This is a genomic window from Rhizobium leguminosarum bv. trifolii WSM2297, assembly GCF_000271845.1.
In genome coordinates this window covers 1,063,647-1,118,319 of record NZ_JH719393.1, presented here as the reverse complement: position 1 = coordinate 1,118,319, position 54,673 = coordinate 1,063,647, and the positions used below count along the sequence as shown (strand labels likewise).

The window sequence follows — 54,673 nt, the reverse complement described above, 5'->3', positions numbered from 1 at the left end:
TCATGCCGCCAACTTTGGTTCATGGCGACATTTCGAAAAAACGGTTGGTGCACGTACTTCCCGAGTGGTCAACGGCCCCGTGGCCGAGCTATCTTGTATACGCGTCTCAGAGGAATTCCTCTCCGAAGGTCAAGGAAATGATCCCGCTGCTCGAGCCCCATATCCGAAATATCATATGGTAATCAACGGGATCTCAAACGGGCCTTGCGACACGGCGACTAGCGGATCGTGTAGAAGGCCTGCAACAATAGGGCACGCAACAGCTTCTCCGGCGGGGATCGACGGGCGGCCGATCGCTGAATAAATCGCCTCGACATCCGGCGATAGAACCTCCAACGCCTCGTCTACAATCGCGCGGATTGCCCGCAGCGGATGGTTTGTCGGAACGCGTGCTTCGCAGCTCACATAAGAAAACAGACCCGCAGTCTGGATATCACTGCCGCGCATGTCGTGCTCCTGCCGACCAATCACTGAGGCAGGGAATCACGGCAATCCGCTCGCAGCAAGGGCCTTTTTCCGCAGCCTGTTAAAGCTATGGCGCAAAACACCGTTGTAGCCAACTGCGATATGGAAGCCGCATAGCCGCTGTTCCGTGCACTATCGAAATATCGATGAAAATGTGCCCCGTATCCTGGGAGCGAATGACGCCGTTTCAACCTTATACTTTATCTAGGATCGTCGCGCCAATGAGCTTCGTAAACACCTCTTCTGCCTCCAAAGCGGAGCAAGACCCGCGACTCATGGCATTTGTCAGCGCGTCTCCTGACGCAACCAACGCCAAGCTTGCGAGGGCGAGTGTGTCCGGCCCCAGGTTGGAGTGAGGCTTCAAAACCTCCACGAACATCTCGTTCACCGCGTCGACTAACTCTTGATACACAGCCGCCTTTTCTTCGCTTCCAGCAAGTGCCGCTCCAACAGCATGAAATTCGTCACCTTGGTCGGCCCCGCAGGCCAAGTAGGTTTTTGCCAAAGCCGACACGGTCTCGTTTGCCGTTCGGTTCCCCTGAGCCATTAGCGCGCGAAAGGCGGAAATGCGTTCGGTGTCTATCCATCGATAGAGCTCAATCAACAGACCCGTTCTAGTCTCGAAATGCTCGTAAGTCACAGGTTTGGAAACGCCCGCACGCACTGCCAAGTGGCCTAGTGTCAGCCGATCAGCACCTTCCTCCCGAACGATCAGGCGCGCCGTCTCGAGGAGCTGCTGACGCCGTTCGGGCTTCGAAAGTCGGCCTGTAGTCCTGTTGTCGACAGCGACTTTTGGCTTTTCCACTTGCATACCTACTTTTAGTAACCTACTATGTGTAGGAACCAGTAAAACATAGGTATCGCAATGTTACAAGCTTCTGGAAGTCTGCAAGAGCCAATACTGATTATTGGCGGGGCCGGTGAGGTCGGGCGATGGACCACACGCTTCTTGCGTGACCAACATTCCGACGTACCAATCCTCATTTGCGGTCGGGACGAACAACGCGCGATACGAGCAGCGGCAGCTGTCAACGGCGCGTCTGCGATGGTGGTGGACCTCACTGCCTCTGACTTGGGGCTAGGCGAGCAACGTGTCTCGGCGGTCGCGACGCTGTTTACCGATCAGACGGGGGCAGCTCTCCGCTGGGCCCAGCAAATGGGCGTTGGGCACGTCAACATCTCACCAAGCATCAGCGAGCTGGGCCTGGAAACTGCGACATTCATGCACAAATCTGCCGCCGCACCTGTCGTCCTCGGTACAGAGTGGCTCGTTGGTGCGACAAGCGTGCCTTCACTCTTGTTCGCCCAAGAATTTGGACGCCTGGAAAACATTCACATCGAGGCGGTGCTCGACGAACAGGATGCGTTCGGGCCTGCAGCAAATGCAGACCTTGAGCGCCAGATGCAAGCGGGTACTGCCGCTCTTATGAGAAAGGCTGGTACATGGCGGTGGTGCCGTGGGGACGAAACCAGGTCCAAGGTTCGCGCAATCGACGGGGCCGAGTTGGATGCGAACGTGTTTTCGCCAAACGATGTCTTGTTGTTGGCAAACGCAACTGGCGCACCTGATATTCGGTTCGACCTGGCTATTGGAATGAGTTCCGCCCGCCGGAATGGCGGACCGGTGTCGACTGAAATCATTATCAATCTTTTCGGCCTGGATCACGCCGGGCAGCAACTTCGGAAACGCCACGCGATCGTTCACCGCGGTGGGCAGATGCCGCTAACGGGTCTGGGCGTCGCGCTCGTTCTTGAACGCCTGGCTGGTCTCGCAGGTGATACGCCTCGACCGGGCCTCTACTTCCCGGCCCAGCTCATCGAACACTCCACATACTTTGAGCGGCTTCGCGCCTCAGGTGGTGAAGTCATTGAATTGGAGCCGATCCAACACGCGCCGCAAGTCTCAGATCAAGCATAACCTGGAGCAAAAAATGAGTCCCCCTAATGAAGTATCAGCCGGCGCGGATCATCCCGTACACCATTCGCAAATTGAGGCCAACGGTGCCTCTTTCCATGTCGTTGAACAAGGCCGTGGTCCAGTCGTGCTGTTCTTGCACGGCTTTCCGGACACTGTGGAAACGTGGCGTCGCCAGATGCAAGTTGTCGCAGAAAACGGGTACCGCGCGATCGCGCTCGACATGAGGGGTTTTGGCGACAGCTATTCCCCGGACGATCCAGCACTTTATAGCGGAGCCTATATTGTTGGCGACCTGATTGGCATCCTTGATGCATTGCAGGTGCCTACCGCAACGATCGTATCGCATGATTGGGGCGCCGACCACGGACAACGGGCAATGGTCATGCGACCAGATCGTTTCAACGGGATCATAACGCTCAGCATCCCGTTCCTGCCGCGTGGGGAGTTGAGTACATGGGACTTGCTACGTAGTCGCGGTCTCGGCGATCTCTATTATGCTTTCGACATGATGAAGCCGGAGACGGATGACCGAATCCGTGATGCCAGCAAGTCTATTTCCAGTGCACTTTATTGGCTCTCGGGCGAGCCCGCCGAAGGAACCGGCTGGGACCCCATCGACGCAAAGCGGAATATGTTTCGACCTGCCCCCGACGTGCTGCCGAGCTGGGCCGAGCCAGCCTATGTGAAGCACAACATCGAAACGTTCCAGCGAACGGGATTCAGAGGCGGTCTGAACCAGTACCGTGGGGTGCAGGCGACGTTTGAGCAACTCGCGGCCTACAAGGATGTGCTTATCAAGCAGCCATCGCTTTATATTTGGGGCGATGCAGACGGGCTATGTCGGCTGTTCCATCCAGTTCCACCAACTGTTGAAGAGATGCGGGAGACAGCGCCCGGACTCGTCGATGTCATACGGCTCGAAGGTGTAGGTCACTGGCCTCATCATGAGGCCCGCGACCGCGTGAATGCCGAAATTATCAGATTCCTGAACGGCCTCAACGCCACCGTTTCAGTATCTGTCTAACCGATCAAGGAACATGAGACTATGATACTTTCTCACGCTATTCGTACAGGCGATCTTGCTTCAGTCAAAGGAGCTATCGACGCCGGGGCCGACGTCAATGCTCGAGGCACCAATGGTCTCACGCCGTTGATGATCGCGTCTGCGCTTGGGCAGGCACAAGCTGTTGCTTTGCTGCTTACTGCCGGCGCAGACGTACTGGCGGCGGAACCTCGAATGGGAGCAACGGCAATCCATAAGGCTGCACAGTCCGGCAGCGCCGACATAATCGGGATCCTCCTCGACCACGGTGCCTTCATCGATCAGCAATCGCCAGTTCTTGGCAACACCGCTTTGATGGATGCCGTGCTTCACAAGCACGAATCTGTCGTGCGGGTTTTGCTGTCTCGGCGCGCTCGGACCACAATAAGGAATTACTGGCAACAGACAGCGCTCGAAATCGCCAGGCATGACGACCTGAAAGCAATCGCAACGCTGATTGAGGAACGAGATCAGGCCGATGAAAAGCACATTGCCAGCTTGTCGATCGTCTCATCAGTCAAGTCCGGAAATATTGAGGAGGTGAAGCGGCTGATTGCAGATGGCGCTGATTTTGAGGTTCGGGTGCCAATAACCGGGACGTTCGATGACGACTACACGCCTCTCGGTCTCGCAGTTCGCGAAGGTCATGCCGAAATAGTGCGCGTACTGCTGGATTCTGGTGCAGATCCTCGCCGTACGATCGGTCTCATGCGTGGTTCGCCACTTCACGATGCTGCCTACTTCGGAAAGGCGGATCACATCGATATTTTGACCTCATCAACAAAGGAGGGGGATACTCAGGTTGAGCTTGATGCGCAGGGTCCTTACAATGGTCTGACCGCTTTGCACGATGCTGTATGGCATGGATATGTAGATGCCGTTGCGTCCCTGGTACGCGCCGGTGCTCGCCGTGATTTGAAAACCCATTCGGGCCTGACACCACTAAGCCTCGCTACTCTCTACGGCTATGACCGGATCATTAAAATCCTGAGCAGCGACAGTCAGCAGGCTGGATCCCTACCAGAAGTCCTCTGACTTGACTCGTTGAGCTTATCCGGGCGCTGCTGTGGAAGATGAAGACTGATCCGTTGCGCCGTGGTGCTATCTCGGTTTGATGGCGATGCTGCGCATCGTGGTCATATAGCTACCGCAAATGACAATTTGCGGTAGCATCCAGCAAGGACTCGAGATTGCCGGGAGGGTTCAAAAAAACCAGCCTGACATCCAGCTAGTCCTTGGCGGTCCACATGGAAAACGTCTCGCGTTCGTCTTCCGCTGTGGCCGCCTCCAGGTAACGCGGCTTCCACACGTCACCAATGAACGCCTCCATCGTCGTGGGCAATTTCGGGCGATCCTCGTGCTCCCCATGGAACCTTACGATGCCATTGTTCAAAGCGTCGGCACTCTGGGTGTCGTCCTGCCATTTCTCCGGCGTCCCGAACCGCGCCAGAAATTCAGCTTCCACGTCTTTGCGGGTCGTCTCGATATATCGGTACTCCACCGGCCCGCCGATCTCCTTGCCAATGATCGCGACCAGTTCATTCATCGAAACATCTTCAGAGCCTACTTCGCGATAGACGCGGTGTCTGCCCGTCGGATTGGTCAGTTCCTTCGCTGCCAGCCATGCGATGTCATCGGTCGCCACCCAGGGCATCTTCAAATCAGGTTTGCAGAACCAGGCAATTCGACCATATTTGGCAACCGGCCCCGTCCACGCCGCCACATTTTCCATGAACCACGCGGCGCGCAGGTGGACCAGATCGATACGGCCGAGTTCGTTGAGCTTTTCGTCCAGACGGTGGAAGGACTCGAAATGACCCGTTGTCCCCTTCACGTCCGAACCCATGGCCGTTAGGCTTACGGCCAGTTTGACGGTGGATTTTTCGAGCGCATCGACGAAGCGCTGGGCAACAGCAGGGTAGTGTCCCTCGAGGTTGTTCCAATCGGTCTTCACCATCAGGAACGCAGCATCGGCACCCTGGAAAAATTGGTCAAGGTCTCCCGCTCCTGTGTCGAAGCTTCCCAGAAATGGCTCTGCTCCGAGCGCGACCAGTGCGTCCAACGCAGGGCCACCTCTCGACAACGCTCTGACCTGATGCCCGGCGCTCAGCAGGATCCGGGTCAGCTTGGCGCCAATTCGTCCCGTTGCGCCGACGACAGAAATTCGCATGACAGTCTCCATTCGATTGTTGATCGCCCGATGGTAGACTATTGCAGTCCGCACGAATTTGGAGATAATGCCAAATGATCTCTAAATCCGGCCAAACCGCAAAACTGCTGCGTTCCTGCTACGACGACGTCGATCTCGACCAGTCGGATCGTCCGGCCTTCGCCGTCCACCTCGACTTCAGTGACTATGAGGCTGAAGTGCCCCAGCACCACCACAAGCAAGGGCAGCTCATTTTGGCCCTGCACGGGGCCATCACATGCAGGACGGAGAATGGCATCTGGATTGTCCCGCCAGACTGCGGAGTCGGGATACCCGGCGGCGTGCCCCACAGCAACCAGGTCACGTCCAACGCACGCCTGTCCTATCTGTTCGTTCAACCCGAAGCGGCCCAGCTGCCGCAGGAGTGCTGCACTCTGTCTGTGTCGCCGATGCTCCGCGAGATGATCCTCCGACTGGCGGATGTACCGGTCAATTCTGCTCCGGACGATCATGTCGGCCGTATGGTGCGGGTCTTGCTGGATGAACTGGCGCAAATGCCGATACAGGGGCTGGACTTACCCGCGTCCGGCCATCCCAAAATCGCAGCGATCACCGCTGCCCTGATGGCGGAGCCGAGCGACCGTCGCACTCTGGGCGATTGGGCGGCACACGTCGCCGTGAGTGAGCGGTCCCTGAAGCGACTGATGGTTCAGGAAACAGGCCTGACCTTTGGCCGATGGCGGCGGCAACTGCATCTTGTCATCGCGTTGCGCGAACTGGCCAGCGGCGGGACGGTCCAGAGGGTGTCGAGCGACTTGGGATATGAATCCCCTACCGCCTTTATCGTCATGTTCAAGAAGGCGTTGGGAACAACCCCAACGCGCTACTTCGCGAGTTGATTTTTTCCGAGTAGCCGAATTTAGCAACACTGGTCGGCCTTTACGGTCGATAAGACGGTCAAATCCGCGAAGAGATCCAGACCCTGACGAAGACGGTCGAGAAGAACCATGGTGTGGTTCAGGCGACCTGAGGGATATGAACGGCATCTCAGGGCTCATAGCCCTTGCTGGACTCACCATTGGCGGAATCATCGCCTATGCAGTGATGGGCTGTGGCAGCTCCTCGGCATTGGCTGAAGATCAAACTGAACTCTCGCCACACGACTTACTGCGTTGCCTCATCGAAATACCGGTATGGACTGGGCAAAGTTTTTAGCAATCGACTTGAGGGGGTTAAGTAAGGCCATTACATCGGCAAACAAACTCCCTTGCTCCACTAATGTTCCCTAGCTTCTTTGAAATATTTTCTTTCTATTAATTTGACATTTTCCAAGATAAAGCGCGCAGTGCCTTTGGCCTTACAGCCACAAGTCGGGCGTCGCAAACGACTAATTGCCGCCTGACAACAGGAGGACGTCATGCTTTCTACTTACGCCCGTCGCGTTGATCCCGAAAAAATCATTCGCTCCGTCTGCGACTACCCTCTCAAATCTTGGGTGACGAAGATAGCGGTATTGGCGGGAATGACAGTGTCGATAGCGATAGTAGTTCACATGTTCATCGGCGCCTAACTAGCCCCGATCCGCGGAGTTATCAAACATGCAACTTAGTGATGAAGAGCAATTGCGCCGTCGCGCCTATGCCATTTGGGAACGCCAAGGGTGCCCCAACGGGAAAGACATCGAGATTTGGGAGTTGGCCGTGAAGGAGATGAACGGCCAGGCACCGCCACAGGTCCCCGAAGCACCGTTTCCCAAGCCACAGAAAGAATACCGTCCGCAAAATCCGAAAGGCTAGCGCGGCGAGGGGGCAGCGGCCGGTGCGTTTGTGACTTGTCCACCGGCCGCTAAAACTACAAGCAAGTCATTTTGAGCCAAAAGCTCTTTCAGCCTGGCCTTGGTGCGGGTCGATATGAGCGCGGAGTTGCCCCCGTTCGACTAATCGGCGATCGCGCGTGCATCGACAGGAAGCTGTTCTTTTCCATCCACTCCCTGATGATGTATCTCATCATGTCCTCACGTGTCAGCCCGGATCGGGAGCATCTCGAAAGGGGCGGTCCGAGCTGGAAACCATCATGCAGTTTTTGCACGCGGGCGACGAACTGGTGGTGCTGCGGCTTGATCGGCTCGGCCGTTCCACACGCGGCGTTCTAAATCTTGTTCATGAGCTTGACGAAAAGGGGCGTCCCTCCGCGTTCCTGAGCCCGAAGTCACGACAGCCGGAAGCATGGGCCGGATGGTCATTACTGTCCTCCGATGGTCGCCGACATGGAACTCAAGTCCATCAAAGACAGGCAAAGAGCGGGCATCGACGCGGCAAAAGCTGACGGCATTTACAAGGGCAGTGAAAATGAATGTCGATGACGCCGGAATCCGCAGGCTGATCACGGCTGGTGCGACCAAAGCCGCCGTCGCCCGCATTTCCAGGATGACTGTCTACCGAGCCTTGGAAGGTCAAGGCGCGCCGTCAGATTCCATGTGATCGCGAGTTCGCTGTGTTTAAGCATGGAATGTTGGGTCTGACGCATATTTGATGACGGCTTCTTTCACATTGCGCCGATCAACCGTGCCTGAAGAAGATCCAGCTTGGCACGCCCATACATTTGCCTTTTAACGAGTTTCAGCTTGTTGATCTGTCCTTCAACCTGGCCGTTTGACCAAGGTTCGGTGATTGCTGCAGACACTGCTGCCTTGTCTTTCAGGATCCCGTTGGCAAAGGAGGCGAACAGACTGTCGCTTGCATCAGCGATCCACGGGTCGAGTTCGGTCTTGGCCTTCCTTCGGATCATTGTTTGGAACCGATCAATCAGGTTGCGGGCTTCGACCAAGGCGGGAACGCCGGCTTCGATGGCCGCGATGGTAATTGTGTCGGCTTTGCTCAGTTGATCGCGAGCAGTTGTCATCAATCGGGCAATCGTTCTGGCGGATGGCACTTTTTGAAGTTGCTGATCGGAGATCCGCTCGGACCGCCGTCGCCTTGCCGCCCACTCTCCAACCACACGAGAACAACCACGAAAGCCTCTGCATTTTAGCTGGCGCCAAAGTTCAGCGCCGTTGCGCTGCCCGGACGTCCAGAGTTGATCTAACAAGGGAAGATGAGCCTCAAGGGAACTTTGTCTGACACGGAACACATCGGATCTGTGACCGCGGACAATCTGGCGCACTGTCCCACGGCTATAGCCGGTTCGTCGAACGATTTCCTTTATCGGAACGCCGGCGGCGGCGAGCTTGCTGATCGTCGTATTCGCGTCCTCGCGCCTCAGATAACTGTCATATTGCAGCCGTTCAGCGCAGGTGAGTAGCTTAGGATTGATCGTCGTAGCGCCAATGGCGGCACGGATTGCTCGCATGGATTTGCGCACGATGTCGAGGAACGCCGCGCTGGCGTTCTCCATCAAATGCCAACGATCCGCGACCTGAATGGCATGTGGCAAAGCCTTAGCGGCAGCTTCACGATAGCCGCCGCCTCGATCGCGAGAAACAATCGCTATTTCGGGGTGCTGAGCAAGGAACGCCGAAACTGTCGCGATCTCCCGATCAGGCAGAAGCTTGATAATCCTTCGCTTCTCAAGATCACATACGACGGTGCCATAGCGGTGATTGCGACGGAAAGCCCAATCGTCAACCCCGACGACGTTTAGCGCATCATCCGGCATCGTGGATTTTCTTCTTACCGCCCGGATCAGCGTGTCATTGCTAACTGGGATCATCAAGCGTTTGGCGAAGGCTGCTGCAGGCCGCCCTCCCAGAGCCAACCCGAGATGATGTACGATAGTATCAAGCCGAGCAGTTCGACGACTGCGCTCCGGAACGACAAGCTCTCCAAACCTCTCGACGAAAATTCGACGACGGCAGAATGTCATCTCACAAACAAAGCGCCGTGCCGACAACCGCAGTTGGACCTTGGTGCCGGCACAGGGCAAATCGGCAATCATCCGAACGTAACGGCTATGAATTCGATCTGACATGCGATTGCATAAAGGGCAGGAACGTCGATCGGCAGCAGCCCGCGCTGAAACAATGATAACCCCGTCGCTCTCGTCGGAACGCTCAACAATCAATCCGGCCGGGATCAGGGACGACAGACGAAATTTGGTCGCCATGGTGCTGATTCCTCTTTGATAACAGCACCTGTTTCAACTTCGAAATCATCAAATATGAGTCAGACCCAATGTTCGGTGCTGATTGACAAGTTCGCTATCTGTTCTTTGAGTTGGCCAAAACCGCAGCTTCGGGCGACTGGGCCTATAACCGAGCGCCTTAAACGAGGGAAAGTTCCGGCGAAGGACCCATTACGGTGGGCTTTGAATCATAGCGCTTCGCCACTCCCCAAAATACCCGCTATTCACAGACAGTGGGAGGTGATACAGGGTGGCTTCCTTGACCGGGCAATGCCCCGGGCGTGGATCATCCTGGAACTTCGCATCCAGCGCCAATCGCAAGGAAAACGATCCCAAAATGGACGATAAATATGCAGCCCCGCGGGAGCAGTTTTTTGCTGCGGTTCGAGCTTTGGCGACATCCTCCGATAGTATCCAGGCACGCTTACTCGAAGCCACAACGAGCATTTCATCGGTAACCCTCGACCAGTTCGATGGTGACTTAGAATTGCGGATCAAGTTGGCCAGAATTCTCGACGATATCGGACCGGACCGCGATGACATCGAGCGCATCGCTGTTGAAATCACCCCTTATATGACGGAGGATGAGGCCGAGAGAGTGGCGGACCTGATCGTCGACTTCTTCGACGAGCTTGTTGAGGCACGCTCTCAGCGGTCTGACACTGGATCGTTGTAACGCATCTCTCGGCTGCTGCTGCGCGGCTGTGGGTACACTCCCTCATTCGTTCTCTTCCTCCATTGTGAGGGACTCGCCGCTCTCCATGCATCATTTCGGGTGCACTGTGCGCCGTCGCCTCTTTGGCAATTGCGCCCTGTGACTAGAGTGAGTAAATCTTCATGGAGGCTTGAACGCCCCACAAAGGTCAGCAACCCTCGAAGCAGCCCGGTGGAGCAAATGCCGCACAGCAACCCTCTTCACCCCCTTTGGAAGCCCGAGAATCTACGCCGCGCCATCGAGGCGGCAGGCGTCGCCCTTTGGGCGTGGAACGTGAACAATGATCGTTTTGCGATGGATGAGCAGGGCTTCAACCTCTGGGGGCTGACTAAGAGCGGCGAGGTCAGCTTCGAGGATCTGTCGGCTCATATCCATCCCGCAGACCGGGACCGCGTGCGGGCTGCCTTCGTCGCAACACGGGGCGTTGTTGGATCGTATGAGGTCGACTTCCGAATAATGGTGGGGGAGGAAATCCGCTGGATTTCGGCGCGAGGCGTGGGCGACGATAGCGCTATCCACGACCATCAAATGTTCGGGATCTTTTTGAATGTGACCGACCGCAAGCAGGCCGAAGAAGGCCACGAACTGCTTGCCGGCGAAATGAGCCACCGTGTCAAAAACCTCCTGGCGATAGCGACGGGGCTCACCAACATCACGTCCCAGTCGACCACCACGGCGAAGGAAATGGCAAAGGAACTGACGGGGCGCTTGGCCGCACTCGGGCGTGCCCATGATCTGGTGCGCCCGCTTCCCGGAAGCCAGGGCCGCGCCGCCTTGCTCGGCGACCTGCTTTCCGTTCTGCTGGCTCCTTATGAAGACCTTGGTGCATTCAGTGGTCGCATTCGTGTGGCCGTCCCTCGCATGGGAGTGGGAGATGGCGCGGCGACAGCATTGTCGCTGATTATTCATGAGCTCGCGACAAACTCGGTAAAGTACGGCGCGCTTTCCGCTGATACCGGGACGCTTGACGTCTCTGGATCCACAACGGGCGCGGACCTGGAACTGGTGTGGATGGAACGTGGTGGGCCGCAGGTCGAGCCTCCGGCAGCTGCGGAGGGTTATGGAAGCAAGCTCGTGCGGCGCAGTGTCTCTGGACATCTGGGAGGGACCATCGACTATGAATGGTCGCCGGAGGGAATAATCGTGACCCTGAAGCTGAAAGGCGAAAAGCTTGCCACCTAGATCCTCATCACTAACGGTAAAAATGAAAAATATTGCCAATTAGTCGTCCCGTGCGCCTTCCCATATGGTTTAACGCTGAGGGCGACCTATTCGGTCCGCTATCGATTCAGCTTGAGCGGCGCGTCGACGGCCCACACCGCGCCCCCTTCGTTTTCCCATGATGCCAAGGCTTTCGGATCGGCATTCAGCTTGCGCCGCCGCGAAGCGGGATAGCTGGGCGAAGGGATAGTCGCTTCCTTGATGCGCCTGATGATCACCACTTCATCGTGATGGCCGCCGCTCTCGGATGCCAGAAGGTCTGACGTCGCATAATCTGCTCGCTTGAGCACACCGAGCAGACGCTCCCGGCTCAATGCAGCGCTTCCCTCTCCGGGGATGACCTTTACCATAGATGACCATTCTCGCATGTCGCGATAGAGTGTTTGAAGACGGAGGACATGGCATCCTCCTTTGATTGCGGCGAAGGGAATGGCCCTTGTCAGACAGCGCCCGCTTCATTGGCTGTCGATAAAAACGGATGCACTTCCATTGCGCTTTATCGAGGCACGAACAAAACATGCTTCGCGGTATCGTCAAATGGTCTGCCGTCCGGAAAGCAGCTCTATCGAAAGACTTAAAAAGATCGGCCCTTCCGAGGTCCCGTCCGTATCAGAGCCGAAAGTAAAAGATCCAGGCTCCCACCACAAGACGCGCTTTTCAAGAAGCGACCATGCATGGATGCGCTCGTTGCGGCGCTGTGGATTATCTGTCAGCTCCTCAAAACGACCTTGAACGAGGACGCTTTTCCATCGTCTGTCCTGATGGAGTTCTTCGGCCTGGAAACTAGCAAGGGGGTTTGCCCTGAGCCGGTCGATCTTCAAACCGGGCATGGAAAACATGAAGAGCCTGCGTCCTTCATAGGCGTAGTGAATGGGAACGAGGTACGGATATTGTTCACCGTTGCATCCGAGATGGCCAAAGGTGTGGTTGCCCAGAAATTCAATGCAGTCATCATCGCTCATCTCCCGTAATTGCATACTACCCTCCGGTACCCAAAACATTCTGCCGCTGTTGCTCTGGCGGGCCTGATATCATTTTCGTGAGCAGCGCGATCTGCTCCTCCTGTTGGGCGACGAGCGATTTGAGGTCGATATTTCTCAGTTCGTCGAGCTTGTCATGCAGCGCCATGATTTCGATCTCAGCCTTCAAGTTAACCTCGTAATCATGCGCGGCATCCACCCGGTCTTTCGCGGCATGCCTATTCTGGCTCATCATGATGACAGGCGCCTGCACGGCTGCCAGCATCGAGAGGATAAGATTGAGAAAGATGAACGGATAGGGATCGAAGGCGCGGGTTGCGGCGAGAAGATTGCCGGCGACCCAGAGGGCAAGAACGAAACCGAAAAGGATGATGAAGGTCCACGAACCGCCGAATTCGGCCACCTTGTCAGCTAGTCGCTGCGAGGCCGTCAGCTTTGCATCGAAGGACTGATTGGAGTCATGGGCGATGGCATGCCGGGAGATCAACCGCCGCATAACCGCCTGTTCGCGCTCGGTCAAAAGCTCGAAAGGTTTGCCGAGATAGCGGTTCGCGCCGGATTGCATGGTCGCGTCGCGGATGTCAGCAGCAGTCATTTCAGTACCGTTCCCGGCCGGCATGATAGTCTCCCGCCGGATGCACCGGCCGCCTTTGCGACCACAACGACGGGCCACCCAGGGCATATGAGATTACGATATCACTGCACATTCACCTCAAGGAAGTCTTCGATTCGCTTCAGCGGTACATGACCCGCCTCCTGCGATCATAGAGCCTGCCCAGCAGCGCATGCTCCAGATCCATCGGTCTGCCCATCAAGCGGAGTCTGTTTAACATTAGTTCCTGCCTAGTAACGCGCTGCTCTGCCTTGCGTGGCGCCTAGCAAACCTCAAGTCCTTTTTCTTTCGCGGAGATTGCATTTTTCTCGCCAATCATTGTTTTATCGCGCCTAGTCGAAACCCTGTGTCGCGGCCATGATCCGAAAGGTTCGACGCAAACATATGATCCGCGCTTTTGCAGGCCGTTGCCTTCGTGTTGCGTAGGTGTCGCCGCAAGAAAAATACCTTGTCAGAATAATCACATAATAACACAGGTCCTCCAGTTTCCCTCAGGAAAAAGAAATATTAAGTCGAACAAGTCGCCCGACGCAAAACCAGAAATATAATCTCAGAACGTAATTTGCGATTTTCGAAAATCATCGTCTGCAAAACGTTGACTATTATTATCGTTAGCGATCAAAAATTGCGCACGATACTATTTTGGTCGATCTCCGTCTGCATGAACGTAAGATGAATTTTCGGGCATTTCTATATTAGCGTTTTCATTGATAAAGGGCGATCGACTGGAATTCGGAACGAAAGCCGATCAAAGCCGGCCCATCGCAAGGCATCGAATTTTGATGCGCACGGATTGCCCTAAATTGAGGAGCCCATCTGCCCCATCGGCTCATGATGGGGGTAGGTATCAGGTGATGCGGATCAGATCGCCTGACGCCCGGGGTTCGGAACAAGATGGGGTGGTTGCCGTCCTCCCCTCACGGCATTGCAATATGCCAAGATGATGTGGTTGTAGCCCACAGGACGGAGAAGACGGCGACCACCCCATCTTGTTCCGAACCCGCAAAAGCGCAATCAGGTCCGCAACGTGCCGGGGCTGGCGAAACCGCTTTCCTGGAGCATCCTCAGGGTTGGCGGCTCTCCCCCTGCCCCGTTGCCAGGCAATATAATTGCTGATCAGGTTGAAGCGGGATATAGCGGAATCGCTGACCGAAGATCTTGTTCGAAGTCTTTCGTGGCGACCGCTCCAGGTTCATCTCGACGCAATATTCGTAGCGACTTGATTGTGCAGGTGTTCTGCTTTGATGGGAGCAGAAAAAAGCCTCTTCCTTCGTTGGAGCAGTTGATGGGAATCGAACTGCCGCCCTATTAAGGAATTTAACCTTATCAATGGCTTAGGCAAAACTTGTCAAAGCTGGTTAGAACTGCGACGACGCCAGCCAATTAGAAACGCGACACTGGCACTGACGATCAGCCCCCGACCGAACCGGCTGGGCCGGGTTGCAAGGGTAGGGAGGGGGCGAGTGAGACGCACCCCTTCGGCTTTAGCTTTGAGACTATGTCTGTCACCATTCATTCCGCTGCCTCCATGCGCGCCAGCGCCTTCTGCCTTTTAGCAATCACCTCCGGATCGTTCATGAAGTCCGTCCGCCGGCCGGGCTTGCGGCCACGCTTCTGATAACCATTGCCCTGGCTGCCATCCGGTATCCCAAACATATGATCCGTCTGACCGGTGCGGCGAGGGCCGCTCTTACTGCGCTGCAGTTCACGTCCAGCCTGCAGCTCAGCGACGATCGAAAGCATGTCGTCCAAACGCTTGTTCTCAACGACCTCCGGTCGGTGGATCGACCGCAAGGTATCGAAGGTTCTGTAGGGGAGGATGAAGCTCTCGTGCATGATCTCGAGGCGGCCATCCGGATAGTCGCAGACGACGACCTTCTTTCCCGCCAGCGCCTTGGCCTGCTCCGTTGGATCGAGAATGAACAGCACCTTGTCATATCGCAACGTCAGAGACTGCGACAGCGTGCGGACTTCCTTGCGGCACATGGCACCATCGAGGTTCTCATGATCGGCCAGCGGACGATGCATGTCCTTCGGATTGCGCGGCGGTTTGCCGAAACGAGCATTGAAATCCTCGATAAACGCCGCTGCATAGAGGTTTGCCGCCTCGATCGTGTCGATATTGCGCAGCCGCAGTTCCTTCACCAGCCGATCCTGCAGCGTCTGGTTGGCGCGTTCCACCCGGCCTTTGGCCTGCGGGGTGTTGGCGCAGATGATGTCGATGTTGAGCTCATACAGCGCCCGGCCGAACTGTGTCAGGCCGCTCGTCCGATCCTTCTCCGACGCATGGATCGAACGAAAGACGCCGTGCTTGTCGCTGTAGAATGCCAGAGGCTTGCCCCATTGCTGCAAATAGGCCTTCGTCGCATGCAGGTAGTCGAATGTGTTTTCCGATCCGGCAAACCGCAGATGCAGCAACTTGCCGGTGGCATCATCGATATAAACGAGCGGGGCGCATTTGGGGCCGCGGTTCTCGAACCACCAGTGATGCGAGCCATCGATCTGGACGAGCTCGCCGAGACAATCCCGCCGGCCGCGCGGCTGAAAAACCCGCTTCTTGCGTTCGCGCCGCGAGACCCAGATGCCGGCCTCGGTCATCCATTGGCGCAGCGTCTCCTTGGCGACTGAAATCTGATGCAGTTCGATCAGCTTCTCACGCGCCAGTGTCGGACCGAAATCCGGATAACGTTCGCGGATCAGATCCAGCGCCGCATTGCGAAAATCCTCGCTGTGGCGCCGATTGCTCGGTCGTGATCGCTTCCTCGAGACCAGGGCGGCTGGACCATCCCGGTCATAGGCCTGCAGCAGCCGATGAACCTGACTTCGGCTGAGATCGAGCACCTCAGCCGCCTGGACGACGCTCAGGCGTTCGTCACGGATCTTCTGAACGACTTCGAGGCGATGCAATTCTTTCTGCGACATGGTGATCATAAAGGACATGACGACTCCGACCGCTCATGGTCTCGACCAGGCTGAAGGTCGCCATCCTTGCTCCCAACGTTGGCATTGACCAGTGCGTCGAGAGGCGAGACTGTCGCATCTCTAACTGGCCCAACTGTCGCATTACTAAATAGCCCTTACAAAACTATGCGGCGTAGGTTCTATTATGGAACTCGTCAGACGATTTTGGAACACGCGGCATTGTGAATCCGGTTCGTCCTGATCTCACGGATCGACAGGTTCGCGCGCAAAGCCACTGCCCATTGCGAGGCCGGTCGCAGTCTCCCTCGTTATCTGTGTGCCGGTGACAGAGCTCTAAGTGGCTTCAGTCGGTCGTCCCCCTGCAGCAGCCATGTCCATCCACACTGCTTCCCACACGGCGTCAGATTAGCAACCGCAGCAAGGTGTCCTCGTCCTTCACCCCATGTCGGAATGACTTGATGACCGGCTAGCCAGTTCCTCGCGGTCCCGGTCGGTGTTGACTTGTTTTACCGAAATGACGTGATTGTAGACCCTCTGGCAGAGGGCGACGTCGGCGTCGTCCAGTACGGTTGGTGATCCATCAACGGGAATTTGATTAACCGCATGTCCCGCCATCTTGAGCTCTCCGCCGAGAAAGGCTTGCCGTTCGGCAGGGAACCGACGGAATACGCGCGCAGTATCGCGCGAGCTTACTGGATGACGAGGCTAAGAAGGCTTCAGTCCTCAAGAGTGTGCCGACGACGACGCCTCATATTGGCCCGTAGCCTATCACCGTCCCTAATAGGGTGCCGATCAGCTCACCTGACATCCCCTTCCCGACCCTATGATCTGTCCGAAAGCGTACAGGAACCAGACGGATTCGTTATCCTCTCAGCCACGACGTCCCGGCGAATGTCATCCCAATCTCGATGGACGCGATCGAGATCATTGGAAACATGGGCGAACTCCATACCGCAGACATCGATACGCCGGGCTGCCCCGGTTACGGCCTTGCCGCTCTCCATTGCTTTCGGATTGAAGTTGCCGCAGATCGATTGGAGATCACTGATCCATTGATCATAGGGAACGGTTGCTCATGCGCGTTGCATCAGGGCCTGATTGTTCAAGAGCTCCAACTCTGCCTCCCAACAGTGTCAGTCAACGACATGTCCGTCTCGCGCGAATCTCCCACAAGCGCAATAAGGCGGCAACACCTGAGACCGGTAAACTGAAAGAGTGTCGAAGATCGATCGCCCTGTCAATATATTTCACATGTTAACTAGAGTTCGTCATCCCGAGTCTTCTCACCAGCTATGTTTTGCCGCCGCCATTCACTGGGCGGCATACCGGTCCGCGCGCGGAAAAAGCGCGAAAAATAAGCGGCATCCTTCAAGCCCACCTCGTAGGCTATGTCCTCGAGCGATCGGATGGTGAAAAGCAACAGCCGCTTGGCCTCGAGCAGGCGGCGCTCGGCGATCATGTCCTTGACGCCCAGGCCGAAAGCCATGTGCCCGGCCTTGGCAAGAAGATGCGGCGTGGTGCCGAGGCTCGAAACGTAGCGCGCAACCGGCCAGTTCTCACGAAAATGCCGGTCGATCAGCCGTCGAAGGTCACCAGCAAGCACGCGTTGTGGCGATTGTGCCAGCATCGGCGCGTCGGACGCCAGGCGTCGGATCTGGGTCAGCATGGCGGCAACCAATGGTGAGAGGATCGTATCGGCCTGGCCTCTGCCCTCGGCGCACTCCTCCAGAATTAGTTGCATGGTCCGCCGAAGTCTCTCCCAGAACGCTTCCGCGCCCTGCCCCGTCACCATCACCGGGCGATCCAGCGGCAGCGTCGTCTGACCGGCGATCGACGGCAGCAGACTGTCTGCGATCGACACGACGACCGCGTCTGAAACAAGCGGATCGACATTGAAGCCGTGGATGACGCCGCTCGGCACGAAGCTGACGGCAGGCGCCAAAAAGTCCAAACGTTGGTCTTCGATGAAATAGGACCCGCTGCCGCTGGTCCAGAAAGTGACCTGCGTCATTCGATCATGTTTATGGGCTCGAACCTGGCCGGAATGGAGATTTGCGCGCGCCATCACCGTTTCGACATGAAGAAATCCGATCTCCAAAGGGCGATCCGGTTCGCCGTAGACAAAGAAACTTGGGACGATGTCGTTCATGCGGGCCGCCGTAAAAAGTACAAGTGATTTCCCTATTCTGTCCATGGTGGAAGGCGAACGCAAGGACTAGCATTTGTCTCAGATCAAGGGAGGACGATATGCGATCAGAAGATTTCCGGGCCGATACCAAGCGGCCCTTCACCGGTGAGGAATATCTGGCATCCCTGCGTGACGGGCGGGAGGTGTACATCAATGGTGAGCGTGTCAAGGATGTGACCGTGCATCCCTCGATGCGCAATTCCGCCCGCTCGCTCGCCAGGCTTTACGATGCGCTGCATGCGGAAAAGACCAAGGAGCGCCTGACATCGCCCACCGACACCGGCTCTGGGGGCTACACCCACAAATATTTCCGTATTGCAAAGTCCTCCGCCGATCTCGTCGCTCAACAGGGTGCGATCGCCGACTGGGCCCGCATGTCCTATGGATGGATGGGCCGAACCGCCGACTACAAAGCAGCATTGATGAATACGCTGGGCGCCAATGCCGGCTGGTACGGTCCCTTCAAGGACAACGCACTCGCCTGGCACAAGCGTGCCCAGGAAGCGGCTCTCTTCATGAACCACGCGATCGTGAACCCGCCGATCGACCGCCACAAGCCGGCGGATGCGGTAAAAGACGTATTCGTTCATATCACCAAGGAAACCGACGCCGGCATCTACGTCTCGGGCGCCAAAGTGGTGGCGACGTCCTCTGCTTTGACGCACTACAATTTCCTGGCACAGAGCTCGGCGACGGTCACCGAAGACCCGTCGCTGTCGGTGATGTTCATCGTCCCGATGAATGCGCCCGGCATCAAGATGTTCTGCCGCGTCTCCTATGAGGAAACGGCAAATCGTATCGGCACGCCATTCGACTACCCGCTCTCTTCCCGCTTCGATGAGAACGATGCCATCCTGGTTCTGGACAATGTCTTCATCCCCTGGGAGGATGTGCTGGTCCTGCGCGACGCGCCGAAGATCCTGTCCTTCCATCCCGCTTCCGGCTTCATGCACGGCTACTGCTTCCAGGGCTGCACGCGTTTCGCCGTCAAACTCGACTTCCTGGCGGGCCTGCTCGCCAAGGCTTTGCGGGCGACCGGCGGCGATGCCTTCCGCGGCAATCAGGCCGCACTCGGTGAAGTCATCGCATTGCGCCACATGTTCTGGAGCTTCTCCAACGCCATGGCCTACAATCCGATCCCCTGGGCGAACGGCGCAGTACTGCCCAATCTGGAAGCGGCCCTTGCCTACCGCACCTTCATGTCGGAAGCCTATCCCCGCGTCATCGAGACGGTCCGCAAGGTCGTTGCCTCGGGATTGATCTATTTGCCGTCCTCGGCCAAGGATTTCGGCAATCCGGAGATCGACCGCTATCTCGGTCAGTATGTGCGCGGCTCCAACGACATGGGCCATATCGAACGCATCAAGATCATGAAGCTGTTGTGGGACGCAACCGGAACCGAGTTCGGCGGACGGCATGCGCTCTACGAATTGAACTATGCCGGAGCGCCGGAAGAAGTCCGGCTTCAGGTGCTGAAGGGGGCCGAGCGTGGCGGACGGTTGCACGAAATGGAGGCCTTGGTCGATACCTGCATGAGCGACTACGACGAAAACGGCTGGACCGGTGACACCTGGTTGCCGCCGATCGGCAATGCAGACCAGTTCAAGTCCGCTGCTGAATAGGAGGCGACCATGGAGGAGGCCTTTTCCAAAACCGAGTTCCGCAACGCCATGGCGCGCGTTTGCGCGCCGGTCAACGTCATCACCACCAATGGTCCCGCCGGCCGCGGCGGGTTCACCGCCACGGCCATGTGCAGCGTCACGGATGAGCCGCCGACGCTACTCGTCTGCATGAATAGCCGATCCGCCCAAACTGCCCTGTTTCTGGAAAACCACCGGTTCTGCGTGAACGTATTAAGTCACGACCACAGAGAGCTAGCCGGGAAATTCGCCGGAGCAACCGCCGATATGGAGGCGCGTTACGCCTCTGCGGATTGGGTCTCAATGCCTTCAGGTTCGGATGCTCTCGCGGATGCGATGGTCTCATTTGATTGCGAGCTGTCCGAGGCAAGACTTGTCGGCAGCCATCACATTTTCATCGGGCGGATCGCCGGCATCAGATCCCGCCCCGATGGCAACGCGTTACTGTATTTTGACCGGAATTACGTTCATGTCCCGACGCAACTCGGCAGCTTCGGAGGTTGAAGGTATTCGTTGTCAGCCGCGTCGCGGCTGACAACGAACGGGCTGCGCGGAAGCTTTAACTTTAGATGCATCCGACATTTCAACTGCGCCCCTTCTCTCGGCAAAGTGTTCGACTAAGCTAGAGCTGGATCCACGCCGTCTTGAGATTATGGTACTTGTCCATCGCATGCAGCGACTTGTCATGGCCGTTGCCCGACTGGCGAATGCCACCGAGCGGCACGGTGTTGTCGGCGCCGCCATAGGTGTTGACGTGGACGACTCCGGCCTTGACTCCCCGCACCATGCAATGGGCGCGCGACAGATTGCCGGTCCACACGGCTGAAGCGAGACCATAAGGCGTGGCATTGGCAATGCTGATTGCCTCTGCATCGTCATCGAAGGGAATGATGGAGAGGATCGGCCCGAAAACCTCCTCTTTGGCCAGCGTCATCTCCGGCGTCACGTCGAAAACGGTCGGCTGCATATAGAAACCGCCGGTGTCTTGAAGAATGCGCCCGCCGCCGGTTCTCAGTCTTGCGCCTTCGGACAGCGCCTGGGCGGCGAAACCGAGGTCCTTCTCGAGTTGGATCTCGCTGGAGATGGCGCCGGATTCCGTCGAGAGCAGCAGCGGATCGCCAACCTTTATCTTTTCGGCAATGGCTGAGATCCGTTCTGCGAAGGCATCGTGGATCGACCGCTCGACCAGGAGCCTCGATCCGGCAACGCAAACCTGCCCCGAATTTCTGAAGATGCCGAGCGCCGAGACCTTGGCGGCCTGTTCGAGATCCGGCGCATCCGCGAAGACGATGTTGGGCGATTTGCCGCCAAGTTCGAGATAGACCCGCTTCAGATTGGATCGCGCCGAATATTCAAGCAATCGGCGTCCAACGCCGCCGGACCCCGTGAAGGCGAGAACATCGATATCCCCATGCAGGCCGATCGCTTCGCCGGTGACCGCGCCGCGGCCGGTGACGACATTGAGTACACCTTCCGGCAGGCCCGCTTGCGCACACAGTGCTGCCAGTTTCAGGAGACTGAGCGATGCGCCTTCGGCGGGCTTCAGCACCACGGAGTTGCCGGCTGCCAGCGCTGGCGCAATCTTCCAGGCACCGATCATCATCGGGAAATTCCATGGCACGATAGCGGCGACGACGCCGACGGGTTCGCGGTGGATGAGGCCGAGAACGCTTTCGGAGGTGGGGGCAATCTCGCCGTAGACCTTGTCGAGGGCTTCGGCGTAGTAGCGGAAAGTGGCAGCGGCGCTGCCGGGCTCGGCTTTCAGGGCCATGCTGATTTCCGTACCGTTGTCGCGCACGCCGAGAACCGCCAATTCCAGCGCATCACGCTCGATCAGTTCGGCGATCCGGAACAGGATTTTCTTGCGCTCGCCGGGCGCTGCCTTCGACCACGCGCCCTTCTCGAAAGCGGTGCGCGCAGCCCTAACGGCGAGATCGACATCCGCCGCCCCGGCATCGCCGATAGTCGTCAATTTCGATCCGTCGATCGGCGAGATGACATCCATTGTCGCGCCGCTTAAAGGTGTACGCCACTCGCCGCCAATGAACAGCGATTGCGGCGAGACGACGCTCGAGCGGAGTTGGTCAATCTTGTCCTGCATCTCAATCTCCTTACGAAAGAGATGGCGGACCAGCGTCCGCCATCATGATCCAGATATGTCAGGCTTCCTGTCCGGCGCCGAGCCGGGCAAAACCGGCAGCATCTTCCGACTTCAGACGGGCAGCTGCTATCAAGCCGACAATGGCGGCAATCACCACCAAGCCCGGCAGAAGCACGGCGAGCACACCGCTTGCGCCGGCGATCGCGCCGAAATTCACGGTGATATAGTAGACTAGTCCCAGAAGGATGATGCCGGTGATCACCGGGAGGACCTTGGTCACCAGGACGTTGCCTTCGAGGCCGGGATTGCGGCTGAAGAAGGCAACGATGGCGAATGCGGTAAAGGCCATCAGCAGGATGATGGCAAGTGTGCCGACGTTGGTGAGCCAGGAGAAGAGGGCAAGCACCGGATCCTGGCGGGTAAAGGCGAAGAGCGCGATGACGAGAACGGCGATAATCGTCTGGATCACCGAACCGACATGCGGGCTCTGGAATACGGGGTGGGTGACGCCGACGGATTTGGGCAGCAGACCTTCGCGGCCGGCGACGTACATGTAGCGTGCGACACCGTTGTGGAAGGCGAGCACGCCGGCAAACAGGCTGGTGATGAAAAGCACGTTCATGACCAGGACGATCCAGTGGCCGACATAGCGTTCGGCAAGGCCGAACAGGAACGTCGTTGGATCGGCAAGGCCCTGCAGTTCCGGGACGAGTTTGTCGGCGCCGGCGCCGTTCACCATCAACCAGGAGGTCAGCATATAGAAAAGACCGATGATCACCACCGAGATATAGGTCGCACGCGGCACCGTCTTGTGCGGCTCGCGAGCCTCCTCGCTGTAGATGGTGGTGGCTTCGAAGCCGATGAAGGCGGCAAAGCAGAAAAGGATACCGATGGCCGGCGTGCCGCTCATAAACGCGGTGGGTGTGAAGGCGACAGCCGAAAGGCCGCTGTCGCCGCCCTTGAAGAAGATTGCGGCGTCGACGATCAGCACCACGAGATATTCCAGGATGACGAGAACCGTCAGCACCTTGGCCGAAAGATCGACGCGGCGATAGCCGAAAACGGCGACGATCGCGATGCCGATATAGGTCCAGACCCACCAGGGTAGTGTCAGGCCGAGGCCCGCAAAGAGACCCGAAGTTGCCGCGCCGAACAGGCCGAATACGCCGATCTGCATGGCATTATATGCGAGAATGGCGATCAGCGCCGCGGCACCTCCCATCATGCCGCCCAGCCCCTGGGCGGTATAGGCATAAAAGGCGCCGGCATTGCGGATGTGGCGGGCCATGGCGACGTAGCCGACCGCGAACAGCACCAGGATCGCCGTGACCAGCAGGAAGGTCAGCGGGATGCCCGCGCCGTTGCCGAGCATCATCGACAGAGGCACACCGCCGGCGACCGCCGTGAGCGGCGCTGCGGCCGATACCACCAGAAATGTCACGGCACCGACGCCGAGACTGTTTTTGCGCAGCTGGTTTTCACCTGCGCCTGTTGAGAGTTGATTGTCCATTTTGCTCAAGTTCCCCTTGTTGCAACTATCCGATTGCGCTCCGGGAAAACGCGTCCTCCCAAAATCGCCGTCATTTTCAAACCGGACTAATCTGCCGCGTTTTTTCTTTTGCTCTTGGCCGCGCGCAGGTCAGCGCATATGGTTCACATATTGAACCATTGCTTCAAATATAGACTTGCAAATAACGGCTACACCTGTCAAGTTATTTCGCATGTTAAGTAGTTTGTGCCGGCATAGAGGACCCGGCATCGACGGTGATGACCCAGACAGGTGTCCGTAACAAACCGACCGGTATCGAACGACGACCGGGCAAAAAAGGAAACCGCATGAGCACCGTCGGAAAAGCACTGTCCTTGCTGGACAGCCTGTCGCAACTGAACCACGAAGCGGGGTTGACGGATATCGCTCGTCTCTGCGACCTCGACAAGGCAACGGCCCGACGCCTGCTTGTCGAGTTGGAAAAGCATGGCTTCATCGAGCAGGATCCGGAGACGCGCAGATACCGGATCGGTTCAGCTCCGGTTCGCCTGGCGCGGATTCGCGAGGCGCGCTACCCGTTCCTGCGGGTCGCCATCCCCTTCGTAAGGGAGCTCGCTGAGAAGTCCGAGGAAACTGTTCATCTCGCCGAATTCAGCGGCAGCACACTTTCGACGATCCATGTCGAGGACTCACCGCGGGCCCACCGGGTCATCGTCGAGATCGGCACGCGCCTGCCTTTCCACGCCACGGCATCAGGCCTCGCCTATCTGGCTTTCTCCGATAAGAAGTACATCGAGTCGTCCCTGTCGCAGCCGCTCGAAGCCTTCACCGAGCACACCGTGACCGACCCGGCCGTGGTCCAAAAAATGATAGACGAAACGGTCGCGCGCGGATTTTCCATCAGCAGCCAGGGTCTCGAAGTCGGCGTCGTCAGCACCGGCGCTCCCATTCTTTCGCCGACCGGTCAACCGATCGGCTCCATCACCATCGCGGCGCCGCTGGCGCGCGCGCGCGCGGCCACTCTGGCGGGCTTCGGCGCAGCCGTCGCCGACACAGCCAAACGTATCTCAGAAAAATACTACGGGCCGGAAGGGCCTTCGGGAACAAAAACGCAAACAAAGAGGACCGGTTGAATGAGCCCAGCAGAGCCTTCGCCAGAACAAACACGCCTGCCCAGCATCCTTGTGATTGGAACCGGTGACACCAAATCCGACGAGCTTCAGTTCATGGCAGGCATCATCCGCGATGCCGGCGCAGAACCGGTCATGGTCGACGTCAGTATCTTATCAGATCCGCCTTACACACCTGATTATTGCCGGCACGACATCGCCAAGTCGGCGGGAACCTCGATCGAAGCGATCATTAACAGCGGCGACGAAAATTCAGCAATGGCGCTGATGTCGACCGGCGCTGCGGCTCTCGTCAGAACGTTGCATGCGACCGGAAAGGCGGATGGCATCATTGTTCTGGGCGGCTCCATGGGTACGGACCTTGCGCTTGACGTGGCGGCCGCCCTGCCGCTCGGCGTTCCCAAATTCGTGGTCTCGACGATTGCCTATTCGCATCTCGTGCCGCCGGAGCGCATCGCCCCGGACCTGATGATGATACTTTGGGCCGGCGGACTTTACGGATTGAATGATATCTGCCGCGCCGTGCTTTCCCAGGCCTGCGGCGCCGTCGTCGGGGCTGCCCGCTCCAGCATGAAGCCCAAGGCGGACCGGCCGTTGATCGGAATGACCTCCCTCGGTTCCACCTGCCTCAAATACATGAAACACCTGAAGCCGGAGCTCGAAAAGCGCGGTTATGAGGTCGCAGTGTTCCACTCGACCGGCATGGGCGGACGGGCCTTCGAGGCGATTGCCGCGCAGAAAGGCTTTGCCGCGGTGTTCGACTTCTGCATGCAGGAAGTCGTCAACCACCAGAATGGCACCGTCGTCACCTCCGGTCCGGACCGCATGGAAAATGCGGGCCGCTCCGGCATACCGCAGATCGTCGCGCCCGGCGCGGTCGATATGGTGGACCTGCCCGCATGGCAGCCGCTGCCGGCAGCACTTGCCGAGCGACCTTATCACGCACACAACCGGCTGATCGGCTCGGTCACCACCTCGCCTGAAGGACGCCGGGCAACGGCTGCGCTGATCGGAGAAAAGCTTGGCGGCGCGCAGGCGCCGGTCGCCCTTATCCTGCCGCTCGAAGGCATACAGGAATGGGACCAGCCGGGTGAACCGTTGCATGATCCGGTAGGCCTTTCGGCCTTCATCGATGCGGTGCGCCTGGCCCTCCCCCCATCCGTCGCCCTGCATGAGGTCGATGGTCACATCAATTCCCCCCAATTCTCCACAAAAGCCCTCGCCGTATTCGATGCGTGGGTTGCACAGGGCATCATCCCGGAAGGCAGGCCATGACAGGTGATCGCGCACTCATTCTCGATTTCGGCGGCGTCGTGACCCGCACGCTCTTCGAAACGCACGACGTCACCGAGCGGGCGCTTGGCCTTGCCGCCGGCACGCTCACCTGGCGCGGTCCGTTCGACACGACGACCGATCCACTCTGGGTATCGATGCAGAATCGCGAGATCACCGAACGCGACTACTGGATGACACGCACTGCGGAAGTCGGCCGGCTGGTCGGCGAAGAGTGGGCCGACATGAAGACCTTCGTCCAGCGGGCGCGCGGCGCCGATGCCGATCTCGTGCTGCGTCCGGAGGCGGCAGACGCCATCACCCGCGCCAAGGCCGCTGGCCTGCGGCTCGCCATCCTTTCGAATGAACTCGATCTTTTCTATGGTGTCGAATTCCGCAAGCGCTTCCCGCTGATCGATCTCTTCGACGTTATCGTCGATGCCACCTACACGAAGATCCTGAAACCGGATCCGCGCGCCTATGAACAGGTGATCGCCGAAGTCGGGCTTCCGCGCGAAGCCTGTGTCTTCGTCGACGATCAGCTGAAGAACATTGAGGGCGCTGCCGCCGTCAAACTTCCCAACGTCCATTTCGACGTTACTCGCCCCGCGGACGGCTACGCCCGCGCCCTTTCCATGATCGGACTTTGAACTAAAAGGATCACGCCATGCGCGAAACCAATTTCCTGACCGAAAACAACGCCCGCCACGTCTGGCACCCGATGGCGCATCCGGCCGACATGCTGGCCAACCCACCGCGCATCATCAAGGCGGCTTCCGGTGTCGAAATCACCGATATCGACGGCAAGACGGTGCTGGATGGTGTCGGCGGGTTGTGGAACGTCAACCTCGGCTATTCCTGCGATCCGATCAAACAGGCCATCCGTGACCAACTCGAGGAACTTCCTTATTATTCCGCCTTTCGCGGCACTACCAATCCGCCGCTGATCGAACTGTCTTACGAACTGGCTGAGTGGTTCAAGGAAGACGGCCTCAGCCGATCCTTTTTCACCTCGGGCGGCTCGGATTCCGTGGAGACGTGCCTGCGGCTTGCCCGCCAATATCACAAGGTGAACGGCCAGCCGGAGCGCACCAAATTCGTGGCGCTGAAGAAAGGCTATCATGGGACCCATTTCGGCGGCGCCTCCGTCAACGGCAATGCCAACAACCGTCGCAACTACGAGCCGCTGCTCCCGGGCGTTTCGCACCTGGCGGCTCCCTATGGCTACCGCAATCCCTTCGGCACCGACGATCCGGCTGAAATCGCCGCGGCCATCGGTCGTCAGTTCGAAGACGAGATCGCCTTCCAGGGCGCCGATACGATCGCCGCCTTCATCATGGAGCCAGTTCTGGGTGCCGGCGGCATCATGGTGCCGCACGAAACCTTCATGCCGCTAATGCGTACCATCTGCGACAGAAACGGCATTCTTCTGATCGCCGACGAGGTCATCACGGCCTTTGGCCGCACCGGCGCCTGGACGGGATCACGCCTGTGGGGCACCAGGCCCGACCTGATGTCGACCGCCAAGGCGATTACCAACGGCTATTATCCCTTCGGTGCGGTAATGATTTCCGACAAGATCGCGGAAGCCTTCGAGGCAAACAAGAACACCGTCGGCACCATCGGCCATGGCTACACCTATTCCGGCCACCCTGTGGGTGCAGCGGCGGCGCTGGCGACGCTCAAGGAGACCAAGCGCCTCAACGTGGCCGCCAATGCAGGCGCGCGCGGCAACGAACTGCTGGCCGGTCTGAACAGACTGAAGGAAAAACACGAACTGATCGGCGACGTGCGCGGCAAAGGGCTGATGTGCGCGCTGGAACTGGTGACGGATCGCGCGACAAAGACCGGCGCGCCGAAGGATGTGGTCCAGCGCCTGCAAGACGCGGCCTACGACGCCGGCGTGATGGTGCGTACCTCCGGCTCCAACGTGATCATCTCGCCGCCGCTTATCATCACCACGGCCGGTGTAGATCGGATCCTCGCCGCACTCGAGGCAGGCCTGACAGCTGCCGCGGGAGGCAAATGACATGGCCGAAAACGCAGCACTTCTCGCCCGTCGCGAACGCCTTCTTGGCCGAAACATGTCCACCTTTTATGACGAACCCGTGCAACTGGTGCGTGGAGAAGGTGTCTGGCTGTGGGACGCGGACGGCCGGAAATATCTCGATTGCTACAACAATGTGCCGCACGTCGGCCATTGCCACCCGCGCGTGGTGGACGCGATCACCCGGCAAGCGTCGACGCTGAATACCCACACGCGATACCTGCATGAGGGCATCCTCGACTATGTCGAGCGGCTGACATCGACGTTCGACAAGAGCCTCAATACTGCGATCATGACCTGCACCGGCAGCGAAGCCAATGACATCGCGTTGCGCATGGCACAGGCGGTCACGGGAAAGACCGGTGTTATCGCGACCAACCACACCTACCACGGCAATACCGCGGCCGTGTCGCAGCTCTCTACCCGTATGCCCCCCGTCGGCGGCTTCGGCGGTCATGTCCGCCACGTGCCGGCGCCCGACAGCTATCGGCCACTGGGTGGCATGCCCGGCGAAGCCTTTGCCGAGGCTTTCGCCGCTGAAGTGAAAAAAGCGATCGCTTCGCTACAGAGCAGCCCGCACGGCTTTTCGGCGCTCATCATCTGCCCGTTCTTTGCCAATGAGGGATTTCCCGACCTGCCCACGGGCTTTCTCGACAAGGCAATCACTGCCGTGCGCAAGGCGGGAGGGCTTGTCATATCCGACGAGGTGCAGCCGGGTTTCGGGCGCACTGGCGGCCATATGTGGGGCCACCAGCGCGCAGGCTTCGTGCCCGACGTGGTGACGCTCGGCAAGCCGATGGCCAACGGCCATCCGGTCGGCGGCGTCGTCGCCAATGCCGACACGCTGAACGCCTTCCGCAAGGCCTTTCGCTATTTCAATACCTTTGGCGGCAATCCGGTTTCCTGTGCTGCGGCCTTGGCGGTTCTCGATGTGATCGAAGATGAAGGGCTAATGGAAAACGCCCGGACCGTCGGTGCCTATGCGCAAGACGGACTCAAGCGCCTGTCCGAGAAACATGACGTCATCGGCAACGTGCGTGGCAGCGGCCTGTTCTTCGGGGCGGAGCTTGTTCTCGACCACGAGAGAAAGACCCCGGCGCCGGACATCGCCACAAAGGTCATCAATGACATGCGCGCGCGCGGCGTTCTGATGGGCAAAATCGGGGTGCATCAATGCGCGACCAAGATCCGGCCACCCATGCCATTTTCGAAGGAGAATGCCGATTTGATGCTTTCCACGCTCGATGACGTTCTGTCCGGATTGTGACGGCGGCCATGTCGGAACATGAAACTACCTCTTTCATGGAGGCGCTGAGTGCGCGGGCATGCGAAGCGCTTGCCAGCTGGGAGCTCGGCGCCCAGATACCCCAGCTACTGAAATACCGGGAGAATGCGGTATTCCGGGTGACGCTCAGGAGCGGCGAGCCTGCAGCCCTGCGGCTGCACCGGCCTGGCTATCACAATAAAAGTGCATTGGTCTCGGAACTCTCCTGGATGGCAGCCTTACGCGAGGCGGGCCTGCGCGTTCCGGCACCTGTTTCCACGCCGGACGGACGCCAAACCGTGGCACTTGCGGCAAATCCTGAGTTCGGTGAGCAATACGCCGACATTGTAAGCTGGATGACCGGCAGCCCGCTCGGCCAATCAGGTGTTCTTCTCGCGCATTCCAGGGAGCGCCTCGTCGTTATTTTCCGCCTGCTGGGTGAAGCGATAGCCCGGATGCACGCAGCCACCGATGCCTGGAGACCACCGGCCGACTTCCACCGCCCGACATGGGACGGCGATGGTTTGCTTGGCGGGCAGCCGCTTTGGGGCCGATTCTGGGATTGTGCGGGACTGTCGCCGAATCAGGCGATGCAATTATCGGATCTCAGGCTTTTCCTGCGGGAGAAAACCGATGCACTCCGCCATCTCGACTATGGTCTCATCCATGCCGATCTCGTCCGGGAAAACGTGCTCATAGACGGCGATCATGTCGAATTGATCGACTTTGATGATGGAGGCTACGGCTGGCGGATGTTCGACATCGCCACAGCCTTGTTCAAGAATCGCGGCGAGCCGCACTACGAACTCATCAAGGCAGCTTTGATCGAGGGATATCGCGGCGTGCGGTCGCTACCGGACAGCGCCCTTGAAACCCTGCCACTCTTCATGGTTCTGCGCAGCATCACTTATATCGGCTGGATCGGTGAGCGAATTGGGACGCCTGATGCGGCAGAGCGGCTTCACCGCTATGTAGCCGATGCTCTGGCGCTGGCAGACAGCCTCCAAACCGGCGCCAGCAGATAGGAGCGCAGGCCGTGCTATTTGTTCAGCGTCGCCAGTTCGTCGAGCATGTCGAGCAAGGTATCGATGCGCTCGCGGCCGAACCGCTGCTCAAGCGCGGTATAAATCATCCGACTGTCGGGACTGACCTCGTTGATGATCTTCAGTCCCGCGGCCGTGATCTGCAACAGTATCCGGCGGCCGTCTTCAGCATCCTTGCTCTTGGTGATGAAGCCGCGCTCCTCGAGAGACCGAATGATCCGCGTCAGGCTGGGAGCAAGGATAAAGGCCCGTTCGGACATCTCCGATGCATCCAGTGTTCCGGCCTCTGCCAGAATGCGAATGACGCGCCATTGCTGTTCCGTCACATCATGCAGCGCCAGCATGGGCCGGAAGTGCCCCATCACCGCTTCACGCGCCCGAAGCAACGCAATCGGCAGCGAGCGGCGTGTATCGCGGGGCAGCAAGGCATCCTGCATTATGCCGTTATCGTCAGGGGATTGTTTGGTCATAAGGGTTCTATGGATCAATTTCTTGAACCGCGCAACGTGGCCGGCAGACACGATGCCCTTGACAGAGCCGGCAAAATATTTAACATGTTAAATATACTGAGGTCGTGGCGCGGGGAGGAACGATGCCGCATTTCACCATGGATTATTCGGCTAATCTCGACGGAAAAGTGGACTTCGCCGCGCTGTGCCGTGTTGTCCACACCGAGATTCTCGGCACGGGTCTGTTCGAGACCGGTGCCGTGCGGGTGCGCTCCATCCGGTGCGAAGCCTATGCGATTGCCGATCTGCTCGATGAAAACGCCTTCATCGATATGTCCTTTCGTATCGGCGAAGGTCGTAGCCAGGAAGACAAGCGGCGGACTGGCGAAGCGATCTTTGCCGCCGTCACGGAACACCTCGGAAAGTTGTTCGAGACACCGCACTTCGCCCTCACCCTCGAGATCCGCGAAATCGACCCGGCGCTGAGCTGGAAGAAAAACGCCATCCACCCGCGCCTGCGCAAGACAAACGGTTAGCGCCGCAGCGAGTGACCGCAAGCAGGACACATCGGAGAAAAGCATGTCGACACTTGAAGAAAACATCGCAAAGGCCGAAGCCTATTTGGCTCACTTTCGCAAAGACGGCGTACTGAACCATATCGCTGGCGAGGCCATGCCTGCAGCCGATGGCACCACGTTCGACATCATCTCTCCGGTCGATCTGAAGGTTTTGGCAAAGGTGGCACACGGCAAGGCGGCGGATGTGGACCGGGCGGCACAAGCCGCAAAAGCCGCCTTTCCTGCCTGGGCCGCGATGTCGGGCGACGCGCGCAAGAAACTTCTCCATAAGATTGCCGATGCGATCGTGGCACGTTCCGAAGAGATCGCGTTCGTCGAATGCATGGACACCGGCCAATCGCTGAAATTCATGGCGAAGGCAGCCCTTCGCGGAGCCGAGAACTTCCGCTTCTTCGCTGACCGCGCCGTGGAAGCCCGTGACGGCAAAACGCTGCGTGCCGATGGTCAAGTCAACTTCACCAGCCGTGCACCGATCGGACCAGTCGGCGTCATTACGCCATGGAATACACCCTTCATGCTGTCGACCTGGAAGATAGCACCGGCGCTCGCTGCCGGGTGCACCATCGTCCACAAGCCGGCGGAGTTTTCACCGCTGACGGCACGGCTGTTGGTCGAGATCGCCGAAGACGCGGGCTTGCCGAAGGGTGTCTGGAATCTCGTCAACGGCCTCGGCGAGGACGCCGGCAAGGCGCTGACCGAGCATCCCGCCATCAGAGCGATCGGCTTCGTCGGCGAAAGCCGCACCGGCTCGATGATCATGAAACAAGGCGCCGACACGCTGAAGCGGGTGCATTTCGAACTTGGCGGCAAGAATCCCGTCATCGTTTTTGCCGATGCAGACCTTGAACGTGCCGCCGATGCTGCCGTCTTCATGATCTATTCGCTGAATGGCGAGCGCTGCACCTCGTCTTCCCGCTTGCTGGTGGAGGAAAACATCTACGACCGCTTCACGGCGATGGTCGCCGAGAAGGCCAAGCGCATCAAGGTCGGCCACCCCCTTGATCCAGAAACTGTGGTCGGTCCGCTGATCCACCCCGTGCACGAAAAGAAGGTGCTGGAATATATCGAGATCGGCAAAGCCGGCGGCGCGACGGTTGCCGCTGGCGGCACGAAATTCGAAGGGCCGGGTGGCGGATGCTACGTATCCCCCACCCTCTTCACCGACGCCAACAACCAAATGCGTATCGCGCAGGAAGAAATCTTCGGGCCGGTTCTGACCGCGATCCCGTTCAAGGACGAGGCCGATGCGCTGGCGCTTGCCAACGACGTGCAATACGGGCTGACGGGCTATCTCTGGACCTCGGATATCACCCGCGCTTTCCGCTTCACCGATGGCCTGGAAGCCGGGATGATCTGGGTGAATTCGGAAAACGTCCGCCATCTACCGACCCCTTTCGGCGGCGTCAAGAATTCCGGTATCGGCCGTGACGGCGGCGATTGGTCCTTCGATTTCTACATGGAGACCAAAAACGTTGCTTTCGCCACCAAGGCGCATGCGATCCAGAAACTCGGCGGCTGAGTGCACCGGACACCTATTGAATTTGGAGGAGAACCCTATGCCCCTGCCCACACCAAATCTTTATCCGCCCTTCAACATCGTGCGCCTCAGCCATGTCGAGCTTGCCGTGACCGACCTTGCGAAATCGCGCGCCTTCTACGTCGACACGCTCGGCTTGCAGGTTACCGACGAGACGGCAGACACGATCTATCTGCGTGCGCTCGAAGAACGAGGGCATCACTGCATCGTCCTGAAAAAAGAAGCGGCCGCCGAAGCACGCGATCTCGGCTTCAAAGTCTTCTCCGACGAGGACCTCGATAAGGCCGAGCATTTCTTCAAGGGCAAGGGCCTGCCGGTCGAATGGATCGAGCGGCCCTACCAGTCGCGTACCTTCCGTACCCGCGATCCGCATGGCATTCCGCTGGAATTCTATTCGAAAATGGACCGCCTGCCGCCGATCCACCAGAAATATGCCCTCTACAGAGGCGTAAAGCCGCTCCGTATCGATCACTTCAACTGCTTCTCACCGAATGTCGACGAAAGCGTTGCCTTCTACAATGAGATCGGCTTCCGCGTGACGGAATACACTGCCGACGAGGAAACCGGGAAGCTCTGGGCGGCATGGACGCATCGCAAGGGTGGCGTCCACGACATCGCGTTTACCAACGGTCGCGGTCCGCGTTTGCATCACACCGCGTTCTGGGTTCCGACGCCGCTCAACATCATCGACCTGCTCGATCTGATGGCGACCACCGGTTGGCTGCCCAATATCGAGCGCGGCCCCGGCCGTCACGGTATTTCGAATGCCTTCTTCCTTTATATCCGCGATCCGGATGGCCATCGTATCGAGATCTATTGCTCGGATTATCAGACGGTCGATCCGGATCTCGAGCCGATCAAATGGGATCTCAAGGATCCGCAGCGCCAGACGCTCTGGGGAGCTCCGGCGCCGAAATCCTGGTTCGAGGAAGGCAGCACATTTGCCGGCACCGAGATGCGCGATTCCGTGCTGAAGGCCCAGCCGATCGTTGCACCCTGAATTTCCCCAGCTGGGCGGGCGCGAAAGCGTCCGCCGTCTTTTTAACGCTTGGTGAGGAGCCAGCCATGAAATTGCAAGATCCTTCCTTGTTCCGCCAAGCCGCTCTTGTCGGCGATAATTGGATCGAGGCCGATCCGAACAACGCGATCGAGGTGAACAACCCGGCGACTGGCGAGATCATCGGCCGGGTGCCGAAGCTGGGCGCCGCCGAGACCAGGACGGCCATTGAGGCTGCCCGCGTGGCCCAGAAGGGCTGGGCTGGGCGCACTGCCAAGGAACGCTGCGCGATCCTGCGCAAATGGTACGAGCTGATGATCGAAAACAAGGACGATCTTGGCCGTATTCTGACCCTGGAACAGGGCAAGCCGCTGGCGGAGGCGACCGGTGAAATCGTCTATGGTGCGAGCTTCATCGAATGGTTTGCCGAGGAAGGCCGCCGCATCTACGGCGACCTGATCCCCGGCCACCAGCCCGACAAGCGCATCATGGTGATGAAGCAGCCGATCGGCGTCGTCGCGGCAATCACGCCGTGGAACTTCCCCAATGCGATGATCACCCGCAAGGCCGGTCCCGCCTTTGCCGCCGGCTGCGCCATGGTGCTGAAGCCTGCCTCGCAGACGCCGTTCTCGGCGATCGCGATTGCGATCCTGGCAGAACGCGCCGGCTTGCCGAAGGGCCTCTTCAGCATCATCACCGGCTCGGCCGCGGCCATCGGCGCCGAGATGACCTCGAACCCGGTGGTGCGAAAACTGACCTTTACCGGCTCGACCGAAATCGGCACCGAACTCTACAAGCAATGCGCACCAACGATCAAGAAGCTCGGCCTCGAGCTTGGCGGCAATGCGCCCTTCATTGTCTTCGACGATGCCGACCTCGATGCTGCGGTCGAAGGCGCGCTGATTGCCAAATACCGCAACAACGGCCAGACCTGCGTCTGCGCCAACCGCATCTATGTCCAGGACAGCGTCTATGATGCCTTCGCCGCGAAGCTGGCGGCGGCCGTCGGCAAGCTGAAAACCGGCAACGGCTTTGACGAAGGCGTCATCCTCGGACCGCTGATCGACAAGGCCGCCCTCGCCAAGGTCGAGGAGCATATCGCAGACGCGGTGGGCAAGGGCGCGCGCGTCGTGCAAGGCGGCAAACGGCATGCGCTGGGCGGCACCTTCTTCGAGGCGACCATCTTGGGCGAGGTCACCAAGGACATGGCGGTGGCGCGCGAGGAAACCTTCGGGCCGCTGGCGCCGCTGTTCCGTTTCAAGGACGAAGCCGACGTCATCGAGCAGGCAAACGACACCGAGTTCGGCCTCGCCTCTTACTTCTACGCCAAGGATCTGGCTCGGGTATTTCGTGTGGCCGAGGCGCTGGAATACGGCATGGTCGGCGTCAATACCGGCTTGATCTCGACAGCTGAAGCGCCGTTTGGCGGCGTCAAACTGTCGGGTCTCGGCCGTGAGGGCTCGAAATACGGCATCGAGGAATTCACCGAGATCAAATATGTCTGCCTCGGCGGCATCGGCTGAACTGAATAGGAAGAAAAACGATGTCCCACCCGAAATTTGTCAGCTTTACCCGCAACGACCACAGTGGATACGGCGTTCTTGCCGGAGATGGAATCATTGACCTTTCCGCCCGCCATGGCGCGAAGTGGCCAACGCTGCGCGAGGTGATTGCCGGCGGCGCGCTGCTGAAGCTCGCCGAGGAAGCGGCGGCCTTGGAGCCCGATTTCCCGGTGTCGGACATCCGCTACGAAATCCCTGTTCCCGCCCCGGAGAAGATCATCTGCGTCGGCGTAAACTTTCCCGACCGCAACGAGGAATACAAGGATGGGCAGGCAGCGCCTTCCAATCCCTCCCTGTTCATTCGCTTTCCGCGCTCCTTCACCGGCCACGATCAGCCGCTGATCCGACCGCCGGAAAGCCCGCAGCTCGACTACGAAGGTGAAATCGTCATCATCATCGGCAAGGGCGGCCGGCGCATTCCCGAGGCTGAGGCACTATCCCACGTCGCGGCGCTGTCTCTGTGCAATGAGGGCACGATCCGCGACTGGGTCCGCCACGCCAAGTTCAACGTCACCCAGGGCAAGAATTTCGACCGCACCGGCTCGATCGGCCCCTGGCTGATCCCGTTCACGGACGAGGCGCAGATCGCCGACATCAGGCTCGAAACCCGCGTCAACGGAGAAGTTCGCCAGAGCGACCGCACCAGCCGGATGATCTTTTCCTTCCGCAAGATCATCAACTACATCTCGACCTTCACCACGCTGGTTCCCGGTGATGTGATCGTCACCGGCACGCCGACCGGCGCCGGTGCCCGCTTCGATCCGCCGATCTGGCTGAAGCCTTGCGATGTCGTCGAGGTCGAGGCCGATGGTATCGGCATCTTACGCAACACGATCGCAGACGAGGTTTGACCATGTTGACACCCGATGAGATCCGCCAGGCGGCCGAACGGCTTGACATCGCAGAGCGGACACGCGTCCAGACCGGTCTCTTGTCGCTGCAGTACGCCGGCATGACGATGGACGACGCCTATGCGGTGCAGTCGGCCTGGGTCAAGAAGAAGGTCGCTTCCGGTCGCAAGGTGATCGGCTGGAAGATTGGCCTGACCTCCAAGGCGATGCAGTATGCGCTGAACATCGACATTCCCGACTCCGGCGTCCTGTTCGACGACATGATGTTCGAGGACGGCGAGACGATTGCGAAGGATCGCTTTATCCAGCCACGCATCGAGGCGGAAATCGCCTTCATCATGAAGGCGCCGTTGAAGGGGCCCAACGCCACGGTCTTCGACGTGCTCAATGCCACCGACTATGTGACGCCGGCGCTGGAAATTCTCGATACGCGGATCCTACGTGTCGATCCGGACACGAAGAAGGCCCGTACCATCGTCGACACGATTTCCGACAATGCGGCCAATGCCGGCATCGTGCTCGGCGGACGCATGGTGCGACCCGACACTGTCGACATGCGCTGGATGGGCGCAATTGTCAGTCGCAACTCCGAGGTCGAGGAAACCGGTCTGGGGGCCGGAGTTCTCAACCAGCCGGCGCGCGGCGTTGCCTGGCTTGCCAATCGGCTGGCTGAATATGGCGACGGCATCGAGGCGGGCCAGATCGTCCTTGCCGGTTCCTTCATTCGCCCGGTCGAAGCACGCCACGGCGATACGATCGTTGCCGATTTCGGACCCTACGGTACCGTTAGCAGCTATTTCGCATAGGAGAGATGCCCATGCCGGCGCCAAAAAACATATTCAAGGCGGCCTTGACGGAGAAGCGTCCGCAGATCGGCCTCTGGCTAGCGCTCGCCAACCCCTATACGGCCGAAATCTGCGCAGGCGCGGGCTATGACTGGTTGCTGATCGATGGCGAGCATGCGCCGAACGATATCCCTCTGATGATGGCGCAGTTGCAAGCGCTCAAGGGTTCGCCGAGCCATCCGATCATCCGGGCGCCGATCGGCGAGCCCTGGCTTTTGAAGCAGATCCTCGATATCGGCGCGCAAACCGTGTTGGTGCCAATGGTCGAGAGCGGCGACCAGGCCAAGGCAATGGTGCGCGCCGTGCGTTACCCGCCGCACGGTATGCGTGGGGTGGGCGCGGCCCTCGCCCGCGCTTCGGCATTCAGCCGCATTCCCGACTATCTGCAGACGGCCAATGAGGAGATTTGCCTGCTGCTGCAGATCGAAAGCCGTGCCGGATTGGCCGCACTCGATGACATCGCCACCACCGCCGGCGTCGACGGTGTTTTTATTGGACCAGCCGATCTTGCCGCCGACATGGGCCATCTCGGCAGGCCTGGCGATGCCGAGGTGCAGCAGGCAGTTGAAGCGGCGCTGATCCGCATCCAGTCGCACGGCAAGGCCGCGGGCATCCTCACGGCTGATCAGGCATTGGCCAAGCGCTATGTGGAACTTGGCGCCACCTTCGTCGCCATCGGCAACGATGTTGGCCTTTTGGCAAACGGTGCTTCACGCCAGCTCACCGATTTTCGCAACGCTGGCGCGACCACCGCCAGAAGTTCGGGCACGGCAAAGGTTTACTAATACGCGTCGCATTCTTTCAGCTTCGCTGCTGACGCTTTAGATCTTTGGTTTCCCCCATGTCGTGGTCGCAAAACTGCTGCACAGTTTTGCGGGGTATGCTCAAGATGCTGCTACCCTCTGGATAAGCCCCTGAAGCGCGGCGAGCTGTTCTGCGATCAGCCGCCGTGTCGTCTCGTCAGTAAGCTCGCCCTGCGCCGAGATCTTGCTGGCTGCATCTGCGATCATGATCTCCGGCTTGTTCAGCACGAATGCATCGAGATAAAGCAGCACCTGTCTCAGGTGGTATTGCGCCCGCGCACCGCCGAGCATGCCGACCGAAGCCGTCTGGATCGCGACCGGCTTGCCCGAGAACGGCGGCGGAGACAGCCGTGATAGCCAATCGAGCGCATTCTTCAAAACGCCGGGGATCGAGTAATTGTATTCCGGTGTGACGAACACAACGGCATCCGAAGACCGGATGATCTCGGCCCAGTCGCGTACGATGGCGGGGCAGCCCTGAGACTGAATATCCGCATTGTAGTGAGGAATACCTTCCATGCCGTCCAGCGGGCGGAAGGAGATCCCGGTTGGCGCAAGTGTCGAAAATTCCCGCGCGATCGCCGCATTGAACGATCCTTGGCGAAGACTTCCGCAGATTACCGCGATGCTGATTGTATCGGTCATTTTCCCTCGTTCTTATTCACCTGTCAGCGATGACATTGCCTGTTTCACGCCTCTTGCGCGAACGGTAACGTTCGTATAAAGAACATATATGTTCAATTAACGGATATTGTAAAGGAGGATCATCGAATGGAGGTTCGCGTTGTCAGGCTCGGTCATGTTGGGCTCACGGTCAGGGATATCGATCGTACGATCGATTTCTATTCGACTTATCTGGGTATGCGTCTGACGGAAAAGTTCGAATATCCGGAAGAGAAGATCGGCCATGGCGTGGCTGTGGCCGCGGGCGCTTTCCTGCGCTGTGACGTCACGCATCACGAAATGTCGATCTTCCGGATGCGCCGCGACATTCTCGCCGCCGATGCGCCGGATGCGCCGCGCTATGGTTTCGGACTGCACCATATCGCGTTTGAGCTGAATACGCCGGAAGACCTGAAAGGGCTCTTCAAGAAGATGCGGGACGGGGGCGTCGAGATCGTCAACAGTCGCAAAGGCGGACCCGGCAACCAGCCGCGCTTCTATGCCCGCGACCCCGACGGCAATCTGCTGGAATTCTACTGGGGCATCGACAAGATCGGCTGGGAAGGCGCATCGCGCGCATACGACCCGATCGAGGAAATCGACCTCCTCAACTTCGATTTCGAAGCCTATGTCGACCGGCGCGAACGTGATGCAGCCGAGGCACGCAAGGGCATTCGCTCCGGTCTCAACACCTGACAACTGAACAGAAGGGCCTCAACGCGATGATGCGCATCTTCAATCGGTCAGTTGAGGCCTTTCATGATCTCCGCGGCCGCCTCGAGGAGCGGTTTTTGTACCGACAAAAGCAAATGGGCACGCGTACTTGGCACAAGAACGCCAAGGCTTGCTTCGCAGCGCCCGTTCTTTTCGAGAAGGGGCGCGGCGATCCCGTGAACGCCCATCTGCAGCTCGTCATGAGAAATGGAGCAGCCATCAGCCTTCGTCGTTTCGATCCGTGCAAGGGCCGCAACCGGGTCGTCGGTTTTCTTCAGGATACGAGTGATCGCTTTTTCGCCCTGGAACGCCAGGATAGACCAGCCGCTGGCTCCTTTGTAGAGCGGGTGGCGCGAACCGGGACTGTGTTCGACGCGCACCAGATGCCGCTGGCCGACGGCCTGGTCGATGACGACGGCCTCCCAATTGTCCAGCCCGTGCAGAACGACAGTCTCGCCTATTTCCGCCGCCAGTCTCTGCATGACGGGTTTGGCGACGCTGCGCAGATCCGTGCCGGTCTGTCGTGCAAGACTGAAGACGGCAGGCCCGACGATATAGCCCTCGTCGCTTCGGCGGACATAAGCGCGTTGCGCCAGCGTCACGAGCAGACGATGGGCCACCGTGCGGTTGATGTCGCACATTCGCGCCACGTCGGACGCGCTGACAGGCCCCTGCCCCGCCACCGTTTCGAGAACGGTCAGCATCTGGTCTCCCGTCGATGAGATTTCCGCCAATTTCAACTCCTGTGAAGGTCGCGCCGCCCGTTCCGTTGCGTAGGTCATACCGGTTTCTGGCCGGAAATGATCAGAAGACTACTACTTCGACACCGTTTTTGTAGCAAGCGGATCATTGACGAGTATCGCACAGTATGATCTAAATACGAACATAAATGTTCAAATAACGGAACGAAAAAATGAAACTCGTCAGTTACGATGAAAATGGCACCCCACGCTTTGGCGCCCTCTGTGGCGATCGTGTGATCGACCTTGCCGGCGCCAGTGAACTTTACGCCGCAGACGACGAGACGATCGAAATCATCCCTTCGCGCATCGAGACGTTCTTCGAGGAGCCGGCTGTTTTCTCTGAATCGGCGCGTGCAGTCATCGCTCGTTTCGAAGCGGACCACGTTGCGAACGATGCGATCTCGAAGCTGCGTTCGGACGTGAAGTTGCTGCCGCCGATCGGCCGCCCGCCCAAGATCATCTGCGTAGCGCGCAATTACGCTGAGCACGCCAAGGAAGCCGGCCTCGAAATCTCACCGATTCCGATCATCTTCGCGCGCTTCGCCAACACCTTTGTCGCTGACGGCGGCCCGGTCATCGTGCCGTCTGTCTCCACCCATCTCGATTGGGAAGGCGAGCTGGCCATCATCATCGGCAAAAATACCAATGGTCGCCGCCTGAAAAAGGAAGAGGCCATGGACTACGTCTTCGGCTACTCCATCTTCAACGACGTGACCGTGCGCGACTATCAGTTCCGGGTTACCCAATACACGGCGGGCAAGAACTTCCGCGCCTCCGGACCTTTCGGTCCGGTGATCGTCACGGCAGACGAGATTGCAGATCCGCACAAGCTTGACATCCGCACGACGCTGAACGGCGAAGTGATGCAATTCGCCAACACCGAAACGATGATCTACGACATTCCGACGATCCTCGAGCACATTTCCGACTTCATCGATCTGGAAGCGGGCGATGTGATCCCGACGGGGACGCCGGCCGGTGTCGGCTTCAAGCGCAAGCCACCGATCTTTCTGAAACATGGAGACCGGATCACCGTTGAAATCCCCGGTATCGGCACGCTGTCGAACCCCGTTATCGATGAAGGAACTGCGTAATGGGACAGGACGTCTTCGAACGTGGCCTCGATATTCGCAAGGCAGTGCTGGGCGCGGCCTATGTCGAGAAATCGCTAGACGCGGCCGATGATTTCAACCGTGACTTCCAGAATCTCGTCACGGAATATTGCTGGGGCGCCGGCTGGGGGCGCACCGCGCTCAGTCTGCGCGACAAAAGCCTGCTGAACCTGGTCATGCTCGGCGCGCTCAACCGGAGCACGGAGTTCAAGCTGCACCTGAAAGGTGCGCTGACGAACGGCTGCAGCCGGGACGAAATCAAGGACACGCTTATCCAACTCGCCATCTATGCCGGCATACCGGCCGGTGTGGAGGCATTCCGCCTGGCCCGTGAAGTCTTCGCCGAGATCGAGGCCGCCGAATGATCATCTGACGCCAGGCACTGGATGGCAGACCGAACAGACCACTAACCCCCAAGAGGGCACCGCCTATGAAAATGCGTGAAGCCAGAGTTCAGCGGGAGGGCCGGCCGTCCGCATGGATTGCCGCGAGCCGGAGGTCGCGCTGATGGCCATTGCAACGGCGAGCCCGATCGTCCGCTTCAGCGGTGTCTCCAAGAACTATGGAATCTACCAGGCCATCGACGGGATCGATCTCGATATTGTGCCGGGCGAGTTCATCACGTTTCTAGGCCCGTCGGGATCGGGCAAGACCACGACGCTGATGATGCTGGCCGGGTTCGAAACGCCGAGCGAAGGCACAATCGAGATGGATGGACGCCGCATCGAGAGGCTGCCGGCACACAAACGCAACATTGGTGTTGTCTTTCAAAATTACGCGCTCTTTCCGCATATGTCGGTGCGCGACAATCTGGCTTTTCCGCTCAGCGTACGCCGGGTGGAGGCCGCAGACATTCGAAGCCGGGTGGATGCGGCGCTGGCCATAGTGCATCTGGAAGGGTTGGGCGACCGCAAGCCGGTGCAGCTGTCCGGCGGACAGCAACAGCGCGTGGCGCTTGCTCGCGCCATCATCTTCAAGCCGCGCCTGATCGTTCTCGACGAACCGCTCGGCGCGCTCGACAAAAATCTGCGCGAGCACTTGCAGGCGGAACTGAAGGCGCTCCACCGCGACCTCGGCACGACCATGGTGTTCGTCACCCACGATCAATCCGAGGCCCTGACGCTCTCCGACCGGGTCGCCGTATTCAACAAGGGACGGATCGAGCAGATAGACACCCCGGAAGCTCTCTATGAACGGCCTGCGACACCTTTCGTCGCCTCCTTCATCGGCGAGAACAACATGCTGCCGGGCCGTATTGAAGCCAAGGACGGCGATGAGGTTGCGATCCGTTTCGCAGGCGGAGGCCTGTTGCAGGCTCGGTGCCAGACTTCGTGCAGGTCCGGCGACGAAATCATCCTCAGCATCCGACCGGAAAACATTCGCCGTGCGTCAGCCGATGCCGGCCAGCACGTCTCCGCCGCTGTCATCGACATCGTCTATCTCGGTGACCAGAGGCGCATCCTCGTCGAGGCCGACGGCATCGGCCGGCTGGTCTTCAAGACGAGTGCTGGCGGCGAAAAGCCGATCGCGCAAGGAGAGCGGATCGACATCGAACTCTCGGCCGGCGCCTGCCGGGTCCTGCCGAAGGAATAGGCATGGCGACAACCGGTCACCGGTGCCGTGCGACCTCAAGTGTGAAAACGAACCTAAAAACAAGGGGAATGCCAACATGAAAAAAATAGTCCATCTGGCCGCACTGGCGGCCGCACTTGCGTTACCTGGGATGGCCGCTGCGCGTGACCTCACCATTGTGTCCTGGGGTGGGATCTTTCAAGACGCGCAGCGTGACGTGTTCTTCACGCCGTTCAAGACGGAAACTAAGGCGCCGCTTTCAGAAGACAGCTGGGATGGTGGCGTCGGCGTGTTGCGCTCCAAGGCCCAGGCTGGCGACAGCAACACCTGGGATCTTGTCGAGGTAGAGGCGGAAGAGCTGACGATAGGCTGCGAGGAAGGCCTGTTCGAGGTCCTCGATCCCGCAAAGTTCGGTGGCGCGGAGAAATACCTTCCGGGCACGGCATCGGAGTGCGGTGTTCCGGCCAACATCTTCAGCATCGCGGTTGCCTATGACGGCGAAAAGTTCGCCAATGGTCCGAAAAGCTGGGCCGACTTCTGGGATGTGAAGAAATTTCCGGGCAAGCGCGCGCTGCGCAGCGGTCCGAAGATGAATCTCGAATTCGCGCTGATGGCCGATGGCGTTGCTGCAAACAAGGTCTATGAAACGCTGGCAACGCCTGAGGGCGTCGATCGCGCCTTCGCCAAACTCGACGCGCTGAAGCCTAATATCGTCTGGTGGACCTCTGGAAATCAACCGATGCAACTGCTGGGCTCGGGCGAAGTCGCCATGACCACTTCCTACAATGGCCGCATTCCCGCAGCCAACGCTGCAGACAAGCGCAACTTCAAGATCATGTGGCCAGGCGCGATGCTGAACGTCGACAGCTGGGTCATCATGAAAGGCTCGCCCAATGCCGACAGCGCCTACAAGCTGATCGAATTCATGGCCAAGCCCGCCGTGCAGGCCAATTGGCCGGCCAAGCTGAACTACGGTGTCGGTGTTACCGAGGCACAGAAGCTGGTGCCTGCAGAACTCGCAGCAAACCTACCGACGGCACCGGAAAATCTGGCAGCCTCCATCACGCTCGATGCCGGCTTCTGGGTCAACCATATCGACCAGTTGACCGAGCGCTTCTCCGCCTGGGCAGCGAAGTAAACGCGAGGCCCCCTGGCACGTCCAGAGCCCGGGGGCTTTCCATACGGCAAAGCGGCTCCTTGTCCCGGAGCTGCCTTCCGGCCATTCCCTTGCAACAGAAGCAGCCGATGCCATGAGCGAGACGACGACTACCGGGTTTTCCATCAAGGCTGCGGGCCTCTTCCTCGTCCTGCCGCTTGTTCTGTTTTTGCTGGCAGTGTTCTTCGTGCCGCTGGCAGGGATGTTACGGCTGTCGATAGAGGATAGGGACCTGTCCAGCGTCATGCCTTTGACGGCGGAGGCGATAAAGCGATGGGATGGAACCGGCCTGCCGGCACCGGCTGTCTACGACGCGGTTGCATTGGATTTGATGGCTGCCAAGAAGACACGCACCGCAGGGGTCGCAGCAAGACGGCTCAACTACGATACTCCCTCGCTGCGCACCGTTATCACCGCAACAGTGCGCAGCCTGCCGGAAATAGCCGGCACCGGAATCGACTGGGCGGCGGAACTGCCCGTCATCGACCCGGCTTGGGGCAGGCCCGAAATTTGGCAGGCAATCGCCCGGGCACGAGGACCATGGAGTGATTTCTATCTGCTCTCTGCCTTCGACCTGCGCCGCGACCCCGCCGGCCGCCTCCACGCGGCGCGGGATGAAGGCGGCCTCTATGTCGATGTCTTGATCCGCACCTTCACCATTGCCTTCACCGTCACGGTCATCTGCATCGTCCTTGCCCTGCCGGCCGCTTTTCTGTTGATGTCGACCGGTGCTGGCGTGTCCAGCCTGCTGATGATCGTCCTGCTGCTGCCCCTGTGGACCTCCGTTCTGGTGCGCTCTGCCGCCTGGATGGTGATCCTGCAGAAAAATGGGCTCATCAATACGCTGCTCATCAACATCGGCCTGATCGGGCAGCCGCTGGAGCTGATCTACAATCGGACGGGCGTGCTGATCGCGCTGACCCATATTCTCCTGCCCTATGCGGTTCTGCCGATCCTCGGCGCGATGCGCAACGTTCCCAGAAACCAGACGCTGGCGGCGAACTCGCTTGGCGCCGGCCCGCTCAGAACCTTCTTCTCCGTCTACCTGCCTCAAATCCTGCCGGGTATTTCCGCTGGTGGACTTCTCGTCTTCATTCTTTCACTCGGCTACTACATCACCCCCCTGCTTCTCGGCGGTGCGGGCGATCAGTTGCTGCCCTACTACATCGCGTTCAACACCACCCAGACCGTCAACTGGGGCCTTGCTGCCGCGCTCGGCTCCGTACTGCTGGCTGCGACTTTCCTGCTCTACGCGGCCTATATCCGGCTGGTCGGCGTCCAGCGCATCGGATTGGGATAGGAGCCCGTCATGACCGACAGCACATATTGGTGGAAACTAGCTGGCAGGACATTTGGCTTTATCGTCTTGCTTTTCCTGATCGCACCGATCATTGCGATCATCCCGCTTTCCTTCAACACGTCGAGCATTCTCGCCTATCCGCTGGAGGGCTTCTCGTTCAAATGGTACGCTAAGTTCTTCGCTGACCCGCGCTGGTGGATCGCCATCAAAAACAGCCTGATTGTCGGGACCGCGACCGTATGCATCGCCACGCCACTCGGCACGTTGGCAGCGCTCGGGCTGTCCATCTCCAGCTTTCGCGGTAAGTCCTTCCTCATCGCGAGCTTCATGTCGCCCATGATCGTTCCGACGGTGATTACCGCCGTCGGCATCTATTTCCTCTTTTCGCGGCTTGGCCTCGCCAACAGCCTGACTGGACTGGTGCTCGCCCATACAGCCCTTGCCGTGCCCTTCGCAGTGATCACCGTCAGCGCCTCGCTGAGCCAGCTTGAACGAGTGTTGTTGCGGGCATCCGCCAGCCTTGGCGCCGGCGGGCTGACGACCTTCCGGCGCGTGACCATGCCATTGATCATGCCCGGTATCGTTTCGGGCGCAATCTTTGCCTTCACCACATCCTTTGACGAGGTGGTGGTAGCAATCCTGCTCACCGGCCCCGAACAACGCACCCTGCCGCGCGAACTGCTAAGCGGCACGCGCGAGAACCTCGACCCGACGGTCATGGCCGTGGCAACACTCTTGATTACGCTGTCGGTCATCCTGCTTCTGGTTTTCACCGCCCTTCAGCAGCGTGGCAACAGGCTGATCGACAAGGACAAATAGGTGATCTGACAGAGCCCCGTTCAAGCATTTACCTCATCCCCAGTTCCAGTCGCGAAGGGAGTGGATTGGGCCTCCCCAGCATCGGCGAGAAGGGGTTTATTCGTTCACTATTTTTGAACAGTTTGCCGCCTTGCGTTTCGGATTTGATCACGAATTTGTGTTGCCTCGCGACAGATAGTACACTTGTTAAATAAAATGGGCGCTTATAGCGTGCCGACCGATAATCTTGATCCGGCTTCGGGGAAATACAACCATGATGAAGCAGCTTCTGTTGACGACTGTCGGCCTGCCGTTTTTTCTCGGCATGGCCGTTGCGTTGGCCTCGATGGTGTTTCCAGCCAGGCGCGGGTTCATCATCGCCCTGCTGATCCCGCTGGCTGCTGTTGTCATCCACTTGATGCTCGAAGGTATGCCGGTGCTTCCTCCCATTTCCGCAAAGCAGAAGCTCCCGATAATTCTGCTCTTCGGCGCCGGCATCTTTGCGATCCCGGCACTTTTGCGCAGGCCGCTTCCGGTGGCGGTCAGCACGATGCTGGCCGGCGTCGCGCTCGCCCTGTCAGGCTGGTTGCTGGGCAAGAACGTGCTCGTTGCCAATTCCACCAAATCCATCGTCGTTCTCGCCGTGTTTGTGGTCACGACCGCCGCGATCGGCCCAGCGATCGCAAAGCCGGCCGGTGCTCGCCGCGGGGAGCCATCGGCGTTGGCGACTGCGTTGCTTAGCGTTTCCATCGCGGCTGCGCTTTCGGCCGCGTTAGGCGCGTTCGTCGGCATGGCCCAAATCGATGGTGCGCTTGCGGCGCTCACCGGCGGCTGGCTGCTGGTCAGCTATATCAGCTATTTCAGGGGCGACGACCATGCGCTCGCACTGCGCAGTTTCGAGGGGCTTGCGTTTGCCGCCGTGATCTCGGTGCATTTGATTATGACAGCACTCTTTGCGCCGAAGGCGGCGCCCGCCGCAATCATATTCGCGGTTCTGCCCCTTGTCGTCGCCGCTTTCATTCTTCTCGGAGGCATCGCTTTCCATCGCCTTCCGCGGTTCCTTCGACCCATTGCTGCCGGCATTGCCACCGCGGTTCCGGCCACCATCGCCATCACCATCGCCGCCGTCCTCTTCCAGGGATGAACATTCGACCCGGGACGGCCGGCCCAATCAAAGGAGAGTACCAATGAAATTCGCAGCTCTAGTCGCGGCCCTGACCGGCGCGCTTTTTGCAGGATCTGCTTTTGCCGCAGATACTTATGATGTTGACCCGACTCACGCTTGGGTCTCGTTCAAGATCAATCATGCCGGCTGGTCGAATGCCCACGGGATCTTCAAGACCGTTGGGGGCACGATCTCCTTCGACAAGGAAGACATTGCGAAAAGCTCGATCTCGCTGAAGCTCGATGCCAACAGCATCGACACGAACTTCGATCAGCGTGATTCCGACCTGAAGAGCCCCGATTTCCTCAATGTCGAGGAATTTCCCGATGTCACCTTCACCAGCACGAAGATCGAAAAGACCGGTGACAAGACCGCCAAGGTCACCGGCGACCTGTCGCTTGCCGGCACCGTCAAGCCGGTCACCCTGGATGTCGTCTGGAATGCCGAGTCTCCGCTTCCCTGGGATGCCAAGACCGTCAAGACCGGTTTCTCCGCCACAGGAAAGTTCAACGGCTTGGATCTCGGTCTGAAGAAACTTACGGATTTCGGCCTCGGTCCGGACCTTGCGCTCGACATCGATATCGAAGCCATCAAGAAATAACGAAACTCTTTCTTGGATTTCATCGAGCGCCGCCGGGATGCGCATCCCGGCGGCCCGCTTCGTCCCGCGAAGGTCGCCGCGTTCATGGAAATGACGGCGCTCCTTCGCAGCACCCTTTCCCGGCCAGATACCGTGCAAGGCTGCAAGAACATCAGCAAGGACATGCAATGAAACTGACCCGAAGAACCGTATTGGCATTCACCGCAGCAGCATCGCTGGCGAGTAGTGCTGCTGTTTCACAGGCGGCAAATTCCAAGGCAACGGAAACACGAGATCTTGATCACCTCTATAAGGCAGCCCTGAAAGAAGGTGGCCGTGTGATCGTTTATGCGGGCGGCGACACTCCCGGCCAGCAGGACGGCATAAGGAAGGCCTTTGAAGCACGCTTTCCGGGCGTCACCCTGGACGTGGTCGTAGACTACAGCAAGTTCCACGAGGCCCGCATCGACAACCAGGCCGCGACCGGCAAGCACGTTGCCGACGTCATCCAGATCCAGACCCTGCAGAACTTCCCCCGCTGGAAGGCGGAAGGCATTTTGATGCCCTACAAGCCGATCGGCTGGGACAAGGTCTATGCAAAATTCCGCGATCCGGACGGTGCCTATACGGGCGTGTTTGTTGATGCGTTTTCGAATGTGGTCAATTCGAAGCTCATGCCGGATGAAAAAACCTGGCCACGCGAAGCCAAGGATTACCTCCGCCCTGAATTCAAGGGCAAGCTGGTTCTGACCTATCCTACCGACGATGACGCCGTGCTCTTCTGGTTCAAGCAGGTCGTCGACAAATACGGCTGGGATTACGTCGACGCGCTGGCGAAGCAGGAGCCGATTTATGTGCGTGGCACGCAGGCTCCGACAGACATGGTGGAAAGCGGTGCCGCAACCGCGACCTTCTCCACCGACGGCGGTCTGGTACCATTCGACGGCACGGTCTCTCGTTTCCTGCTGCCCAAGGAAGATCCCTTTGTCGCATGGCCACAGCAAGCCGCAATCCTGAAGGGCGCTCCGCATCCCGAGGCAGCCAAGCTTTATCTCAGCTGGCTGCTGGACAAGGACACCCAGAAAAACGTCTGGTACATGTGGTCGGTGCGCACGGATGTGGCCCCGCCGGCGGGCTACAAGCCGATCTGGGAATATAGCAATGGCGATCCGACCGCCTTTGGTCGTTTCCTTGCAAACCGAGGAGCCGTGGAGCGCTTCCGCGCGCAGATCGGTCTCTATCTCGGTGAAACCAAGGGCGAACCCTCTCCCGGCCACCCTGGCCTCTACCCGGTAAAAGCCATTCCGCACTGAACGGCTATATCGCCCTCAGGGGACAAACCTCCGACCTCGATCGTTCCGCTGGACCGAGATGCCTCCCCTGAAAGCCAGAAATGGTCGCCTTGAAAGGATTCGAACTGGAGCTCCCTCGCCGGAAGAGCTACGTGTTTGGCAATCGGGGATTTTCCGTTCGTCGGCACGCAGCCACTTCCAGTCGATCCATTACGCGATCTTCTTGGCCTAAAACGTGAACGCTATGGCAACAAGCCAGTCGCGCCGCAATGCGCCTCTGGTGGCGCTTCTGGTAGCTGCAGCATCCCTATCCTCTCTACGTCAAAATCTTCGGTTCCAAACTGTATCCCTCACATATTTTAGATTCAAAAGTATAGGGGACGCGCTTATATTGCAGGCAGGGAAAACGGTGCGCGTACGCTGAGGGAGTATATGTGCTGGAATACGACATCCGCATTCGCGCCGGTCGCGCTTGCTCTGCGTGACCCCCCGGCGCGCAAAATCGTACGGACACTGGGAGATGAGGCGAGTATCCTGATGAGGGATTGGCCTCGCAATCGTGGAGACGAAATATATCGCCGCCGTAAAAGGTTGCATCGACGCGATCAGTGGAAGGATTGCGCCCGAACAATTCAGAGAACTGCTGTTGCGTGCAGCCGACCAGGCTGGCATCAGCGCTCTGGCGGTCGTCCAGAGAGGCGCAGGAGCACGACGTCCCCACATGCCTTGAAGCGGTGATGACTACAAAGGAACGGAAGCGGGATTGGCGGATGCTGAGCGTCTAGTAGTTACTGCCTGCGCGAGCAATTCATGAAGCAGGTGCCACGGAACGAGGTTCCTATTTTGTGTACCCAGGCACCCGAGGACCGAAAGCAGCTCGAGCACCTTTCGGATCATTTACGAGAAAGCCGCTAATGCCGGCGTCAAGATAATGGCGTGCATTCCCGGCGTCGAACTCCCCGACCTCTCGGCCTGTTCCCCATCCCCCCGCAGTCATCCACAACTCATAACCTCGATCTCGCAGGGTGTTCATGCGCGTGCCTGTGATCATGCTTTCCCACAGTCGAAGGATATTTCCCCCAACGTTAAAGAACACCTCATCCTCAGCCTCTTGGCCGTTCAATAGCCCCAAGATTTCAGCGTCACCTAGAGCACGGAGAGTTCTAACCGACTCCAGACTATGAAGACCGAAGATCAGACGGTGCTTTGGGAAAAGATGCCTGTGTTTGTGAAGTTCCAACAATGCAATGTGGCTCTCATCCTTCACGTCGAACAGTATCGCCGTCGCTGGTGGTATAACGGAAAACGCCTCCCCAAGACTTGGTGCTGCGGGATGTCCTCCCGCCGAGAACCGCGAAATCTCCGCAAGGGTCATTTGCTTGATCAATCCAGAATGTCCCGCGATCCTGAGATCGGGATCATGGCAGCATACGAAAATACCATCCGCTGACCGCCTGACGTCGATCTCGACGATATCCGCGCCCGCTTCGATGGCACCATGCCACGCCGCAGGGGAATTCTCACGATAAGCGGCCGAATAACCGCGGTGTGCTATGATTGCTGGCAAAGTTAATCCTGATTTAAGCGCAAGCGGAGGCTTTGCATATCGTTCAGCGTCTTCCCCAGTGATGGACGCTTACCTCAGGCCAGAGCGCTTTCGCCCTCGCAGCCTTCTTCTCGTGAGTGATCCGGTTATCCAATGCATAGTTTGGCACGACCCGGAACGAAAACATGTCATTTAAACCGAAAGGGGCTTCGATGTGCAATTGGTCGTCGTCCGCCAGTCGCACCGCGACAGAATGCGTCTTCGTGGAGTATCGAAGCAGGGCCTCTTTCGAACACCTTAGTGGCTCCACCGAAAAACCAAATCTTTCCTTGAACCAGAGGTGGACACGCGCCTGGTTTCTGATCTGAAGTGGGATCGCCAAGTCCCATGCAACCGGGAGGACCGCACGGATGACACGGTCTTCGGCCTCGTATGAGAGGTCGGCATCGTCGAAATAGATGACATCGATATCCTTGATGCCATACCAGCGTGGCCGTCCTGTCAGCGCGTTCCAGACCGTCTGGTAGATTGCACCTCCCCCGACAAGGTAATCCGGCAATCTTATCGCCCTCAGGTGCCGGAGCACCTTCATTAGCTCTGGAACCTCCGATATTAGGGCCGTCAAACGAGAGCGTTGCTGGCTGTCTTCAATATCTGCGTAACGAAGATGTTCTTCCATATCATCTCTCGAATTTCTTCCAGCTCGAGGAATTTGACAGATCAGTTCCCGGTTGCAAGGAGTTGATCCCCCCAGACAGTGAACACCCCCGATGCCGCGTCGATTCATCAGCCAGCGCACATCATAAACTCTGACAACGCGTTGGTGGAGAGGCGATGGCATTCGGCAGGCCAATGTGGCTGATTACCGAGCGTATCTCACGCGCACAGCCTTGAGTTTGCCGATCCGATCCTGAGGGCTAGTCTCAACCCAGTGCAAAGGCACCGATGTCTAGGAGCCGACACCCGGCCAGGATGTCGGCCACTGCAACGGCACGCTTTCGGCTGCGGTGGTCATCGAAGCCTGCTATGCCGACTTCGCCACTGCTCGGGCGGCAGCGGGATAGTCGATGTAGCCTTGAGAACCCTGGGTGAACCACGTCGTTGCATCGTCCGGCGCGAGCGGAATGCCTTCCGCCAAGCGGTAAGGCAGGTCGGGGTGCGAGATGAAGGGGCGTCCGAATGCGACCGCGTCGCCGATACCGTCGTGAAGTATGCGGAAGGGTTTCCCGTGTTCCTGCTCGGGGGTAACCCGGGGTTCACCATCTCACCAAAGTATATGTGAAGCGACGCGTCGGTCGCGTTGATTTCTAAGGGATTTCAGGTTGATGTTACGCTCCCGCACGATGGATTCAGTATGCAGCGCTACGAGATACAAGCACTCGAAAACGGAATGTGGTCGGTCATCGATCATCAGACCGGCAGTCCACTCGTCGACCGGGAAGGTTCGATCGAAAAAACGAGGCTGGAGGCCCAGGCCTGGGCCGATTTCCGCAACGGCATGTTGGTTCCTCCCGCAAAGGAACGGATTTCCTCACGGCTCCAGAAGATGCGCCGCATCTGGCAACTGCTCTCTGGAAGGTCGCTGGCACGGTGATCGGCCTTTCAGAAATTCGGTGCCATGACGTAGCTGGTCGGGGTTGTGAAGCGCCGACACCAGGAAGGGTCTGTCGGCCATATTCGGGGGCAGTTGATTTTCAGCAGTAACGCAGCCGTTGGACTGATACGATTGGTCGCTGCCACTCCGACCTCGGCTCAATGCGGACCATCATACCATCGCGCAATATAAGCGTAGAATACTCCGGACGGCGATCTTAGCAGGGCGAGGCCGATTGGGAGATCAGACGTGCTCTTGCCTCAGGTGAGCCACGATAATGTCTCTAAACCTCCTAAATCTTCCGGAACTCTCCGAGCGGCACATAGAGATGCTCGCGAAGGTAATAGCCGACTGGTGCGGCGCGAACTCCCTCGACGCAGGCGGGGATTGCGCGCAAGCCGCATACGCTGCCGCCGTTGATCTTTTAAGTGCAAACACAGACCTGTCAGCGTGCCAGTTGCGACAGGCACTGGACCTCCGAATGATTGAAAATAAGCGCGAGGAACCTTCGTCGTAAACTCAAGTTGGGGCGAAGCGGACGCTGCGTTTAGCGGGTTGCCCGCTGGCGATGGAGCGGATGCCTTGTGGACGAGTGTCGTTATTCTACATCTGCGAACGTCGATCACCGTGAGATCGGCAAAGCAGGCGTTCCATCTCCTGTCGGCCCGTTGGCCAGTATCTAACGGAAAGGCTTACATCGCGGCCTTTGAAGCCTGCGAAGGGGTCGATGACGGACATGTTTCAGACGAAAGCGCTCGGCAGTCGTTCTTATTGGCGTTGAACGAAGCCGAAATTCCCTATTCAACCGATATAGAACGCTTGGCCGGACAAACCTGGTCATGTGGGAGCTATTAACGTCCGGCATTAGGTAGCAAAGACCACCAAATTCCGTCTAAACGCTTGGACAAGTGACACTTCCGGCCAGAATTTGGTCGTCAGCGGACCATCCCTCCCAGCCTCGAGCGCACGGGAAACGGCCGTGCGGTGCGCGGATCGGCGGAGCTGCCTTTCAGCGACTGACCAGTAGTTTGCTCTGGTTCATCGGCTTGGGACGGAAAAGCCCGATATCGAAAGCCTTTATGAGCATTTCAGTGGCAATCCCGCGTCCATGTGACCATTGCGAACGATGATGTTCTTGCCTTCAACACCGCCCGCCATCACGTCGTCGACGGGACCCGGCGTCGCGGTGGATAGCATGTCGCGCTTCCTTGCGAAGTTGAGCACCGCCTTGAGGGGGTGGGGACGGGCGGCCATCAATTCTTCGAGTGTGATTTTGCCAGGGGATGCTCAGCGCGGCGAATGACAGCAGGGCTTGACGTTCTTTCATATTTCGACAATCCTTGAATTGTTTAAATCATGGATAACCGGTATGACCGTCATCCACAAAACCATTTCGAACGACATCGACCCGATCGTCCTCCTCGCGGCGCTGGACGCATGGCCAATATAATAGGCTAGACGTGCAGATCACAATCACCCTGGCAGAGAAAGACGTTCTCACGGCGCTTTCGTTTGGTCACTGACTGCCGCATGTTCCCGTTAGCCATGGGTATCGTTGGGCGGGGTAAGGCGCCGGGTCAATTCCGGGAGAAGGCATTCCTCAGGATGTTTGGATTGGACCAGATCGATCGCAGCCGTGAGAGCCCTACGTCCATCGCTGCTATCAATGTCGCAATGATGCCAACGGCACCACTCGCGAACGGCGGAAGTAACGAGTTCGATTTCGGAATCGGTAAGGGATATAAGGGAAAGCAACATCTCGGTGCTCCTCCGATAGAACGGCAGAAGCAAAGTGCACTCCCAAGCGACCACCTCCATCAGTTAACGTGGTCGATGGAGGGCATTATACTCTCAATACAAGTCATCGCCATTCAATTTGACATACTGACAAAACTAGGCGAGCGAAACGTTTGTTTGCCCTGGCGAACAAATGAACGTCTTCTCTCAACGTTCCGGGAGAACGTCATCACCCGCCCGCCCTGCGGACGGGAGCGACACGGGAAGGCCCCAAGCACCAAGTCATTTGTTTTCGGAAGCCAGCTCGCTCGGCTTGAAGCTGCCGGGTTCGCTGGACGGGATCGCATCCGCTCCATTTTGGCCCCGAGATGGGGTCGTCACCCCTCCTCCGTGGTCGGACGACCATGTCTGAGGAATGCCGGTTGATCTCGAGCTAAAATCTTCTTTAGCTTCCCGCCAGTGACGTTCGTGCTGCCCTGCCGGACGGCCCTCCGCCTCCCATCTTGCGTAGGCGGCCTGCTGTATTTTTTCGTCCATCGTAGCCTCCAATCTTAGCCGGGCCTCCAGATTGTGAAGGGTCTCCGCCATCTTCTTGACGTCGTATGGCTTCGAGAAGAACACGGCGTTCTCGGGGAGCTCGGAAATCATCGGGCTCCGCTTGCCGGACACGACGATGATCCGGATCGGCGGCCATCTGTCCCGGACGGTCGCGGCCAGCATGAGGCCGTCCATCGATCCGGGCATGTCGATGTCCGTCAGCA

At 58.6% G+C, this 54,673-nt stretch carries 54 protein-coding genes and 5 pseudogenes (2 of these 59 only partly in view); 38 read left to right on the top strand and 21 right to left on the bottom strand.

Annotated features, from left to right (window positions below):
- A protein-coding gene (locus tag RLEG4DRAFT_RS08970) for a LysR family transcriptional regulator (RefSeq protein WP_003577087.1) crosses the window boundary here: on the top strand, nt 1-182 show its final stretch. 721 nt of this gene lie to the left of the window's left edge; only the last 182 of its 903 coding nucleotides appear in the window; its start codon lies beyond the left edge, outside the window; its stop codon occupies nt 180-182.
- Nucleotides 183-221: 39 nt separating this feature from the next.
- On the opposite strand, the pseudogene RLEG4DRAFT_RS08965 reads toward RLEG4DRAFT_RS08970, so the two are convergent.
- Together RLEG4DRAFT_RS08965 and RLEG4DRAFT_RS08960 are read right to left on the bottom strand one after the other, a co-directional pair.
- Nucleotides 222-447, bottom strand: a pseudogene (locus RLEG4DRAFT_RS08965) (transposase); the annotation flags it as partial.
- A gap of 211 nt (nt 448-658) precedes the next feature.
- Nucleotides 659-1,276 carry a TetR/AcrR family transcriptional regulator gene (locus RLEG4DRAFT_RS08960; protein ID WP_085061887.1) on the bottom strand — a complete coding sequence of 206 codons (618 nt, stop codon included), beginning with the start codon at nt 1,274-1,276 and terminating at the stop codon, nt 659-661.
- Nucleotides 1,277-1,510: 234 nt separating this feature from the next.
- Here RLEG4DRAFT_RS08960 and RLEG4DRAFT_RS08955 point away from each other — a divergent pair, with 234 nt between their 5' ends.
- The 3 genes from RLEG4DRAFT_RS08955 to RLEG4DRAFT_RS08945 are packed head-to-tail and all read left to right on the top strand — an operon-like array spanning nt 1,511 to nt 4,460.
- Nucleotides 1,511-2,383, top strand: a complete 873-nt coding sequence (locus tag RLEG4DRAFT_RS08955; protein ID WP_245277942.1) for an NAD(P)-dependent oxidoreductase — start codon at nt 1,511-1,513, stop codon at nt 2,381-2,383.
- A gap of 13 nt (nt 2,384-2,396) precedes the next feature.
- Complete coding sequence (locus RLEG4DRAFT_RS08950; protein WP_003577079.1) at nt 2,397-3,407, top strand: alpha/beta fold hydrolase; 1,011 nt, start codon at nt 2,397-2,399, stop codon at nt 3,405-3,407.
- Nucleotides 3,408-3,428: 21 nt separating this feature from the next.
- Complete coding sequence (locus RLEG4DRAFT_RS08945) at nt 3,429-4,460, top strand: ankyrin repeat domain-containing protein (protein WP_003577078.1); 1,032 nt, start codon at nt 3,429-3,431, stop codon at nt 4,458-4,460.
- 193 nt (nt 4,461-4,653) lie between these two features.
- Here RLEG4DRAFT_RS08945 and RLEG4DRAFT_RS08940 read toward each other — a convergent pair whose 3' ends face one another.
- Entirely contained in the window at nt 4,654-5,595 is a 942-nt protein-coding gene (locus RLEG4DRAFT_RS08940; RefSeq protein WP_003577076.1) for an NmrA family NAD(P)-binding protein, read from the bottom strand.
- Nucleotides 5,596-5,669: 74 nt separating this feature from the next.
- Here RLEG4DRAFT_RS08940 and RLEG4DRAFT_RS08935 point away from each other — a divergent pair, with 74 nt between their 5' ends.
- From RLEG4DRAFT_RS08935 to RLEG4DRAFT_RS54145, 3 genes are all read left to right on the top strand, one after another.
- A complete protein-coding gene (locus RLEG4DRAFT_RS08935) occupies nt 5,670-6,473 on the top strand; it encodes an AraC family transcriptional regulator (RefSeq protein WP_003577074.1) in 804 nt (267 codons plus the stop codon).
- Between the two features lie 699 nt (nt 6,474-7,172).
- Nucleotides 7,173-7,370, top strand: a complete 198-nt coding sequence (locus RLEG4DRAFT_RS08930) for a DUF2934 domain-containing protein (protein WP_003577069.1) — start codon at nt 7,173-7,175, stop codon at nt 7,368-7,370.
- Between the two features lie 277 nt (nt 7,371-7,647).
- Nucleotides 7,648-7,899 (top strand): recombinase family protein, encoded by a 252-nt coding sequence (locus tag RLEG4DRAFT_RS54145; RefSeq protein ID WP_348529930.1) that lies wholly within the window; start codon nt 7,648-7,650, stop codon nt 7,897-7,899.
- A 219-nt stretch (nt 7,900-8,118) separates the two neighbouring features.
- Here the strand turns inward: RLEG4DRAFT_RS54145 and RLEG4DRAFT_RS08920 are convergent, their stop codons facing one another.
- Complete coding sequence (locus tag RLEG4DRAFT_RS08920) at nt 8,119-9,675, bottom strand: ISL3 family transposase (RefSeq protein WP_003577068.1); 1,557 nt, start codon at nt 9,673-9,675, stop codon at nt 8,119-8,121.
- Between the two features lie 268 nt (nt 9,676-9,943).
- Here RLEG4DRAFT_RS08920 and RLEG4DRAFT_RS08915 point away from each other — a divergent pair, with 268 nt between their 5' ends.
- Entirely contained in the window at nt 9,944-10,369 is a 426-nt protein-coding gene (locus RLEG4DRAFT_RS08915) for a hypothetical protein (protein WP_003577067.1), read from the top strand.
- Between the two features lie 219 nt (nt 10,370-10,588).
- Entirely contained in the window at nt 10,589-11,590 is a 1,002-nt protein-coding gene (locus RLEG4DRAFT_RS08910) for a sensor histidine kinase (protein WP_003577065.1), read from the top strand.
- 98 nt (nt 11,591-11,688) lie between these two features.
- Here RLEG4DRAFT_RS08910 and RLEG4DRAFT_RS08905 read toward each other — a convergent pair whose 3' ends face one another.
- The 7 genes and pseudogenes from RLEG4DRAFT_RS08905 to RLEG4DRAFT_RS08880 all read right to left on the bottom strand — a co-directional run bounded on the left by RLEG4DRAFT_RS08905 (nt 11,689) and on the right by RLEG4DRAFT_RS08880 (nt 18,338).
- Nucleotides 11,689-11,979, bottom strand: a complete 291-nt coding sequence (locus RLEG4DRAFT_RS08905) for a hypothetical protein (RefSeq protein WP_003577064.1) — start codon at nt 11,977-11,979, stop codon at nt 11,689-11,691.
- Between the two features lie 183 nt (nt 11,980-12,162).
- Nucleotides 12,163-12,606, bottom strand: coding sequence for a pyridoxamine 5'-phosphate oxidase family protein (locus RLEG4DRAFT_RS08900; protein WP_003577062.1), 444 nt, complete (start codon nt 12,604-12,606; stop codon nt 12,163-12,165).
- Nucleotide 12,607: 1 nt separating this feature from the next.
- A complete protein-coding gene (locus RLEG4DRAFT_RS08895; protein WP_051040897.1) occupies nt 12,608-13,204 on the bottom strand; it encodes a DUF1003 domain-containing protein in 597 nt (198 codons plus the stop codon).
- Between the two features lie 1,530 nt (nt 13,205-14,734).
- Entirely contained in the window at nt 14,735-16,162 is a 1,428-nt protein-coding gene (locus RLEG4DRAFT_RS08890) for an ISNCY family transposase (RefSeq protein WP_003577060.1), read from the bottom strand.
- A gap of 382 nt (nt 16,163-16,544) precedes the next feature.
- Nucleotides 16,545-16,759 (bottom strand): annotated as a pseudogene (locus RLEG4DRAFT_RS42480) (hypothetical protein).
- Between the two features lie 221 nt (nt 16,760-16,980).
- A pseudogene (locus RLEG4DRAFT_RS42475) lies at nt 16,981-17,232 on the bottom strand (helix-turn-helix domain-containing protein); the annotation flags it as partial.
- A 170-nt stretch (nt 17,233-17,402) separates the two neighbouring features.
- On the bottom strand, nt 17,403-18,338 hold the full coding sequence (locus tag RLEG4DRAFT_RS08880) for a helix-turn-helix domain-containing protein (protein WP_051040889.1): 936 nt from the start codon (nt 18,336-18,338) through the stop codon (nt 17,403-17,405).
- Between the two features lie 53 nt (nt 18,339-18,391).
- Between RLEG4DRAFT_RS08880 and RLEG4DRAFT_RS08875 the strand changes: the two genes are divergently transcribed.
- A complete protein-coding gene (locus RLEG4DRAFT_RS08875) occupies nt 18,392-19,954 on the top strand; it encodes a 4-hydroxyphenylacetate 3-hydroxylase N-terminal domain-containing protein (RefSeq protein ID WP_003577055.1) in 1,563 nt (520 codons plus the stop codon).
- A gap of 9 nt (nt 19,955-19,963) precedes the next feature.
- Nucleotides 19,964-20,476 carry a flavin reductase gene (locus RLEG4DRAFT_RS08870; protein ID WP_003577054.1) on the top strand — a complete coding sequence of 171 codons (513 nt, stop codon included), beginning with the start codon at nt 19,964-19,966 and terminating at the stop codon, nt 20,474-20,476.
- Nucleotides 20,477-20,594: 118 nt separating this feature from the next.
- Here the strand turns inward: RLEG4DRAFT_RS08870 and RLEG4DRAFT_RS08865 are convergent, their stop codons facing one another.
- Both RLEG4DRAFT_RS08865 and RLEG4DRAFT_RS08860 read right to left on the bottom strand, forming a co-directional pair.
- Entirely contained in the window at nt 20,595-22,073 is a 1,479-nt protein-coding gene (locus tag RLEG4DRAFT_RS08865) for an aldehyde dehydrogenase (protein ID WP_003577053.1), read from the bottom strand.
- A gap of 58 nt (nt 22,074-22,131) precedes the next feature.
- Nucleotides 22,132-23,583 (bottom strand): APC family permease, encoded by a 1,452-nt coding sequence (locus RLEG4DRAFT_RS08860; RefSeq protein ID WP_003577052.1) that lies wholly within the window; start codon nt 23,581-23,583, stop codon nt 22,132-22,134.
- A 326-nt stretch (nt 23,584-23,909) separates the two neighbouring features.
- On the opposite strand from RLEG4DRAFT_RS08860, the gene RLEG4DRAFT_RS08855 reads away from it, so the two are divergent.
- The 6 genes from RLEG4DRAFT_RS08855 to RLEG4DRAFT_RS08830 are packed head-to-tail and all read left to right on the top strand — an operon-like array spanning nt 23,910 to nt 30,300.
- Nucleotides 23,910-24,695, top strand: a complete 786-nt coding sequence (locus tag RLEG4DRAFT_RS08855; protein ID WP_003577051.1) for an IclR family transcriptional regulator — start codon at nt 23,910-23,912, stop codon at nt 24,693-24,695.
- Entirely contained in the window at nt 24,696-25,967 is a 1,272-nt protein-coding gene (locus RLEG4DRAFT_RS08850) for a Tm-1-like ATP-binding domain-containing protein (RefSeq protein ID WP_003577050.1), read from the top strand.
- Nucleotides 25,964-26,614, top strand: coding sequence for an HAD family hydrolase (locus tag RLEG4DRAFT_RS08845; RefSeq protein ID WP_003577049.1), 651 nt, complete (start codon nt 25,964-25,966; stop codon nt 26,612-26,614). Before RLEG4DRAFT_RS08850 ends, RLEG4DRAFT_RS08845 begins: the two co-directional genes overlap by 4 nt.
- 17 nt (nt 26,615-26,631) lie before the next feature.
- Entirely contained in the window at nt 26,632-27,993 is a 1,362-nt protein-coding gene (locus RLEG4DRAFT_RS08840; RefSeq protein ID WP_003577048.1) for an aspartate aminotransferase family protein, read from the top strand.
- Nucleotide 27,994: 1 nt separating this feature from the next.
- Entirely contained in the window at nt 27,995-29,278 is a 1,284-nt protein-coding gene (locus tag RLEG4DRAFT_RS08835; protein WP_003577047.1) for an aspartate aminotransferase family protein, read from the top strand.
- Nucleotides 29,279-29,286: 8 nt separating this feature from the next.
- The gene (locus tag RLEG4DRAFT_RS08830) at nt 29,287-30,300 is read left to right on the top strand and encodes a phosphotransferase enzyme family protein (protein WP_003577046.1); all 1,014 of its coding nucleotides are present in this window, start codon (nt 29,287-29,289) and stop codon (nt 30,298-30,300) included.
- Nucleotides 30,301-30,314: 14 nt separating this feature from the next.
- Here the strand turns inward: RLEG4DRAFT_RS08830 and hpaR are convergent, their stop codons facing one another.
- Nucleotides 30,315-30,788 carry a homoprotocatechuate degradation operon regulator HpaR gene (gene hpaR / locus RLEG4DRAFT_RS08825; protein ID WP_051040888.1) on the bottom strand — a complete coding sequence of 158 codons (474 nt, stop codon included), beginning with the start codon at nt 30,786-30,788 and terminating at the stop codon, nt 30,315-30,317.
- Between the two features lie 122 nt (nt 30,789-30,910).
- Here hpaR and RLEG4DRAFT_RS08820 point away from each other — a divergent pair, with 122 nt between their 5' ends.
- From RLEG4DRAFT_RS08820 to hpaI, 7 genes are all read left to right on the top strand, one after another.
- Nucleotides 30,911-31,303: a 5-carboxymethyl-2-hydroxymuconate Delta-isomerase gene (locus RLEG4DRAFT_RS08820; RefSeq protein ID WP_003577044.1), complete on the top strand. Its 393-nt coding sequence runs from the start codon at nt 30,911-30,913 to the stop codon at nt 31,301-31,303.
- Nucleotides 31,304-31,346: 43 nt separating this feature from the next.
- On the top strand, nt 31,347-32,864 hold the full coding sequence (gene hpaE / locus RLEG4DRAFT_RS08815; RefSeq protein WP_003577043.1) for a 5-carboxymethyl-2-hydroxymuconate semialdehyde dehydrogenase: 1,518 nt from the start codon (nt 31,347-31,349) through the stop codon (nt 32,862-32,864).
- 37 nt (nt 32,865-32,901) lie between these two features.
- On the top strand, nt 32,902-33,882 hold the full coding sequence (gene hpaD, locus RLEG4DRAFT_RS08810) for a 3,4-dihydroxyphenylacetate 2,3-dioxygenase (RefSeq protein WP_003577042.1): 981 nt from the start codon (nt 32,902-32,904) through the stop codon (nt 33,880-33,882).
- Between the two features lie 65 nt (nt 33,883-33,947).
- Nucleotides 33,948-35,402 (top strand): NADP-dependent succinate-semialdehyde dehydrogenase, encoded by a 1,455-nt coding sequence (gene gabD / locus RLEG4DRAFT_RS08805; RefSeq protein WP_003577040.1) that lies wholly within the window; start codon nt 33,948-33,950, stop codon nt 35,400-35,402.
- A 20-nt stretch (nt 35,403-35,422) separates the two neighbouring features.
- Nucleotides 35,423-36,292, top strand: a complete 870-nt coding sequence (locus tag RLEG4DRAFT_RS08800) for a fumarylacetoacetate hydrolase family protein (protein ID WP_003577038.1) — start codon at nt 35,423-35,425, stop codon at nt 36,290-36,292.
- A 2-nt stretch (nt 36,293-36,294) separates the two neighbouring features.
- A complete protein-coding gene (gene hpaH, locus RLEG4DRAFT_RS08795) occupies nt 36,295-37,098 on the top strand; it encodes a 2-oxo-hept-4-ene-1,7-dioate hydratase (protein WP_003577036.1) in 804 nt (267 codons plus the stop codon).
- Nucleotides 37,099-37,109: 11 nt separating this feature from the next.
- Nucleotides 37,110-37,922: a 4-hydroxy-2-oxoheptanedioate aldolase gene (gene hpaI, locus RLEG4DRAFT_RS08790; protein WP_003577035.1), complete on the top strand. Its 813-nt coding sequence runs from the start codon at nt 37,110-37,112 to the stop codon at nt 37,920-37,922.
- 99 nt (nt 37,923-38,021) lie between these two features.
- Here hpaI and RLEG4DRAFT_RS08785 read toward each other — a convergent pair whose 3' ends face one another.
- Nucleotides 38,022-38,585 carry an NADPH-dependent FMN reductase gene (locus RLEG4DRAFT_RS08785; RefSeq protein WP_003577032.1) on the bottom strand — a complete coding sequence of 188 codons (564 nt, stop codon included), beginning with the start codon at nt 38,583-38,585 and terminating at the stop codon, nt 38,022-38,024.
- A gap of 126 nt (nt 38,586-38,711) precedes the next feature.
- Here RLEG4DRAFT_RS08785 and RLEG4DRAFT_RS08780 point away from each other — a divergent pair, with 126 nt between their 5' ends.
- Nucleotides 38,712-39,299 carry a VOC family protein gene (locus RLEG4DRAFT_RS08780; RefSeq protein ID WP_003577030.1) on the top strand — a complete coding sequence of 196 codons (588 nt, stop codon included), beginning with the start codon at nt 38,712-38,714 and terminating at the stop codon, nt 39,297-39,299.
- Nucleotides 39,300-39,346: 47 nt separating this feature from the next.
- On the opposite strand, the gene RLEG4DRAFT_RS08775 is transcribed toward RLEG4DRAFT_RS08780, so the two are convergent.
- On the bottom strand, nt 39,347-40,051 hold the full coding sequence (locus tag RLEG4DRAFT_RS08775) for an IclR family transcriptional regulator (protein ID WP_020397622.1): 705 nt from the start codon (nt 40,049-40,051) through the stop codon (nt 39,347-39,349).
- 179 nt (nt 40,052-40,230) lie between these two features.
- Between RLEG4DRAFT_RS08775 and RLEG4DRAFT_RS08770 the strand changes: the two genes are divergently transcribed.
- The 11 genes and pseudogenes from RLEG4DRAFT_RS08770 to RLEG4DRAFT_RS38595 all read left to right on the top strand — a co-directional run bounded on the left by RLEG4DRAFT_RS08770 (nt 40,231) and on the right by RLEG4DRAFT_RS38595 (nt 49,765).
- Nucleotides 40,231-41,154 carry a fumarylacetoacetate hydrolase family protein gene (locus RLEG4DRAFT_RS08770; protein WP_003577026.1) on the top strand — a complete coding sequence of 308 codons (924 nt, stop codon included), beginning with the start codon at nt 40,231-40,233 and terminating at the stop codon, nt 41,152-41,154.
- Entirely contained in the window at nt 41,154-41,537 is a 384-nt protein-coding gene (locus RLEG4DRAFT_RS08765; protein ID WP_003577023.1) for a carboxymuconolactone decarboxylase family protein, read from the top strand. Before RLEG4DRAFT_RS08770 ends, RLEG4DRAFT_RS08765 begins: the two co-directional genes overlap by 1 nt.
- Before the next feature lie 112 nt (nt 41,538-41,649).
- The gene (locus tag RLEG4DRAFT_RS08760) at nt 41,650-42,765 is read left to right on the top strand and encodes an ABC transporter ATP-binding protein (protein WP_051040887.1); all 1,116 of its coding nucleotides are present in this window, start codon (nt 41,650-41,652) and stop codon (nt 42,763-42,765) included.
- A gap of 76 nt (nt 42,766-42,841) precedes the next feature.
- On the top strand, nt 42,842-43,882 hold the full coding sequence (locus RLEG4DRAFT_RS08755; RefSeq protein ID WP_003577020.1) for an ABC transporter substrate-binding protein: 1,041 nt from the start codon (nt 42,842-42,844) through the stop codon (nt 43,880-43,882).
- Between the two features lie 112 nt (nt 43,883-43,994).
- A complete protein-coding gene (locus RLEG4DRAFT_RS08750; protein ID WP_003577018.1) occupies nt 43,995-45,200 on the top strand; it encodes an ABC transporter permease in 1,206 nt (401 codons plus the stop codon).
- Between the two features lie 9 nt (nt 45,201-45,209).
- A complete protein-coding gene (locus tag RLEG4DRAFT_RS08745; RefSeq protein WP_003577017.1) occupies nt 45,210-46,019 on the top strand; it encodes an ABC transporter permease in 810 nt (269 codons plus the stop codon).
- A 253-nt stretch (nt 46,020-46,272) separates the two neighbouring features.
- Nucleotides 46,273-47,142: a hypothetical protein gene (locus RLEG4DRAFT_RS08740; protein WP_003577015.1), complete on the top strand. Its 870-nt coding sequence runs from the start codon at nt 46,273-46,275 to the stop codon at nt 47,140-47,142.
- A gap of 43 nt (nt 47,143-47,185) precedes the next feature.
- Complete coding sequence (locus RLEG4DRAFT_RS08735; RefSeq protein ID WP_003577013.1) at nt 47,186-47,764, top strand: YceI family protein; 579 nt, start codon at nt 47,186-47,188, stop codon at nt 47,762-47,764.
- Nucleotides 47,765-47,776: 12 nt separating this feature from the next.
- Entirely contained in the window at nt 47,777-47,935 is a 159-nt protein-coding gene (locus RLEG4DRAFT_RS40755; RefSeq protein ID WP_171898191.1) for a hypothetical protein, read from the top strand.
- Nucleotides 47,932-49,056, top strand: coding sequence for an ABC transporter substrate-binding protein (locus RLEG4DRAFT_RS08730; protein WP_003577012.1), 1,125 nt, complete (start codon nt 47,932-47,934; stop codon nt 49,054-49,056). Before RLEG4DRAFT_RS40755 ends, RLEG4DRAFT_RS08730 begins: the two co-directional genes overlap by 4 nt.
- A gap of 411 nt (nt 49,057-49,467) precedes the next feature.
- Nucleotides 49,468-49,765 (top strand): annotated as a pseudogene (locus tag RLEG4DRAFT_RS38595) (DUF982 domain-containing protein).
- Between the two features lie 108 nt (nt 49,766-49,873).
- Here RLEG4DRAFT_RS38595 and RLEG4DRAFT_RS08725 read toward each other — a convergent pair.
- Both RLEG4DRAFT_RS08725 and RLEG4DRAFT_RS08720 read right to left on the bottom strand, forming a co-directional pair.
- Nucleotides 49,874-50,602 (bottom strand): glycerophosphodiester phosphodiesterase, encoded by a 729-nt coding sequence (locus RLEG4DRAFT_RS08725; protein ID WP_003577011.1) that lies wholly within the window; start codon nt 50,600-50,602, stop codon nt 49,874-49,876.
- 43 nt (nt 50,603-50,645) lie between these two features.
- Nucleotides 50,646-51,260 carry a nucleotidyltransferase family protein gene (locus tag RLEG4DRAFT_RS08720; protein ID WP_003577010.1) on the bottom strand — a complete coding sequence of 205 codons (615 nt, stop codon included), beginning with the start codon at nt 51,258-51,260 and terminating at the stop codon, nt 50,646-50,648.
- Nucleotides 51,261-51,935: 675 nt separating this feature from the next.
- Here RLEG4DRAFT_RS08720 and RLEG4DRAFT_RS08715 point away from each other — a divergent pair.
- On the top strand, nt 51,936-52,175 hold the full coding sequence (locus RLEG4DRAFT_RS08715) for a hypothetical protein (protein WP_003577009.1): 240 nt from the start codon (nt 51,936-51,938) through the stop codon (nt 52,173-52,175).
- 555 nt (nt 52,176-52,730) lie between these two features.
- The gene (locus RLEG4DRAFT_RS59885; protein ID WP_085061885.1) at nt 52,731-53,030 is read left to right on the top strand and encodes a DUF982 domain-containing protein; all 300 of its coding nucleotides are present in this window, start codon (nt 52,731-52,733) and stop codon (nt 53,028-53,030) included.
- 222 nt (nt 53,031-53,252) lie between these two features.
- Here the strand turns inward: RLEG4DRAFT_RS59885 and RLEG4DRAFT_RS40750 are convergent, their stop codons facing one another.
- The 3 genes and pseudogenes from RLEG4DRAFT_RS40750 to RLEG4DRAFT_RS08700 all read right to left on the bottom strand — a co-directional run.
- A complete protein-coding gene (locus RLEG4DRAFT_RS40750) occupies nt 53,253-53,429 on the bottom strand; it encodes a hypothetical protein (protein ID WP_003577008.1) in 177 nt (58 codons plus the stop codon).
- A 765-nt stretch (nt 53,430-54,194) separates the two neighbouring features.
- Entirely contained in the window at nt 54,195-54,449 is a 255-nt protein-coding gene (locus tag RLEG4DRAFT_RS38585; RefSeq protein WP_085061899.1) for a DUF2934 domain-containing protein, read from the bottom strand.
- Between the two features lie 21 nt (nt 54,450-54,470).
- Nucleotides 54,471-54,673, bottom strand: a pseudogene (locus RLEG4DRAFT_RS08700) (response regulator) (its annotated part continues 151 nt past the right edge of the window); the annotation flags it as partial.

What these genes read in the sequence shown, in the direction of transcription:
- RLEG4DRAFT_RS08960 (WP_085061887.1), bottom strand. Translation starts at nt 1,276, where the DNA reads ATGCAAGTGGAAAAGCCAAAAGTCGCTGTCGACAACAGGACTACAGGC.
- RLEG4DRAFT_RS08955 (WP_245277942.1), top strand. Translation starts at nt 1,511, where the DNA reads ATGGTGGTGGACCTCACTGCCTCTGACTTGGGGCTAGGCGAGCAACGT.
- RLEG4DRAFT_RS08950 (WP_003577079.1), top strand. Translation starts at nt 2,397, where the DNA reads ATGAGTCCCCCTAATGAAGTATCAGCCGGCGCGGATCATCCCGTACAC.
- RLEG4DRAFT_RS08945 (WP_003577078.1), top strand. Translation starts at nt 3,429, where the DNA reads ATGATACTTTCTCACGCTATTCGTACAGGCGATCTTGCTTCAGTCAAA.
- RLEG4DRAFT_RS08940 (WP_003577076.1), bottom strand. Translation starts at nt 5,595, where the DNA reads ATGCGAATTTCTGTCGTCGGCGCAACGGGACGAATTGGCGCCAAGCTG.
- RLEG4DRAFT_RS08935 (WP_003577074.1), top strand. Translation starts at nt 5,670, where the DNA reads ATGATCTCTAAATCCGGCCAAACCGCAAAACTGCTGCGTTCCTGCTAC.
- RLEG4DRAFT_RS08930 (WP_003577069.1), top strand. Translation starts at nt 7,173, where the DNA reads ATGCAACTTAGTGATGAAGAGCAATTGCGCCGTCGCGCCTATGCCATT.
- RLEG4DRAFT_RS54145 (WP_348529930.1), top strand. Translation starts at nt 7,648, where the DNA reads ATGCAGTTTTTGCACGCGGGCGACGAACTGGTGGTGCTGCGGCTTGAT.
- RLEG4DRAFT_RS08920 (WP_003577068.1), bottom strand. Translation starts at nt 9,675, where the DNA reads ATGGCGACCAAATTTCGTCTGTCGTCCCTGATCCCGGCCGGATTGATT.
- RLEG4DRAFT_RS08910 (WP_003577065.1), top strand. Translation starts at nt 10,589, where the DNA reads ATGCCGCACAGCAACCCTCTTCACCCCCTTTGGAAGCCCGAGAATCTA.
- RLEG4DRAFT_RS08905 (WP_003577064.1), bottom strand. Translation starts at nt 11,979, where the DNA reads ATGGTAAAGGTCATCCCCGGAGAGGGAAGCGCTGCATTGAGCCGGGAG.
- RLEG4DRAFT_RS08900 (WP_003577062.1), bottom strand. Translation starts at nt 12,606, where the DNA reads ATGCAATTACGGGAGATGAGCGATGATGACTGCATTGAATTTCTGGGC.
- RLEG4DRAFT_RS08895 (WP_051040897.1), bottom strand. Translation starts at nt 13,204, where the DNA reads ATGACTGCTGCTGACATCCGCGACGCGACCATGCAATCCGGCGCGAAC.
- RLEG4DRAFT_RS08890 (WP_003577060.1), bottom strand. Translation starts at nt 16,162, where the DNA reads ATGTCCTTTATGATCACCATGTCGCAGAAAGAATTGCATCGCCTCGAA.
- RLEG4DRAFT_RS08880 (WP_051040889.1), bottom strand. Translation starts at nt 18,338, where the DNA reads ATGGACAGAATAGGGAAATCACTTGTACTTTTTACGGCGGCCCGCATG.
- RLEG4DRAFT_RS08875 (WP_003577055.1), top strand. Translation starts at nt 18,392, where the DNA reads ATGCGATCAGAAGATTTCCGGGCCGATACCAAGCGGCCCTTCACCGGT.
- RLEG4DRAFT_RS08870 (WP_003577054.1), top strand. Translation starts at nt 19,964, where the DNA reads ATGGAGGAGGCCTTTTCCAAAACCGAGTTCCGCAACGCCATGGCGCGC.
- RLEG4DRAFT_RS08865 (WP_003577053.1), bottom strand. Translation starts at nt 22,073, where the DNA reads ATGCAGGACAAGATTGACCAACTCCGCTCGAGCGTCGTCTCGCCGCAA.
- RLEG4DRAFT_RS08860 (WP_003577052.1), bottom strand. Translation starts at nt 23,583, where the DNA reads ATGGACAATCAACTCTCAACAGGCGCAGGTGAAAACCAGCTGCGCAAA.
- RLEG4DRAFT_RS08855 (WP_003577051.1), top strand. Translation starts at nt 23,910, where the DNA reads ATGAGCACCGTCGGAAAAGCACTGTCCTTGCTGGACAGCCTGTCGCAA.
- RLEG4DRAFT_RS08850 (WP_003577050.1), top strand. Translation starts at nt 24,696, where the DNA reads ATGAGCCCAGCAGAGCCTTCGCCAGAACAAACACGCCTGCCCAGCATC.
- RLEG4DRAFT_RS08845 (WP_003577049.1), top strand. Translation starts at nt 25,964, where the DNA reads ATGACAGGTGATCGCGCACTCATTCTCGATTTCGGCGGCGTCGTGACC.
- RLEG4DRAFT_RS08840 (WP_003577048.1), top strand. Translation starts at nt 26,632, where the DNA reads ATGCGCGAAACCAATTTCCTGACCGAAAACAACGCCCGCCACGTCTGG.
- RLEG4DRAFT_RS08835 (WP_003577047.1), top strand. Translation starts at nt 27,995, where the DNA reads ATGGCCGAAAACGCAGCACTTCTCGCCCGTCGCGAACGCCTTCTTGGC.
- RLEG4DRAFT_RS08830 (WP_003577046.1), top strand. Translation starts at nt 29,287, where the DNA reads ATGTCGGAACATGAAACTACCTCTTTCATGGAGGCGCTGAGTGCGCGG.
- hpaR (WP_051040888.1), bottom strand. Translation starts at nt 30,788, where the DNA reads ATGACCAAACAATCCCCTGACGATAACGGCATAATGCAGGATGCCTTG.
- RLEG4DRAFT_RS08820 (WP_003577044.1), top strand. Translation starts at nt 30,911, where the DNA reads ATGCCGCATTTCACCATGGATTATTCGGCTAATCTCGACGGAAAAGTG.
- hpaE (WP_003577043.1), top strand. Translation starts at nt 31,347, where the DNA reads ATGTCGACACTTGAAGAAAACATCGCAAAGGCCGAAGCCTATTTGGCT.
- hpaD (WP_003577042.1), top strand. Translation starts at nt 32,902, where the DNA reads ATGCCCCTGCCCACACCAAATCTTTATCCGCCCTTCAACATCGTGCGC.
- gabD (WP_003577040.1), top strand. Translation starts at nt 33,948, where the DNA reads ATGAAATTGCAAGATCCTTCCTTGTTCCGCCAAGCCGCTCTTGTCGGC.
- RLEG4DRAFT_RS08800 (WP_003577038.1), top strand. Translation starts at nt 35,423, where the DNA reads ATGTCCCACCCGAAATTTGTCAGCTTTACCCGCAACGACCACAGTGGA.
- hpaH (WP_003577036.1), top strand. Translation starts at nt 36,295, where the DNA reads ATGTTGACACCCGATGAGATCCGCCAGGCGGCCGAACGGCTTGACATC.
- hpaI (WP_003577035.1), top strand. Translation starts at nt 37,110, where the DNA reads ATGCCGGCGCCAAAAAACATATTCAAGGCGGCCTTGACGGAGAAGCGT.
- RLEG4DRAFT_RS08785 (WP_003577032.1), bottom strand. Translation starts at nt 38,585, where the DNA reads ATGACCGATACAATCAGCATCGCGGTAATCTGCGGAAGTCTTCGCCAA.
- RLEG4DRAFT_RS08780 (WP_003577030.1), top strand. Translation starts at nt 38,712, where the DNA reads ATGGAGGTTCGCGTTGTCAGGCTCGGTCATGTTGGGCTCACGGTCAGG.
- RLEG4DRAFT_RS08770 (WP_003577026.1), top strand. Translation starts at nt 40,231, where the DNA reads ATGAAACTCGTCAGTTACGATGAAAATGGCACCCCACGCTTTGGCGCC.
- RLEG4DRAFT_RS08765 (WP_003577023.1), top strand. Translation starts at nt 41,154, where the DNA reads ATGGGACAGGACGTCTTCGAACGTGGCCTCGATATTCGCAAGGCAGTG.
- RLEG4DRAFT_RS08760 (WP_051040887.1), top strand. Translation starts at nt 41,650, where the DNA reads ATGGATTGCCGCGAGCCGGAGGTCGCGCTGATGGCCATTGCAACGGCG.
- RLEG4DRAFT_RS08755 (WP_003577020.1), top strand. Translation starts at nt 42,842, where the DNA reads ATGAAAAAAATAGTCCATCTGGCCGCACTGGCGGCCGCACTTGCGTTA.
- RLEG4DRAFT_RS08750 (WP_003577018.1), top strand. Translation starts at nt 43,995, where the DNA reads ATGAGCGAGACGACGACTACCGGGTTTTCCATCAAGGCTGCGGGCCTC.
- RLEG4DRAFT_RS08745 (WP_003577017.1), top strand. Translation starts at nt 45,210, where the DNA reads ATGACCGACAGCACATATTGGTGGAAACTAGCTGGCAGGACATTTGGC.
- RLEG4DRAFT_RS08740 (WP_003577015.1), top strand. Translation starts at nt 46,273, where the DNA reads ATGATGAAGCAGCTTCTGTTGACGACTGTCGGCCTGCCGTTTTTTCTC.
- RLEG4DRAFT_RS08735 (WP_003577013.1), top strand. Translation starts at nt 47,186, where the DNA reads ATGAAATTCGCAGCTCTAGTCGCGGCCCTGACCGGCGCGCTTTTTGCA.
- RLEG4DRAFT_RS08730 (WP_003577012.1), top strand. Translation starts at nt 47,932, where the DNA reads ATGAAACTGACCCGAAGAACCGTATTGGCATTCACCGCAGCAGCATCG.
- RLEG4DRAFT_RS08720 (WP_003577010.1), bottom strand. Translation starts at nt 51,260, where the DNA reads ATGGAAGAACATCTTCGTTACGCAGATATTGAAGACAGCCAGCAACGC.
- RLEG4DRAFT_RS08715 (WP_003577009.1), top strand. Translation starts at nt 51,936, where the DNA reads ATGCAGCGCTACGAGATACAAGCACTCGAAAACGGAATGTGGTCGGTC.
- RLEG4DRAFT_RS40750 (WP_003577008.1), bottom strand. Translation starts at nt 53,429, where the DNA reads ATGGCCGCCCGTCCCCACCCCCTCAAGGCGGTGCTCAACTTCGCAAGG.
- RLEG4DRAFT_RS38585 (WP_085061899.1), bottom strand. Translation starts at nt 54,449, where the DNA reads ATGGACGAAAAAATACAGCAGGCCGCCTACGCAAGATGGGAGGCGGAG.